Raw genomic sequence first — 57,250 nt, 5'->3', positions numbered from 1 at the left:
CGTTTCACGGTGGGCAGGGAGGGGGAAATCACACATGGGACATGTTCGCTATGCGTCGTTCCTGCCTCATCAGGCGCCGCAGCGGCATCAGCCGAGGCAGTCGGGACGCTCGCAAGGGGAGCCGCGACGAGGTCGCCGTGCCACCGCACCGTCAGCCGCACGGCCCGGTGGCACGGCCCACCGATTTCCTCAGCACGGCGCCCCGACGAGGGCACACGGGGGGCCGGAGCCGTCTCCCCGCGTGCCGTTCGGAGGTCGGCCATGAGGGTCCTGCCCTTCTTCTTTCCGCCTTGTCCGTTCCCACCGCGCCTGTCGGCCGCGCTCCTGCGAGCCACCGCCCTGGAGTTCGCCATCCTCGCCGGGCACCTGGTCCTCTACCCGTCCGGCATCGCCCAGGAGCGCCGGCACGACGTCGGCGCACTCCCCTCTCCGGCCCCCGTGGAGCCCGGGGCCACGCGTCTTCCCGCCACCGGCCCCGACCACCCTCCCGTGGTACTGCTCCACGGCTTCGCCGACAACCGCTCCGTCTTCGTCCTGCTGCGCCGGTCCCTGACCCGGCACGGCTGGCACCATCTGGAGCCCCTCAACTACTCGCTGCTGACCTGCGACATCCGCACCGCGGCCGAGTTGCTCGGCCGCCATGTCGAGGAGATCTGCGACCGTACGGGCCACCCCCGGGTCGACATCGTCGGTCACAGCCTCGGCGGCCTGATCGCCCGTTATTACGTACAGCGACTGGGCGGAGACGCGCGCGTGCGCACCCTCGTCACCCTCGGCACTCCGCACGCCGGCACCGGCGTCGCTCCGCCGATGAGCGCCCACCCCCTCGTGCGGCAGATGCGCCCCGGCTCCGACGTGATCGAGGAGCTGCGCGAGCCCGCGCCCGCCTGCCGGACACGGTTCGTGAGCTTCTGGAGCGATCTCGACCAGGTGATGGTCCCGGTCGATGCGGCGTGCGTCAGCCACCCGGACCTCATCGCCCGGAACGTACGGGTGACAGGAATCGGCCATCTCGCCCTGCCCGTCCATCCGGCGGTCGCCGCCGGGATCCGGCAGGCGCTCGAGGAGCAGGACACGGGCGCGGGCGCATCCGGCACGGCCTCCGTCGCCTGACCTCCGCCCCCCTGCTCGAACAGTCGTCGAACACAAGACCAAGGCTGTGCCCGCCGTCCGCCAAAAGACGGCCGAATGCCCGTTTCCGGAACGCGCGAAATCCGGCGAAGATTGTCGCCGTCGCATACCGCCGGGTACAGTCGCGCCACTGCTTTGCCTCTGGGGCCCCTCCCGGGCCCCAGCCCCCACAGGTCCCGCATTGCCGAGGCGAGAGAGAAGTTGGTGGACGACCAGCACGCCCAAGCCGGGTACGACGGCTACTCCACCGGCAGTTTCCGGACAGACCCGCTCTTCGGAGCCCTTCCCGCCGAGACCGCCCAGGAAAGCCCCTACGGAGCAGGTCACAGCGGCCAGTACGACACCACTGCGTGGGACACCACAGGTACCCACGAGAACGTGACTTACACGGCGTACGGCATGCAGCAGTACGACACCACCGGGACGTGGCCCACCGCCGGCCACCGGACGGCGGCCGACATCCCGGCCCAGTCCACCGGCCAGTGGGACACCAACGCCTGGGACCAGACGGGGCAGTTCGACACCGGCCACATCGACACCGGTCACATCGACACCAGCCACATCGGCAGCGACCCGTACGAGACCGGCACGTACCAGACCGGCACGTACGAAACGGCGCAGTTCCCCCAGGCCGCCGCCGACACCACCGGGCAGTGGAGCATGATGCCGGGTTACGACACCGGCGCGTACGACGCCACCGCCTGGAACAGCGGCCACCCGGGCGGCCATCCGGGTGACCACTCGGGCGACCACACCGGCGCGCACGCCACCGTCCGGCCCCAGCAGGTCTTCTACGAGACGGCCGAGTTCCCCGCAGTCGCCCTGCCCGACGCTCCCGCCGCGCACGAACCGCACGAGACGCCCGGCAGGCACGACACGCCCGACGCCGAGCACGCGTACGCACCGGAGCACGCGTACACGCCGGAAGACGAGCCGGAGCACGACCCGGAGCGCGAGCCCGAATCCGCGCCGGAGTCCGAGCGCACTCCCGCAGCTGCGACGGCCGCGGCCCCCGTCCCCGCCCCCCGCTCGGCCCGCCGCGGTGTCAACAACGCCGGCCGCGGCCGCCGCCGCACCCCCGCCAAGCGCTCGGCCCTCCTCACCGTCGCCGTCCCCTCCGCCTGCGTGATGGGCGTGGCCGGCATCGCCGCCGCCTCGGTCGGCAACGGCGGCGGCGCCCCCGCCGAGGAGAAGAAGGACACCACCACGACGGTCTCCGCCGCCGACCTCGGCTCGGTCGAGCCCGTCACGGTCAACAACAAGCTGGACACCCAGCTCGCCGCCCTCGACGCGGACGCCAACGACTTCGCCGACCGCGCCAGCCGCACGCAGGAGCGCATCGACCTCCAGGTCCGCCAGGAGGCGGAGAAGAAGCGCAAGGCCGAAGAGGCCGCCCGCAAGGAGGCCGCCCGCCCCAAGTTCGCCGTACCGGTCCAGCAGCACGGTCTCAGCGCGTACTACGGCCAGGCCGGTATCAACTGGATGTCCGTGCACTCCGGCATCGACTTCCCCGTCTCGTACGGCACTCCGGTGATGGCCGCCACCGACGGCACGGTCCGTACGCAGTACAACAGCGCCTACGGAAACATGGCGATAGTGACCGCCACCGACGGCACGGAGACCTGGTACTGCCACCTCAGCAGCACCAAGATCCGCTCCGGCCCGGTCCAGGCCGGCGACGTCATCGCGTACGCCGGGAACTCGGGCAACTCCACCGGCCCGCACCTCCACTTCGAGGTGCGCCCCGGCGGCGGGTCACCGATCGACCCCCTGCCGTGGTTCCGCAGCCACGGCCTCAGCCCGACGTAGGACGCAGGACGCAACCCCCGGAACCGGCGGCCCCGCAGGACGCGAGGCCGCGCGGTCCCTACAGCTTCTCGACCGGCGCGTACCGCAGCAGCAGCTTCTTCGGCCGCTCGTCGCCGAAGTCGATCGTCGCCTGCGCGTCCGCCCCCGTCCCCGTCACCGTCATCACGGTGCCGAGCCCGAACTGGTCGTGCGTGACCCGGTCACCGACCGACAGCGCGACCACCGGCTTGTCCGAGCCCCGCCGCGTGGCGAACCCCGAAGCGCCTCCGCCGCCGCCCCCGGACCGCGACCGCGACGAGGACAGCGAGGACGACAGCGACGAGGCGACGCCCGACACCGGCCCCGCCGGAATCTGCGCCCCCTTGCGCTTCCACGTCAGATACGTCTCCGGGATCTCCTCCAGGAACCGCGACGGCGGGTTGTACGACGGCTGTCCCCACGCGCTGCGCATCGACGCCCGCGTCAGGTAGAGCCGCTCGCGGGCGCGCGTGATGCCGACGTACGCGAGGCGCCGCTCCTCCTCCAGCTCCTTGGTCTGGCCGAGCGCGCGCATGTGCGGGAAGACGCCGTCCTCCATGCCCGTCAGGAACACCACCGGGAACTCCAGCCCCTTGGCGGTGTGCAGGGTCATCAGCGTGATGACGCCCGACCCGTCCTCGTCCTCGTCGGGGATCTGGTCGGAGTCGGCGACGAGCGCCACCTTCTCCAGGAACTCGGCCAGCGTTCCCGACTCGTCCCCCTCCCGCTCCTGCTCGAACTCCAGGGCCACCGCCGCGAGTTCCTGGAGGTTCTCGACGCGCGTCTCGTCCTGCGGATCGGTCGACGCCTGCAACTCCGCGAGGTAGCCGGTCCGTTCGAGGACGGCCTCCAGCACCGTGCCGGGCCCCGCTCCCGACTCGACGATCGTGCGGAGCTCCTCCATCAGCGTGTTGAAGCGCTTCACGGCGTTCGACGAGCGGGCCGCCATGCCGTACGCCTCGTCCACGCGCCGCAGCGCCTGCGGGAAGCTGATCCGCTCGCGCAGCGACAGCGCGTCGATCATCGCCTCGGCGCGGTCGCCGATGCCCCGCTTCGGTACGTTCAGGATGCGGCGCAGCGGAACGGTGTCCTCGGGGTTGGCCAGGACGCGCAGGTACGCGAGCACGTCCCGGACCTCCTTGCGCTCGTAGAAGCGCACGCCGCCGACGACCTTGTAGGGCAGTCCGACGCGGATGAAGATCTCCTCGAAGACGCGGGACTGGGCGTTCGTACGGTAGAAGACGGCGACGTCGCCGGCCTTCGCGTCGCCCGCGTCCGTCAGCCGGTCGATCTCCTCGGCGACGAACTGCGCCTCGTCGTGCTCGGTGTCCGCGACGTACCCGGTGATCAGCGAGCCCGCCCCGGCGTCCGTCCACAGGTTCTTCGGCCGCCGGTTCTCGTTGCGCTCGATGACGGCGTTGGCGGCGGTGAGGATGGTCTGCGTCGAGCGGTAGTTCTGCTCCAGCAGGATCGTGGTCGCGTCCGGGTAGTCCTCCTCGAACTGGAGGATGTTGCGGATCGTGGCGCCGCGGAAGGCGTAGATCGACTGGTCGGCGTCGCCCACGACGCACAGCTCGGCCGGGGCCTGCCCCTCGCCGGACGGGCCCACCAGTTCGCGCACGAGGGTGTACTGGGCGTGGTTGGTGTCCTGGTACTCGTCGACCATGACGTGGCGGAAGCGCAGCCGGTAGTGCTCGGCGACGTCCGGGAACGCCTGGAGCAGGTGCACCGTGGTCATGATGATGTCGTCGAAGTCCAGCGCGTTGGCCTCGCGCAGCCGCGCCTGGTACATCCCGTACGCCTGCGCCAGGGTCTTCTCGAAGCCGTCGGCGGCCTGCCCGGCGAAGGTCTCCTCGTCTATCAGCTCGTTCTTCAGGTTCGAGACCTTGGCGCTGAACGCCTTCGGCGGGAAGCGCTTCGGATCGAGGTCGAGGTCGCGGCAGACCAGCGCCATCAGGCGCTTGGAGTCGGCGGCGTCGTAGATGGAGAACGAGGACGTGAAACCGAGCTTCTTCGACTCGCGGCGCAGGATGCGCACGCACGCGCTGTGGAAGGTGGAGACCCACATGTGGCCCGCGCGCGGGCCGACGAGCTCCTCGACGCGCTCCTTCATCTCGCCCGCGGCCTTGTTGGTGAAGGTGATCGCGAGGATCTGGCCGGGGTGCACACCCCGGTTGGCCAGCAGGTACGCGATGCGGTGGGTGAGCACGCGGGTCTTTCCGGAGCCGGCGCCCGCCACGATGAGCAGCGGCGACCCGGCGTGCACGACGGCGGCGCGCTGCTCTTCGTTCAGCCCGTCGAGCAGCGCGGCGGCGTCCACGACGGGGCGCGGCGCGCCGTCCCGGTAGTACGAGTCCCTGGTCACCGGGGGTGCGTCGAAGGCGCCCGCGAAGAGGTCGTGCGGGACCTCCTCCGGGGCGGTGTCGGTGTCCTCGGGGGGCGGCGGGTCCGCGTCCTGCGCGTGCTGGAGGCCGGCCAGGAAGCTGTCGTCAAAGAGGCTGCTCATCGTTGTCCAAGCTTAGGCGGGTCCACCGACAGCCCGCCCCGGATTCGCCCCGCTCCACTCGGTCCGGGCCGGTGAGACCCGCGATCCGCCGCCCGTGACCTTCCTCACGCCGCCCGTGGGGGCCGTGTGCCCGGCCTTCCGGTGATCACCCACGGCGGCGGCACGGCGACCGGGCCGCCGTGGTCCGGAGCGGCCGGGCTCAGGTCCAGAGCACCGCGATGAAGATGTTGGCGACGGTCAGCCCGCCGACCGCCCCGAAGAGCGCCTTCTCCGCCTTCTCCTCGTCCCGCTTGACGTACACGAGGCCGAGGATCACCACGAGGACCGCCAGCTTGATGCCGATCTTGAGGTTGTTCACGCTCTGGCCGTCCGCCTGGTTGAGGCCCACCAGCGCCACGCCCGTGATCAGCATGGTCAGCGCGCCGTGCAGCATGGCGGGCGTGAAGCGGGCCGTGCCCGCACCCATCGCCTTCATCTGGGTCAGGAAACCGCCGAGCAGCGAGGCGATGCCGATGATGTGCAGGCCGACGAAGACATTGATGAGTACGTCCATGAGCCGGAGCCTAGCCCCGGCCTTAGCAGCCCCTGCCGCCAGGTGTGCCCACCATCGCCGTATCGGTCACGGAAGAGCGGAATGCGCTGTTCCGGTGCGGTCCTTCTTCTCATCCCCGTACACGGAAATGCCTGTTTCGACCACTGTCGGTCATGGTGGCTCTCCCCCGTGACCGCCCGGCCTAGCGTCCCTCCCCAGGTGGCCGATTCCCCACCGCCGCCCCCGCCCGGAGCGGCAGTCGGCCGCCCCCGCCGAAGGTCCGGCGGCGCGCCGCCGCCCCGTGCGGCCCGCCGCCGGATGCGAGCGGCCGACGTACAGCGCCGCACAGGACGGAAGGACGTGTACGCCCCCGTGGCCAGGCACCGAAAGCCCAAGCAACGCACGCTCACCGGCAGCACCGCCCGCACCGCCGCGACCCTCGCGCTCGCCTCGGCCGCGAGCGCCACCGCGTTCGACAGCACCGGGCACGCGGAACCCGCCCTCACCCCCGCTCAGGTGAAGGCGAAGGTCGACCGGCTCTACCACGACGCGGAGGTCGCCACCGAGAAGTACAACGGCGTGCGGGAGAAGGCGGACAGCAGCCGCAGGTCGCTGGACAGGCTGCGCGACGAGGCGGCCCGCAGGACCGAACGCCTCAACGCCTCGCGCGACGCACTGGGTTCGCTCGCCACCGCGCAGTACCGCGCGGGTGCGATCGACCCGTCCGTGCAGGTCGCGCTCACGTCCGACCCGGACCGGTACCTGGAGCGCGCCGCGATCGCCGAGCGCGCCGGCGACCGGCAGGCGGCGGCCGTCGCCGGGATGCGGCAACAGCTCGGCAGGATCGCGCAGTTGCGGGCGGAGGCGGACGAGCGCCTGGAGGAGCTCTCGTCGCAGCAGAAGGACCTGCGCACCCACAAGGCGGAGATCCAGAACAAGATCGGTGCGGCCGAGAAGCTGCTCTCCCGGCTCACGGCGGAGCAGCGGGCCCGGTACGCGCGGCAGGACGGCCATGGCGCCCCCGCCGCCGCCCCCGCCCGCGCCGACCGGAACGACCAGAACGACCAGACCGACCAGACCGGCCGGACGGGCCGGACCGGCCGGAACGCCCCGCGCGGCGGCCCGGTCCAGGCGCCCGGTTCCCGCGCCGGCCAGGCGGTCTCCTTCGCGTACGGGGCGCTCGGCAAGCCGTACGTCTGGGGCGCCACGGGGCCCTCCGCCTTCGACTGCTCGGGCCTGACCCAGGCGGCCTGGCGGTCGGCGGGCGTCTCGCTCCCCCGTACGACGTACACGCAGATCAACGCCGGACAGCGCGTCCCGCGCTCCCAGCTCGCGCCCGGGGACCTGGTCTTCTTCTACTCCGGCCTCAGCCACGTGGGCCTCTACATCGGCAACGGCCAGATGATCCACGCACCCCGCCCCGGCACCCCGGTCCGCGTGGCCCCGATCGACCAGATGCCGTTCGCGGGGGCGACACGGCCCGCGTAGGCCCGGCAGCACGGGGTAAGTGCCGTACGTAGGGCAAAACGCATGCCACTCCATATGCCACCACCGTGAACGGAGGGCCGACCATGCCGGGCATCATCAACCGGATCAAGCAGTACGCAAGCAGCCCGCAGGGGCGCCGGACGATCGCACAGGGACGCCGCGCGGCGTCCGACCCCAGGAAGCGCTCCCAGGCCAAGCAGCTGCTGGGACGGCTGCGGGGCGGTCGCAGGCAGTACTGAGGATGTGAAGCAGGGGCGCAGGCGCCGGGTCCGGCTACCCGGCGCCTGCGCCCCTGCCTGCGGCGGTCATTCAGATGCGCCAGGCGCGCAGGCGCTCGGCGACGGCGAAGACGTCGAGGTTCTCGGTACGGATCTCGCGGACCAGCTCGGTGAGCGCGCCGTACGGCGGGTCGATCCCCTCGCCGGCCGAGGCCAGGTAGTACGTCGCCACCGAGACGCCGTACAGCGAGTTGCGGAAGGGCAGCGGGCCCAGGCGCACGATGGTGTGCAGCAGGGCCGCGGCCCGCCACGCGGCGTCGGGACAGGTCTCCATCGTCGGGATGCGGGTCTTGTGCCGGGCCACGGCGGCCACCAGGACCGAGTAGTCGGCGACCGAGCAGTCCTCGGGAATCGCCCGCTCCTGGGCAGCCAGAAGCCACGGAATGTCGACGTAGAGGGTCATTCAGGCGGCCTCGTCGCCCTGCCCGCGGTCCCACGGCGGGACCTCGTCCGGGAACGCCGCGTCGAACTCCACCTTGTGCTCGTTGAAGAACTTCGCGACGCCCTCGACGAAGAACCGGCGCTTCTGCTCCAGCACCGACACGTCGTGCACGTACGCCTTCACGCTCTTGCCCTCGGCAGCGGCCGCCTCGCGGACCCCGGCGAGTTCCTCTTCGGTGAATTCGATGTTCACAGCGGGCATACCTGGATGCTAGTGGTCCCGGTACCTTTCCGGCGCCGGGAACCGTTGATCTCGCGCAGCTCCTCCACGCGCCGGTGGACCACCTCCGCCGGGAGCCCCCGGCAGCCCTGGCAGAGCCCGCCCGGCAGCGACACGGACCCGCCGGGCGACCCGCACTCCGTGCACGCCATCACCCGGCGCCGCGCCGCCCTCGTCCCGGGCTCGGGGGCGGGCTCGGGCGGCAGCTTCTCGCGCAGCCTGCTGCGGACGATGCCGCCCGGCGAGTGCACCGCCTCCGGGAGCCCCGCCGTGAGCGCGCGCACGAGGCGGTCCGCGCTCACCCCCCGCGCGAGCCACTGCGCCGCGTCGGCCTCCAGCGCCGCGCACTCGGCGGCGGAGAGCACCATGCGGGGGTCGGTCCGGCCGAGCGAGGCGAGGACGTCGTACGCCGCCGAGCGGCCGGAGGCCCGGTTCTCCCGCACCGGCTCCGGGCCCACGTCTGCGTCTGCGTCTGCGTCTGCGTCCGGCACGTCACCGGCCTCGAACCGCTCCCACCAGGCGTCGTCGCGGGCGGTGCGCGAGAAGTACGTGTGCCACACCCAGCGCGTGCAGCCCTCGCCCACGTTCTCCTTGAAGCGCCGCAGGTGGCCGACGCGGGACAGCTCGCGCAGCGCGGAGCGGACGGCCTGCTGGCCGTAGAGGGGCTGCTCCTTGGCGAGGGTCTTCACGTCGATCGCGGCGCCTTCCGGCAACCGGTCGATGTACGACGCGAGATACGCCTCCCGGGCCGGGAGGCCGGTGAAGTCGCCCTTGCGGCGCGGGGATTGGCCGGGCGCGCAACGTTTTCCGTACCCCGGGCCGGCCTGGGGGTGTGCGGACGGGCGCAGGGCAGGACTAAAGTCTTTGTCAGCCACGAGATCGCGCTTTCGATCTTGGAGGTCAGACCCCGGCTCGGTGCTGCTAACACCGGTCGGGGTCGTTTGTTGTTGCGAACGCTAGAGGGCGAACACGCCGTGTGGCAAGCCGATCACGGGAAGTCACCTCGCGGGTGCCGCGCGGGAGTTGGGAGGGTGGGTGGGCACAGCCCACCACCCATTCCTTGAAAAGGACGCTCGGGTCTCGCCGCTCGGATCTCGAAGCTCAGCCGCGCGTTGCGTACGCGACGAATCGAGCCCAGGAGGGGGCGGGGAGGGTGAGCCGGGGGCCGTCCTTGAGCTTCGAGTCACGGACGTGGACGGTGTCGGGGCAGGTGGCGACCTCTACGCAGTCGCCGCCCTCGGTACCGCTGTACGTCGACTTTCTCCAGGCGAGGGCGACTTCGACGCAGTTGCTGCCCTCGGTGTCGCTGTAACTCGACTTGAACCAGTTCAGCTCGTCGCTCATAGCTCGTCCGCCATCCGCTGGATGAATCGTGCCGACTCCTCGGTTCCGAGGGCCTCCATTCGGATCATGCCATGACGCTGCATCGCGGTACCCACCTCATTCAGGTCGGCCGTGAGGCGGCTGAGCGACTGCCCTTCGAGGAGCGCCAAGCGCGCATGCTCCTTCGTCTCCAGCAGCACGATCGGCCCATTGAGACCTGGGTTGGCCCCCGCACTGAACGGCAGCACCTGAACGGAAACGTGACGGAGCGATCCAACCTCCAGCAGGTGCAACAGTTGTTCCTTGTATGCGGCTGATCCGCCCAATGGACAACGCAAGACAGCTTCGTACAGAACAAAACTGCACTCGACCGGCGGTTTGCGGGTCAACAAGCCCTGTCGGCCCAGCCGGGCCTGGATTCGGGCCTCCATCGTTTCATCGTCCAGCGGCGGACGATGTGCCATGAGGAGCGCTCGCGCAGTGGCCTCGGTTTGCAGCAAGCCCGGGATGAGCAGCGGCTCGTACGACCACAAGCTGAGCGCCTCGTCCTCGTACTGGAAATACTCCTGCGACCGCGCGGGGAACTTCTCCGGCACCAGAAACTCCCGCGCCGCGATCAGCAGCCCACCCGCCCCGCACAGCCCGTCCGCCACCTGCAACAGATGCAGTGTCGGCTTGCGCCGCCCCGCCTCCATGGACTTCACGTACTCGTAGCTGCAACTGGCCTCCTCGGCCAGTGCCTCCCGCGTCACTCCCGCCCGCTCACGCCACCGCTTGATCTGGTTGCCGCAGTACCGCCACGCCATCGGCGGTTCGGGGTTCGACATGGGTACAACCACCCTCTGTACGCGAGCCGTTACTTCAGCAGGCTATTCCCACCTCTGCACCGTATGAGCCATGAACGACCACATCGAGTGGCATTTCCGCCGCCACCCCCGCAGCGTCCGCCGTGCCCGCGCCCTCCTCGTCGAGCAGGCGCGGGAGTGGAAGGTGCCCGATGCCGCCGCCGAAACCGCCGTGCTCCTCCTCAGCGAGCTCGTGACGAACTCCCTGCGCCACGCGGGCTGCGCGCCCGGCCGTGAGATCCGGGTGCGGTGCGCGGTACGGGGCGACGTCCTCCGTATCGAGGTGTCGGACGCCTGCGTCGTACTCCCGCATCCGCGCCACGCGGCGCCGGACGACGAGACGGGGCGCGGGCTCGCGCTGGTCGCGGCGCTCGCCGGGCGGTGGGGGGCCGCGCCCCGGAAGTGCGGGGTCGGCAAGACGGTGTGGTGCGAGGTCAATTGCCTTGAGGCGGGCGACACCGGTGTGTAACGGTGCGCCCATGCCGAACGATCCCCGCGCACCTCTTCTCCCCAAGTCCGTCGGGGAGGCCGTCGTCGCAGAACAGACCGCCGGTACCCGCCTGCGCCACCTCTGCTTCTGGGGCCATCGGCCCACTCCCGGTTCCGCCGCCGGGCCCGGCTGCCTCAGTCAGTGGTGGCCCGTCGAGTTCACCGAGGACGGCCACACCTACCGCTCCGCCGAGCACTACATGATGGCGCACAAGGCGTGGCTGTTCGGTGATTCCGGGACCGCCGCCGAGATCCTCGCCGCCGGGCATCCCGGCGAGGCCAAATCCCTGGGCCGTCGGATCGCCGGCTTCGACGAGGCGCTCTGGCGCGAGCACCGGTACGGAATCGTCGTACGCGGCAACATCGCCAAGTTCGGACAGCACGACGACCTGCGCGCGTACCTCCTGGGCACGCGCGACCGCGTCCTGGTCGAAGCCAGCCCGGTGGACCGGATCTGGGGCATCGGGCTGGCGGCCGACGACGCACGCACCGCGTCCCCCACCACCTGGCGCGGGCTGAACCTGCTCGGCTTCGCGCTGATGGACGCCCGTGACGCGCTGAGCGGCAGCTGAGACCGGCTCACGGCTTCAGCGGCTCGACGAAGCGGTAGCGTCCCCTGTCGTTGCTGCCCCGCTCCCCCGGCGGGCCCAGCCGCACCAGGGCCATCGGCCGGTCGGTCAGCTCGCCGGTGTCGGGGTTGAACGCGATCTCGCCGCTGGCGCCGCGCACCCGGAACGAGCCGTTGGTCTGGCCCAGCAGTTCGTGGACCGTCGCGGCGGTGACGTGTTCCGGGCCGTAGCTGTCGACGGCCCGGCGGGCGGCGATGCCCACCGTGTACACCGCGTCGTGCCCGACCATCGCCTGGCCGTTGGCCAGCGCGTCCACGCTGCCGCCGCGCACCTCCAGGTAGCGGCGCTCGAAGTCGGCGTACGGCCCGCGTTCCCGGCCGCCGTAGAGGTCCGCCGCCGCTTCGGGGTGGGTGTACGCCGTGTAGTAGACCTTCAGGCCGCCGGCCTTCCAGCGCCTGCCCAGCTCCGCCAGTTCCTCCTCGCGCTCCTGGGTGCTGGTGTCGAAGTACACGCCCACCGCGCTGGAGCCGGAGAGTACGGTCACGGGGCAGCTGCGCCGGTTCTCCCCGGCGGCCTCGATGAAGCTGCGCAGCTCCCGGCCCCGGCCGGCGAAGTACACCGCGTCCGGCGGCGGGCCCGTACCGCAGATCTTCTCCGCGACCACGCGCAGGGCGTTGCCCTCGCTCTGCGACGCCGGGCCGGAGCTGAACGGGACGACTTCCGGCTCCACCTCCAGGCCCTGGCGGTCGGCGGCCGCCTTGAAGCCGTGGTAGAGGGAGGCGTTGTAGATGTCGCCCTCCGTGGTGTTCCTGACCACCTGGACCCGGTAGCCGGAGTCCGGGTCCGAGCCGGCGTGTTTGTCCTGCTGCCGCTTGAAGTAGCGGACCGCCGCGGACGCCTGGTCCCTGGCGGGGAAGGACACCCGGAAGAACCCCGGCTTCTCGCGGGAGCTCAGCTCGTCGGCGGCGACCGTCGCGCCGACCGTCGGCACCCCCGCCTCCCGCAGCCTCCTCACCGCCTCGGCCGTGTGCGCGTTGCTCTGGCCGATGCCCGCGACCGCCACCAGCCGCTGCTCGTCCTTCAGTTCGAGGAGCCGGCCGACCACCTGGTCCGCGTGCGCGTCGTGGCGGCCGGTGTTGGCCAGCAGCAGGCGGATCCGGGGGAGGGTGCCGCGTTCGGCGTTGAGCCGCAGCTGGGCGATGTGCGCGCCCGTGACCGCCTGGCGCGTGCCCTCCGGGCCGCGGTCGTCGGCGCCGCCGGACATCGGCTCCAGGTAGGCGACCGCCACCGACTTCTCGCCGGTCTTCTCGACCCTGCGGTTCTCCGCGCGGATCTTCTCACTGATGTCCCGCAGGCCGGGGAAGGCGTACGGGTCGTCGGTCATGCCCGTCACGCCGACGCACTCGCCTCCGTCGACCTTGTCGACGTCGTCGGCGCACTGCCCGGCCTCCCGGACGAGCCGTACCCCGGCATAGGTCAGCGCCGCCACCACGACCAGTGCCACGACGGACCACAGCACCCGGTTGAGCGGGGGCCTGGGGGGTGTGACGGTCGGCCGCGTCGGGTTCATCGCCAGGGCTCCTTGTCGTACTGCCCCGCCTTGTCCAGCAGCACGGCCGTCCAGGCGACGTGTTCCGTGTGGGCGGTGGCCAGGGTGTGGAAGCGCGCGTTGATCTCCGCGTAGAGCGAGGCGTACGGGTCGCCGAGCGGTTCGCGGTACGGGTCGCCGACCCGGTCGGTGGCGGGGTCGGGCACCGGTTCCGGGCCGAGCCAGCTGGCGGCGAGCAGCCGGGTGACGGTGCGCAGGCGGGGGCCGACGGCGGCGTCGCCGAGGTGGTGCACGAGGGATTCGTACCTGCGCCACGGTGTGATGCCGGCGCCGCCGCCGACGTGGGCGGGCAGCGGGGCCCTGCGCAGCCGGCACAGTTCCCCGCACCACTCCTCGGGCCGCACCTGCTCGAAGATCCCGTCCAGGTACGCCGCAGCCGCGGGCAGGTCGCCGCAGGCCAGCGCGTGGTACGCCGCCCGGCGCGGCTCGCTCCGGCTCAGGGCCTCCGCCCGCAGCGCGGTGTGCACCGCGTCCGGGTCGTCGAGCGCGCCGAGCAGCAGGCGGCGCAGCAGCGGGTGCGGGGTCTCGGGGCGGCCGTCGGCGAGCTCGTCGCCGGTGCCGATGTGCATGGTGCGCAGCCCGTCCCGGCAGAAGGAGCGGAACTCGGTGCGCAGGTGGTCCGCGGCTTCGTCCCGTAACGCGCGGGTGGCGAGCGCCTGCGCGAGGTCGGGGGCCGCGGCCGCTCTGATCAGGGCCCGCCGCAGACCTTCCGGCGGGTCGATCGGCAGGAGTCTGTCCAGCAGCTCGCGCACGACGCCGCCCGACGGTTCGAGGGTCCGCCGCAGCCGCTCCTCCCACGCCACCGTGCGGTCGAAGTCGAGGAGCGCGGCGAGGACGCGGGCGGTGCCCTCGGGCTGGCCCCGGGTGAGTTCGTACACCGCCCAGCCGAGCCAGCGCAGTCCCGCGTCGCCGCGGGGCGCGGGCGCCGCCGCCGTCCGCAGTATCTCCTCGGCCTGGCGTTCCACCTCGTTCCTGGTCAGGTCGCGCAGCCGGCCCACCCGCAGCCCGTCGGTGACGCACCGCGGGTCGAAGGCCGTGCCGGCGGCCCACTCGCCGGGGCTGCCGCCGCCCGCGTGCTGCCAGCCGAACGCGACGTCCTGGAGCCGCTCGGGGTAGCTGCCGGCCATGGCGAGGACCACCAGCGGGTCGGGGGCGTCCGGCTGCCGCTCCTCCAGGAACAGCCGCAGCACCTCGCCGCCGAGCGGGTTGTCGACGTTGTCCAGCAGCAGCAGGCACCGTACGGCCCAGTGCTTCCTGGCGTAGGACTGCCGCAGATCGCGGAGGAAGACCTCGCAGACGACGCGTTCCGTGCGCCTGCGGTCCTCGCCGGCCCCGCCGTTGTAGGCGAGGTTCAGCTCGATCAGGAAGTCCAGGGCCGACGTGATGGCGGTGGCCCGCCGGATGCCCGAGAGCCGCCGGTGGAGGCGGCCGCGCATCCAGCCCCGCTCGCCCAGCGGCAGCAACTGGAGGGCGGCGGTCACCGCGGACGGCAGGCCCACCATCGAGGCGGCGATCTGCGCCACCTGGTTGACGTCCGCCAGCCACTGGGACGGGGGGCCCGCCAGTGCCTGGGCCATCCGGCGCCGGGCGCCGGCCCGGTTCTCGGGGGTCACCTCGACGGCGAGGGCGGCGCACACCGGCCGGAAGGCGCGGAAGGAGATGCGCGGCACGTGTTTCTTGCGGGGCTCCAGGCCGAACGCCACGGCGCCCAGCACGTCGACGGGCCGCTTCTCCTGCCGGGAGAGTTCGGCGAGGTCGAGCAGGACCACCGGTGTCGTCTCCGCCCACGCGGCGAGGGCCCGCAGCAGGGTGGTCTTGCCGCTGCCCCGGGGGCCCAGCGTCAGGGTGACGGGCTGGTTCCCGGCCGCCGTACGGCTCCGGCCGCCGTCCCCGGGGAGGATCAGCGACTCGACGTACGTCTGCACCGACCGGTCGCGCTCCGACTCCCCCGCCCAGTCCCGCGGCATCAGTCTGCTTCCTCCCGCGTCGGCGCCGCATCGGTGCGGCGTCATCAGAGGAGGATCAATATCCCTGTGGCGCAAGGGGATTGACAAGGGATGGACGAAGAACGCGTCTCACACCGGTGGCCGGTCACCGGTCACCGGTCTCACACCAGCCGGCGTGCCGTCGCCCAGCGCGTCAGCTCGTGCCGGTTGGAGAGCTGGAGCTTGCGCAGGACCGCGGACACGTGGCTCTCGACCGTCTTGACCGAGATGAAGAGCTGCTTCGCGATCTCCTTGTACGCGTAACCCCGCGCGATCAGCCGCAGCACCTCGCGTTCGCGCTGCGTGAGGCGGTCCAGGTCCTCGTCGACCGGCGGCGCGTCCGTCGACGCGAACGCGTCGAGCACGAAGCCCGCCAGCCGGGGCGAGAACACCGCGTCGCCGTCCTGCACGCGGAAGACCGAGTCGACGAGGTCGGTGCCGGTGATCGTCTTCGTCACGTACCCGCGCGCGCCGCCCCGGATCACGCCGATCACGTCCTCCGCCGCGTCCGACACCGACAGGGCCAGGAACCGCACCGGGTTCTCCGCGGCCTGCATCAGCGGCGCGCAGCGGCGCAGGACCTCGACGCCGCCGCCGCCCGGCAGGTGGACGTCGAGCAGGACCACCTCGGGGCGGGTCGCCGTGATGACCGTGACCGCCTGGTCGACGTCGGCGGCCTCGCCGACCACCTCGACGCCGGTCGCCTCGGTCTGCCCGATCTCCGCCTGCACTCCCGTACGGAACATCCGGTGGTCGTCCACCAGCACCACCCGTACGCGCCTGTCCTCCGTCATGCGTCCGCCGCCCTCTCCATCTCAAGCTCGACCTCCGTGCCCCCGTCGGGCGCGGAACGCAGCCTCGCCGTGCCGCCGTTGCGCTGCATCCGTCCGATGATCGATTCCCGGACGCCCATCCGGTCGTCCGGCACCGCGTCCAGGTCGAACCCGGGTCCCCGGTCCCGTACGGACACGAAGACCGTCCGGCCCTCGACCTCGGCGTAGACCTGCACCGCCCCGCCCTCGCCACCGTACTTGGCGGCGTTCACCATCGCCTCGCGCGCGGCCTGCATCTGCGCGGTCAGTCCGTCGTCGAGCGGGCAGTCGCCGACGACCACGACCTCCAGCGGCACGCCGTGCTTGTCCTCGACCTCGGCCGCCGTGCGCTCGACCGCCTCCGCGAGGGTGTCGGGCTCCTGCGACTCGTCCTTGCCGTTGCCCTCCGGCTTGTAGAGCCAGTTGCGCAGCTCCCGCTCCTGGGCGCGGGCGAGGCGGCGCACCTCCCCCGCGTCCTCCGCGTTGCGCTGGATCAGGGTCAGGGTGTGGAGGACCGAGTCGTGGACGTGGGCCGCGACTTCGGCGCGTTCCTGGGCGCGGATGCGCATCAGGCGCTCCTCGGACAGGTCCTGGGTCATCCGTACCAGCCAGGGGCCCACGAGGAGCGCGATGCCGGCGACGACCGCGAGCGCCGCCGTCAGTACGCTGCCGAGCTGCGCGGCGGAGCCCCGTACCACCAGGAACGCGGTCAGGCCCACGCCGACCAGCGCGACCCCCGCCATGCCGCGCGCCAGTTGCAGCATCCGGCGGCGGCGGCCGGTCCCCGTCCAGTGGGCGCGGCGCGCGTTGTCGGCCTGGCGCCACACGAGGACGACGCCCAGGCTGATCAGCAGCGCCGGCCAGACGTACCGCCCGGCCCGGCCGCCGACTTCGACGCTGCTGACGAAGGTGCCGGCGCTGACGAGCAGCGCGCAGAGCGCGAAGACCTGTCCCTTGTCGGGCTTGCGGAGCCTGCGGCGCCCGTCGGGCGCGGTCTCGAAGGCCGAGCGCGGCGCGGCCGTGCCGCCCACGCCGCCCACGCCGAGCGGCACCACGAACCAGAAGACGGCGTACAGCAGCGCGCCCATGCCGTCCGCCAGGAAGAGGACGAGGAAGACGATCCGTACCCATACGACCGGCACCCCGAGATGCCCGGCGAGCCCGCGCGCGACGCCTCCGAGCATCCGCCCCTCGGCGCTGCGGTAGAGCTTGCGCGGCTGCGGCTCCTCCGGTTCGGGGGCGTGGGAGCCCGCGGCTCGGCGGGGCGTGGCGACTGGCATGCCCCGATGGTCACACGTGCGGGCGGGGGCGGACATCAGGGTCGGTCCCCTACCTACCCCTGACCTCCGGGGCGTCAGGGGCGGAAATCAGGGATCGTCCAGGGTCGGCGCGGGTGCCGCGGCGCCGGAGCGCCCCGCACCATGGACGTATGACACAGCCGTACGACACCGCCGCTCCCCGGGGAGCCACCGAGGAGCCGTCGCCGCGGGCGCCGCAGCCCCCGCTGCGCCGCAGCAGGCGGCACAAGCTGGTGGGCGGCGTGTGCGGCGGGCTCGGCCGGCACTTCGACGTCGACCCGGTGATCTTCCGGATCGGCCTCGGCGTCCTGACCGTCACCGGCGGCATCGGCCTGATCTTCTACGGCTTCGCATGGCTCGTCGTCCCCCTCGACGGCGAGGACGAGAACGAGGCCCGCCGGCTGCTCACGGGCCGGGTCGACGGCGCCACCCTCATCGCCGTGCTCCTCGCCCTCGCCGGCTGCGGCCTCTTCCTCTCGATGCTGAACAACGGCTCCGTCCTCGGCTTCGCCGTCATGCTCTCGATCGCCCTCGCCGGCACCGGTTACTGGTCCCGGCGCCGCCGTCTCGCCGATCCCGCGACCGGCCCGCTCGACCCGGTGGCCGCGCAGGTGGCGGCGGTCGCGCCGCCCGAGACGCAGGCGCCGCCCGTGCCCGGCGCGCCCTCCTGGTGGCGGGACCCCATCGTCAAGGACGGCACCACGGGCCCGGTCGCCGCCGGCTACCTGTGGGGGCCCGAGGAAGCGGCCGAGGACGCGGCGCCGGACCGGGGCCGGGACCGGGACCGGGCCGACGCCCCCGGCGGCCCCCCGCGGCGGCGCGACCGGGCGACGGGCGGTCCGCGCGGCATCGGCGGCCGGGTGTTCCTGCTGGCCGTGGTGGCGGCCGGGCTCGGCACCGGCCTGACATGGGACACGCGGCCGCTCGGCACGAGCCTCCAGACCGGCCTGTCCTGTGCGATCGGTGTCTTCGGGCTCGGCATCGCGGTCAGCGCCTTCCGCGGGCGTACGAGCGTCGGCTCGGTCTTCCTCGCCGTGATCACGGCGCTGCTGCTGGCCGGGTCCGCCGCGCTGCCGAAGCAGATCTCCACGGACTGGATGCGTACGGGCTGGACCCCCGCGTCGGTCTCGGCCGTGCGGCCGGGGTACGAGCTCGGGTCGGGCGTGGGCACGCTGGACCTCAGCGGTGTGCGCGTCCCCGCGGGCTCGTCGGTGGCCACCCGGGTGGAGGTCGGCGCCGGGCTGCTCAAGGTCGTCGTGCCGAAGGACGCGACGGTGGAACTCCGCACGGAGCTGGGCGTCGGCGACCTCCGGCTGCCGGGGCAGACGCGGCAGGGGCCCCACGTCCGGACCGACCACGACCGGCAGCAGACGCTGGAGCCGCCGCAGGACAGCGAGCCCGCCGGGACGCTCGATCTGCGTCTGGAAGTCGGCGTCGGACAGGTGGAGGTGACCCGTGCGGCGAAGTGAGGCGCACCCGCAGACACACCCCGGGACGCGGACCGGGACCGGCCCCCGGCGTCGTCGCCCGTCCCGTTCCCGGCACGAGTTCGAGCCCGGCAAGCTGGTCACCGGTCTCGTCCTGCTGGGCACGGCCGTCGCGTACGCGGGTGACGCCGGCGGCCTCTGGCACGTCCCCTCCTACGTGGCGCTCCCCGCACTGTGCCTCGGACTGCTGGTCGCGGGCACGGCCGGCTGGGTGGCCTACGGCGTGCGCCGGCGCGCCGCCAGGGCCGCGTCGACGGAGAAGAACGCGGCGCCCCCGAGCACCAGCGGCAGCCAGGCCACGAGGTAGACCAGGTCGTTCCCGTAGTAGTACGGATCGGTCCGCCAGCTCACGGTCAGCCACAGGCTCAGCGAGATCAGCGCCCCGCCCAGCGCGGCCGGCCGTGCGAGCAGCCCGATCAAGGTGGCGACGCCGACGGCGAGTTCACCGGCGGCGATGGTGCAGCCGAAGCCCTCGGGGTTCTTGAGGGCGAGGTCGACGAGGGCGGGTACGGCCGAGCTGTCGCGTACGGCGCGCATCATGTCGCCGATCGAACCGGTGCCGGCCGCCGACATGAACCGGCTGTCCGTCAGCTTGTCGAGCCCGGCGTAGACGAAGGTGACGCCGAGGAAGATCCGCAGGGGCAGCAGCGCGTAGCGGCTCGCCGTCGCCCGCAGGCCGCCGCGCCCGCGCGGCCCGTCGCCCCGCCCCGTGCCGGTCGCGCCGCCGTCGGTCCGATACCCGTGGGTCATGGTCTGGTCCCGCCTCTCCGAAGCGCCCGTGCGGCGCGAGCACGATTCTTCCCGCGCTGCTCGAAGAGGGATACGTGTGCGGTGGTGACCGGGCTCAGACAACCGCCCGCGGGCGGCTCTCCCCCCCGTGCCCCGCCGGCCCCCGCTCAGTCCGTGACGTCGATCGTCACCGGCTCGGTCTGCGTGCCCGCCGCCGTCACGACCTGCACCTCGACCCGGCCCGGCTCGACCTCCACCGGCACGGGCACGGTCAGGACCGTGTCCGTCGGATTGGCGAAGCCGCCGGTCACCGGGATCAGCGGCACGTGGACGTGCACCGTGCCGATCCGTACGACCATCCGGGCCAGCCGGTCGGGGGTCCCCGCGCCCGGCGGCACGAAGCCCGCGCCGCGGATCTCGATGTCGTCGCCGGTACGGATGGGCGCGTCCAGATCGCCCGCCTCCCTGGCCCGTACGACCGACAGGACCACCGGGCGCCCGCCCTCCGCGTACTTGCCCGCGAAGTACGTCGCCGCCGAGACCGCCACCAGCAGGGCCAGGGCCCACGGCAGGTCGGGCAGCTGCTCGGGCCGCCGGGCGAGGCGTACCGCCGCGAAGACCAGCGCGACCGCGCTCACCAGCACGTACTGGATGTCGGAGAAGCTGCCGCGGCCCGAGTCGTCGGTGAGCAGGTCGGCGGCGCGGGGCCGGTCGGCCCGTACCTTCTGGAGGCGCCGGGTGAGCACGCGCACGGTCACCACATGGCGTACGAAGACGGCGATCGCGCAGGTCAGCGCGAGGACGGTCAGCATGCCGACGCCACGGGCGAGTTCGAGACCGGCGATGAGCGTGTCGCGGCCGGCGTGGTCGGAGGCGCCGGCCAGCTGGATCGCGATCACCAGCACCGAGAAGACGGTGAACAGCACCCAGCTCGCGGCGACGGCGCGCGAGGTCGACAGCCGGTTGTCCTCACCGATGAGGGGCGCGAGGAGCCCGCCGCGCGCCCGGTGCACGCGCGCCGCGCCGGTCAGCAGGGCGGCGGTGACGAGCGCGGCGAGGAGCCCCGCGGTGCGGGCCGTGGTCCATCCGGCACCGATGGCGGTGAGGGCCTGCGTGAGGACGAGTACGAGGACCCCGCCCCACACCGCGAACAGCGTGCCGAGCCACACCCGCCGCAGCCATGCCTCACCCGCCTCGCGGCTGCGCTCGGCGACCGCGCGGGCCGACTGGGTCAGCTCGTCCGACACCCACTGGCGCGAGGCGCCGGCGGAGTGCGCGACGGCGGCGGGCAGCCCCTGCCCGGCGGCCAGACCGTCCCGCTTGGCGAGGAATTCCGCCACCGCGCGCCGGTGGCCCTCCCGTACGCCCTGCGGGCAGTCGCCGCACGTACAACCGCCACCGCCACCGCCACTGTGCGTGTTCTGCGTCGCCTCTTGCACAGCCACGGAAGATGCCGCCCTTTCGAACCAACCCGCCGGAGGGAACTTCCTTCCGCGATAAGGGAATTGTGCCGTACGCGGGTCGGCTCGCGCGCCGCGGCCTGTGCCGGCCCGGACCGGTGGCGTGCGCTCAGTGCGCCCCGGGGCGGCGGTTGATCGCGGTGAGGTCGATCGCGATGACGAAGGGGTACTCCACTGACAGGTTCTCCCTCTGGAGACCGGTCGGCACGTAGGAGCGGGTCGCAGGATCCAGCTCGTATGTGTAGACGACGGGGAGGCCATCGCTCTCCTCGACCCGCCAGAAGTACTTCACGCCCGCCGCCGCGTACTTGCGGGGCTTGACCTCGCGGTCGCGGTCCTCGGAGTCCGGCGACACGACCTCGACAGCCAGGACGATGTCCTCGGGCCTGAACCACGTCTGCTTCGGCCCCGTGTTCGCCTTCGCCGAGAACACCAGCACGTCTGGCTCGGGGCGATTCCGATTGTCCAGCTTGATCGTCATTTCCCGGATGACGTCCAGGTGGTCCGGGGCCTGCTCCCAGAGGGCGTTCTCCAGCAGGCGCATCGTTCGCGCGTGAAACGCCGTCTGTGGACTCATGAACACGAGAGTCCCGTCGATCAGCTCGGTGTGCGGCGGGAGGCCCGGAATCCGGTCGAGATCGTCCGCCGTCCAGCCACCCTCGGGCGGGATCGGCCACAGGTACTTCTGCTCTTCGAGCTCGTACTCAGGTGCGGCGCTCATGGTTGCTCCCATGCGACGGAGTCTCGCGTGCTAAGTCAGCGTACCCACGGGATACGGCGACGCCGCCGCTCAGACGAATGAGCGACGGCGTCGGCGTCGACCTTGCTGAGCGGGGGAGGACTACTCCCACTCGATCGTGCCCGGCGGCTTGCTCGTCACGTCGAGCACCACGCGGTTCACGTCCGCCACCTCGTTGGTGATGCGGGTGGAGATCTTCGCCAGGACGTCGTACGGCATCCGCGTCCAGTCCGCCGTCATCGCGTCCTCGGACGAGACCGGGCGCAGCACGATCGGGTGGCCGTACGTCCGGCCGTCGCCCTGGACGCCCACGGAGCGTACGTCCGCGAGCAGCACCACCGGGCACTGCCAGATGTCGCGGTCCAGACCGGCCGCCGTCAGCTCCTCGCGGGCGATCGCGTCGGCCTCGCGCAGCAGGTCCAGGCGCTCCTTGGTGACCTCGCCGACGATGCGGATGCCGAGGCCGGGGCCGGGGAACGGCTGGCGCTGGACGATCTCCTCCGGGAGGCCGAGCTCCTGGCCGACCATCCGGACCTCGTCCTTGAACAGCTGGCGCAGCGGCTCGACGAGCTCGAACTCGATGTCGTCGGGGAGGCCGCCCACGTTGTGGTGGGACTTGATGTTCGCGGTGCCGGTGCCGCCGCCGGACTCGACGACGTCCGGGTAGAGCGTGCCCTGCACGAGGAACGCGACGTCCTCGCCCTCCGCGCCGGCCTCGGCGACGATCTCCGCCTGGGCCTGCTCGAAGACGCGGATGAACTCGCGGCCGATGATCTTCCGCTTCTCCTCGGGGTCGGAGACCCCGGCGAGGGCGTTCAGGAAGCGCTCCTGCGCGTCGACGACCTTCAGCTGCACGCCGGTGGCCGCGACGAAGTCCTTCTCGACCTGCTCGGTCTCACCCTTGCGCATCAGGCCGTGGTCGACGTACACGCAGGTCAGCTGGGAACCGATGGCCTTCTGCACGAGCGCCGCCGCGACCGCGGAGTCCACGCCGCCGGACAGGCCGCAGATGGCGCGCTTGGTGCCGACCTGCGCGCGGATCGCGGCGACCTGCTCCTCGACGACGTTGGTCGTGGTCCAGTCGGGGTCGATGCCCGCGCCCCGGTAGAGGAAGTGCTCCAGGACCTGCTGGCCGTGCGTGGAGTGCATCACCTCGGGGTGGTACTGCACGCCGTACAGCTTCTTCTCGTCGTTCTCGAAGGCGGCGACCGGCACGACGTCCGTGGACGCGGTGACGCTGAAGCCCTCGGGCGCGACCGAGCAGGCGTCGCCGTGCGACATCCACACCGACTGCTCGGCGGGGGTGCCCTCGAAGAGCGTGGAGCCGGCCTTGGTGACGGCCAGAGAGGTACGCCCGTACTCGCGCGCACCGTTGTCGTCGACGGTGCCGCCGAGCGTCGTGGCCATCAGCTGGAAGCCGTAGCACATGCCGAAGACGGGGACGCCCGCCTCGAAGATCTCGCGGTCTATGGCCGGGGCGCCCTCGGCGTACACGGAGGACGGGCCGCCGGAAAGGATGATCGCCTTGGGGTTCTTGGCCAGCATCTCCGCCACCGGCATGGTGCTGGGGACGATCTCGCTGTAGACCCGGGCCTCACGGACACGGCGGGCGATGAGCTGGGCGTACTGCGCGCCGAAGTCGACAACGAGGACGGCGTCGGGGGCGGCGGGGGGCACTGCTGGCACGGGGCGGCCTTCCGGCGGTGAAGGGTGTCGGGACTGTCAATTCTACCGGGGGCGAGACATTCCCCTTGTCTCACCATACGAACCCGGCCTCGGCCGCCCGCCGACGGCAGGCCATACTGGCCCCATGCACGAGCAGCTGAGCTTCCTCTTTACCTATGGCACCCGGTCCGACCGGTGCCATGGTCGAGCTGCTTGAGCTACTGACAAGCGACTTCACAGGCGCCCCGGGCCGACAAGGCCCGGGGCGCTCTGTCGTTTCCGGACCCGGTCGCCGCCCAGGACGCCGTACCCCTTCCAGGTTCAGGAGATACGGACATGAGCACCACCACCGCCGCCCCCACCGCCACCGGTGTCACCGCCGCGGAGAAGACCGGCGCCCGCACCGACGAGGCCGCGGACCTCATCGGCAAGGCCCGGGAGCGCATCGACGCGCTCGACGACAGGATCATCGGTCTGATCCAGGAACGGATGGCCGTGTCGGCCGTCGTCCAGGAGGCCCGCCTCACCTCCGGGGGGCGCCGTGTGAACCTCTCCCGCGAGATGGAGGTCCTCGCCCACTACAGGGACGCCCTCGGAAAGCCCGGCACCGCGCTCGCGATGACGATGCTGGAACTGTGCCGGGGCCGTATCTGAGTTCGGGCACGTCCTCACCCGTACGGCGCGTGACCGGGCGCCGCGGGGCTTCGTTGGTCCCGGTGTCCGCGCCAGCCAGGGGCGGGCACGCAGGAAAGAACCACGCGTGGCTCCGCCGGGGCGTGCGACGTACCGCGTGTACGCCGTGGGACCTCGTCCCGGCGCGCGTGACCGGTCGGCAGGGGACAGCAGCCCGGTCACCCGAGGCGGCCGGTTCCGGGGACGCCGGGACCCGCCCGGCCGCGTCCCGCGGTCCGGTCCCGGGATGTGGTCGAAACTGTTGCGCGCGCCACGACCGATCCCCCACGATGCAGGGGCGGCCCGCGCCTCGAACGGCGACTGCCACCGGTCCACACCATTCGCCCGCCCACTGCCCCGCACGAGCCGGCGGCGTACCCCCGGCGCCGCTCCTCAGCACCGACGCTGCCCTGACGTCGGTGCTGACGGCCGGGCCCTGCGGACTCCGGTCCGCAGGGCCCTTCGCCTTGCGTCGGCGGACTGCGATGTGGCGCACATCACACGGGAAACCCGTGAGATTCCGGGCAACCCTTTACGCCGCCCACAGGTCATCCATGCGAACCAACGGCCACCCGTGCACCCCCACACCCACGGCGGCCCTCACATCTCGTGCCGCCGTCGCGCGGTACGCCAGACTTCCTGAGGTCTACATGAAGCTTCGCCGCGCCATGGCCCTTGCGGCCGCGACGGCCGTCATAGCTCCTGCCGCTTTCCTGGCCGCGCCCGCCGCGCACGCCGAGGGTGACTCCGCCGCCACGACGCAGACCGAGACGGCCACGACGACCGATCCGGACGAGGCGGCCGACCCCGGCGAGGCGACCGACCCGGACGGGACGAACGGCTCCGGCACGGACGACACCGAGGCTCCGGAGCCCGGCCCGGCCGGCGAGCCCGCCCCGGACGACGCCGAGAACCCGGAGCCCGGCCCGGTCACGGACCCGGAGGGCGACACCGAGGACGAGACCGGGACCGGGACCGAGAAGGACCCGGCCGGTGACACCGACCCGGAGGGCGAGGAGGACCCGGCCGACGGGAGCGACCCGGACGCCGCCCCGGACACGGACGAGGACCCGGCCGACGGGACCGACCCGGCCGGTGACACCGACCCGGAGGGCGAGGAGGACCCGGCCGACGGGACCGACCCCGGGGACGAGCCGGGCACCAAGCCCGACGAGGACCCGACGACGGACCCCGAGGACGAGTTCGACGCCTGCGAGCCGGTCGTCGACGAGGACGGGGATCTGATCGACGCCGAGTCCGCCCTCCGGCTGGACATCAACGGCCTGCCCGGCAAGATCGTCGCGGGCAGCGGCTGGCACAACTTCCGGATGACCGCCTCCAACATCACGGACGAGGCGCTCGGCGAGGTCCGCTGGATCGCCTTCGTGGACAACTACTCGGAGAGCGACAACGAGAGCGACTGGCTGAGCAACCACCTGCAGCTCCAGTACCTCGACCAGGGCACCAAGACCTGGAAGCCGCTCCAGGACGAGGAGTTCATGGGCAAGACGGAGCTCGGCGCGAAGGACGTCGTCGACATCCAGCTGCGCGTGAACATCGACGCGAAGGCTCCGTCCGGTGACAGCTTCGCCCTCGGCCTCGGCGCGTACCTCGACTCCGAAGAGGAGTGCTACCGCCAGGCGCTCGGCTTCTGGGAGTTCAGCGTCCTCGCACCGGGCGCCGACAACGAGAACCCGGGCAGGCCCACGCCGGTCGAGCCGCCCGTCGAGAAGCCCGTGGTCAGCCCCAAGGAGCCGCAGGGCGGCGCCAAGGAGATCCCGGTGACCGGCAGCCTCGCCGAGACCGGTTCCTCGTCCGCGATGCCGATGTTCGCCCTCGCGGGTGGCGCGGCCGTCGCGCTCGGCGTCGGCGCGATGTTCGTCGTACGCCGCCGCAAGGCCGGTTCCGAGGCCTGAGACGGCCCGCACGGCCGGAGACGGCCTGCATGACCCGGTGACACACCGGTAGAGCCGGTAGGAGGGGCTGCACTCGGAGGGGGGTGCAGCCCCTTTTGCCTGCCCGTAGGCCCGTCCGCCCGCTTGCCTGCCTGCCTGCCCGGCCGACGCTCACTCAGCCCTTGGGCGGGACCACCGGCATGCCGAGGAACGGCAGCTTCAGCGCGCCGAAGGCGTCCTCCGGCACCGCCGGCGCCTTCGGCGCGACCGCGACGAGGCGCTCGTACGCCGCGCCCTGCGCCGGGCGCACGTCCGGCTCGCCCTTGTTGGGCCAGTACGACATGGCCCGTTCCGCCTGTGCGGTGATCGTCAGCGACGGGTTGACGCCCAGGTTGGCGGAGACCGCGGCGCCGTCCACGACCGAGATGCCCGGGTACCCGTACAGCCGGTGGTACGGGTCGATGACGCCCTGCTCGGGGGAGGCGCCGATCGGGCAGCCGCCGAGGAAGTGCGCGGTCAGCGGGGTGCCGATCAGCTCGCCGATGTTGCTGCCGGCGAAGCCGTTGATCTCCGCGGCGAGGACCGACGCGGCGCGCGCCGCCTCGGGTATCTGCCTCGGGTTGGGCGCGCCGTGCCCCTGACGGGCGGTGAGCAGGCCCTTTCCGATGCCGCGCGGTTTGCGGTACGTCGTCAGGGAGTTGTCCAGGGACTGCATGACGAGGCCGATGATGGTCTTCTCCGACCAGCGGTGGTTGGAGAGCGAACGGGCGGTCAGCAGCGGGTGCCTGGCGGCGTGACCGAGCCAGCCGAGCACGCGGGGGAACTTCTCGGCGTACGGCACCTGGATGATGGACATGGCGCCCATCGCGTTGGAGCCCCTGCCGTAGCGGACCGGCTCGATGTGGGTGCTGGCGTCGGGGTGGACCGAGGACGTGATGGCGACGCCCCGCGTGAAGTCGACCCTCTTCGCGCCGTTCTTCGCGCCGTGCTTCTCGCGGTAGCGGCGGTCGGTGGTCTGGGCCCCGACGAGTGCCTCGGAGTTGGTGCGGGTCAGTTCGCCGAGCTTCGGGGAGATGCGGGGGAGTTCGCCGCGGTCCTTCATGGCGTGCAGGAGGGTCTGCGTGCCGTACGTACCGGCGGCGACGACGACCTGGCGGGCACGCAGGGTGCGGGGCGCGGCCTTGCGGCGGGCGTCGGTGGGGACGGTGGCGACGCGGTAGCCGCCGTCCGGGTGCTCGGCGAGACCGATGACGGAGGTCATCGGGTGGACGACCGCGCCGCCCTTCTCGGCGAGGTGGAGGTAGTTCTCGTTGAGGGTGTTCTTCGCGCCGAGGCGGCAGCCGGTCATGCACCCGCCGCACTCGGTGCAGGCCGTGCGGGACGGGCCCGCGCCGCCGAAGTAGGGGTCGGGAACCTCCGTGCCGGGCGCGGCCGTCGCACCGCCGTCGGCGTCCTCGCCGTCGCCGAAGAAGACACCGACCGGTGCCAGGTGGAAGCTGCTCCCCACCCCCATGGTCTCGGCGGCGGCCTTCAGGTGTTCGTCGGACGGCGTCATGGTCGGGTTCAGGCGCACCCCGAGCATGCGCCTGGCCTGGTCGTAGTACGGCGCCAGTTCGTCCTGCCAGTCGGTGATGCCCGCCCACTGCCGGTCCTGGAAGAAGGGGGCGGGGGGCACGTACAGGGTGTTGGCGTAGTTGAGGGAGCCGCCCCCCACGCCCGCGCCGGCCAGGACCATGACGTTCCCGAGGAGGTGCACGCGCTGGATGCCGAAGAGGCCGAGCGCGGGTGCCCACAGGTAGTTCTTGATGTCCCAGGAGGTCTTGGGCAGGGTCTCGCGGGTGAAGCGGCGGCCCGCTTCCAGGACGCCGACCCGGTACCCCTTCTCCGTCAGGCGCAGCGCGGAGACGGACCCGCCGAAGCCGGATCCGACCACGATGACGTCGTAGTCGTACGCGGAGTCGTCCGCGCGGTCGTCCGCAGCCTCCCGGCTGTGGGCAGAGCTCTCCTGGGACATGGGCGCTCCTCGTTGGAAAAAGCCTGGGATCAGCGGAAACGCAGGGTCTTGAGCGCCTTCAGACTGGTGCTCATGAGCGCCGCGTACTTCTCGTCGTCCATGCCGAAGGACGGGGCCATCGGGATCAGCCGCTGGTGGGCGACGGTCTGGGCCTCGGTGTACTTGAGGATCCCCTCGGAGCCGTGGCGGCGGCCGAGGCCCGACTCCTTCATGCCGCCCATCGGCGCCTGGACGCTGCCGTACGCCGGGGCGTAGCCCTCGTTGATGTTGACCGTGCCGGTGCGCAGCCGGGCGGCGATCGCGTGGCCGCGCTTGCCGTCCTTGGTCCATACGCTCGAATTGAGGCCGTACGGCGTGGCGTTGGCCTGCTCGACGACCTCGTCCTCGTCGGTGAAGCGGTAGAGGGAGACGACCGGGCCGAAGGTCTCCTCGGTGCACACCGCCATCGGCGCCTCGACGCCGTCCAGGATGGTCGGCTCGTAGAAGAGCGGGCCGATGTCGGGGCGGGCGACGCCGCCCGCGACGAGCGTGGCGCCCTTGGCGACGGCCTCCTCGACATGGCGCTTGACGTTCTCCAGCTGGCGCTCGCCGACGAGCGAGCCCATGTCGGCGCCGTACGCGAGGGACGCGCCGAGGCGCATCGCCTTCGTGCGGGCGGCGAACCGGGCGACGAAGTCGTCGGCGACGGACTCGTGGACGTACAGCCGCTCGATGGAGATGCACAGCTGACCGGCGGAGGAGAAGCAGGCGCGGACGGCGCCCGCCGCGGCCTTCTCCACGTCGGCGTCGGCCAGGACCAGCATGGCGTTCTTGCCGCCGAGTTCGAGGGACACGCCGATGAGGCGGGCGGCCGCGCCCTGGGCGATCTCGCGGCCGGTGCGGGTGGAGCCGGTGAAGGAGACGTAGTCGGCGTGCTTGACGATCTCGGGGCCGACGACCGGGCCCTCGCCGAGGACCACCTGGAAGACCTCGGCGGGCAGACCGGCCTCGACGAGGAGGTCGCGGGCCCACAGGGCGGTCAGCGCGGTCTCGGTGTCGGGCTTCATCACGACGGCGTTGCCGGAGACGAAGGCGGGCAGGGCGTCGCCGACCGACAGCTCCAGCGGGTAGTTCCAGGGGGCGATCTGGCCGATCACTCCGCGCGGCTGGCGCAGCTCGGTGACCTTGGTCAGGCCCGGGACGGCTCCGGTGCGCCGCCTGGGCTTAAGGTAGGAAGCGGCCTTGCGACCGTAGTGGCGGGCGGCTGTCGCGACGGCCTGGACCTCCTCGTGCGCGTGCAGACGGGCCTTGCCGGTCTCCAGCTGGACGAGGTCGAGGACCTCGGCCTGGCGCTCCAGGACGAGGTCGTGGAAGCGGAGCAGAACCGCGGCGCGCCGCCGGACGGGTACGGCGGCCCAGACGGACTGGGCGGCGCGCGCCCGCGCGAAGGCGGTGGCGACGTCCTCGGGGGTGGACCCGGGCAGGTCGGCCAGCTTCTCCCCGGTGAAGGGGGTGTGGTTGGCGGTGCGGCCGGAGCCGACCACGTCACGCGTGAGCTGTGCGACCACCTCGGGAGTGACCACATCGGCCGCGGTGCGCGCATGGGCGGGGGCGGCGGCGCGGGGGTTCGTACCGAGGGCGGCCGCGGGGGCCTGCGTGTCCGTCATGAGGGCGAGGGTAAGCCCCCTGGGAGCCTTTTGGTACCCACCGGTAACGCCTTTTCGCCGGCCCCCGATCACCGTGCCAGCATTCACTGGCACATAACCCCTGATCAGGGCTTGTGTTGCCGGCCCGGGTTTCCGGCCCGCGTGCCCGGCTCGTGTTCCGACCCGCCTCCCGGCTCGCGTCCCGGCCCGTGGTCTAGCCGCGGGTGAAGGAGTCGAGGGCGGTGTCGAAGTGCCGCTTCGCCTCGTCCTGCCGGCCGACCGGCGCGGAGACCCGCACGTCGTACATCAGACTGCCCTCCTCCCAGGCGATCTCGTACGTGTGACGGTCCTCGTCGCCCGTCTCGAACCCGTCCGCCCTGAACTCCCAGAGCGCTGCGGGCCATCCGTTGTGGGTCGTCCGGGTGACCTTGCCCTCGCGGTAACCGGGGTGGGCTTGCGGGCCGTTCGCGTGCGCCAGCCGCATCGCGCCGAGCGGCCCGCCCGCCACCGGGATCTGCTGGCGCACTCCGATCCTGACGCTCCTGTCCGGCGACATGTAGGAGACCCGGTCGTTGTCGGCCGAGCGGTGGTAGCCCTCGGGGACGGCGAGCGTGAAACCCGCGGGGTCGGTCACCTTGCGGTAGCCGGCCGGGGGCGTGCGGGCGGTGGCGCCCGTACCGGAGGAAGCCGGCGGTCCCTCGCCCTCGCCGTTGCCGTTGCCGGACACGGTCGAGGTGACCGTACGGGTGGACGCGGTGTCCGTACGCCCGTTGCCGCCGCGGCCGCCACCGCCGTCGTCGCCGTCGAGGAAGAGCGCCGCGGTCCCCGCGCCCGCCCCCGCCGTCACGACGACGAGGGCGCCCGCGACGAGCGCGCCCCGGACGCCGCCGGCCCGGGGCCGCGCCGCCGGCCCGGGGGTGAGCGGAAGGTTCGGCTGCGTGGCCGAATAAGGCGCTTCGGGAGCCACTCCGGTGGCGAGGACGGCGAGCAGCAGCCGCTCCGTCTCGGCCGCGCCGAGCCTGCGCTCCGGATCGCGCTCCAACAGGCGCTGTACGACGGGGAGCAGCGGGCCCGCGGCCACGGGTGCCTGGATCGGGTCGTGCATGACCGCGCAGAGCACCCCGCCCAGCGAGTCGCGGTGGAACGGCGACTCGCCGCTCACCGCCGTGCACAGCAGCACCCCGAGCGACCACATGTCGGACGCCGGTCCCGCGCCGACGCCCTCCATGCGCTCGGGCGCGGTGTACTCGGGCGAGCCGACGAAGGACCCGGCGTTGGTGATCGTCGTACCGCCGGACAGCCGCGCGACCCCGAAGTCGGTGAGGACGACGCGGCCGCTGCCCGCCTCCAGCAGGACGTTGGCGGGCTTGAGGTCACGGTGCAGTACGCCGCGCTCATGGGCCATGCGCAACGCTCTGACCAGCGCGAGACCGATCCTCGCCGCCTCGCGGGGAGCGACGGGCCCTTCGGCCGCGATGCGGTCCGCGAGCGAATCGCCGTCGATCAGCTCCATGATGATGTACGACAGCCCGGTGCCGGGGTCCTCGACGATGTCGTGCACGACGATCACATGCGGGTGGACCAGCTGGGCCACGGTCCTGGCCTCCCGCAGTGCCCGCTCGCGCCGCATCTGCGCGTCGGCGGCGGTCGAGCCGGGTTCGTCGCCGCCGAAGTGGAGTTCCTTGACGGCGACCTGCCGGTCGAGCAGTTCGTCGGTCGCCTGCCAGACGGTGCCCATGCCGCCGCTGCCCAGCCGGTCACCGATGCGGTAGCGCCCGGCGATCAGCCGGCTGCCGCCCACGGCCTCGCCGGTCATGCGGTGTGAGTGGTCCACGTTCCCTGCCCCGCGTCTACGGCTGCCAGATTACGGAGCGGAAGACGGCCATGGAACCTCGTCACTCTCACGTGTCCCAATGTGATCGGTCTCCGGGCGCGTGGCGCGGCCTCCGGGCGGGCCGGTCAACCCGTCACCCGGTAGGTCTCCGTGGCCTGCTCGTAGATCTCGGTGATCTCGTCGCGCTGCGCCTCGGGGCCGATCACCTGGACCACGTGGTACCGGTCGCCGACGATCATCGCGAGGTTGCGGACGTACACATCGCGCCCGCTGCTGTCCTGCCAGGTGAACTGGCCCTCCGCCATGGCCCGCCCGCCCACGTCGATGCGGCGCAGCCCGTTCTGCGTGGACCAGGAGGAGTCCCTGACGGGCTGGAGCTCCCGTTCCTTCCTCAGCTGGTAGTCCATCGGGTCGCCGCCCTGCTCCGTGACGGAGTCCCGGCCGGGAACGATCACCAGCTCGAACTCGCCGCCGCGGTAACGGACCTGTCCGGCGTCGTTGATCGGCCGCCGCTCCCAGTCCTTGCCGACGGCTGTCTGGAAACCCTCGGGATCCTTGCGGATCCCGTACCCCTCGGCGACATCGGCGGCCGGGGCGGAGGTCTGCGGCTGCTGGGCGCCGGACGACTCCGGGGTTTTCCGGGGGGTCTCCCCCGGTGCCTTCTCCGGAGCCTTCTCCGCAGGCGGCGCGGGCGCGCCGGTGCTCCTGCTGTCGCCCGCGTTCTCGGGGGTGCCCTGGCTCCGGCCCTGCTCACCGGCGCTCGGCATGAAGACCATGGCGTAGACGAGCGCGGCGGCCAGGCCGAGGAGGATCAGGAGCAGGAGCGTACGCCCGAGCGACCGGGGGCCGCCGCGCTGCTTCTTCTGGATCCGCGGCTCCTTGATGCGCGGCTCCCGCTCCCACTCCCGCTCCCGGGGAGGCCGCGGCGCTCTCGGCTCCCCCTTGCCCCCGGCCCTGGTCTTCTTGTGCCGGTGGCGCCCGGGCGCGTCGGCCGCCCCGGCACGGCGCCTGCGTACGAGCTCACCGCGGCGGCGCACGATCGGGAGCCGTGTGGCGTCGGCGGACGGCAGCGGCACGACGTCCGCACCGGCATCCGGCTCGGGGGCGGACCGGACGAGCGAGCGGAGCCAGCCGCGCACCTCCTCGAAGTCGGGCCGCTCGGTGGGGTCCTGGCGCAGCAGCGATTCGACGACGGGCCGCAAAGGGCCGCACTCCTCGGCGAAGGCGGGCGGCTCGGCGCAGACGAGCTGCACCAGCTCGATGGCGCTCTCCTCCGGGTACGGGGCGTGGCCCTGCACGGTACGGAAGAGCAGCGCGCCCAGGGCCCAGAGGTCGGTGGAGGGGCCGATGGGCGGGGCGAGCTGCCAGTTCTCGTGGACGGACCCGGCCTGTTCGGGGGCCCAGCGCTCGGTGACGGCGCCGACGACGGCGATCCGTGCCTGCCGGGCACGCTCGGCGGCGAGCGGAGTGGCGGGCCCGCGGTGCGCGGGGGTCCGCCCGCCCGCCACGAACTCGTCCCAGCCGCGGGCCTCTTCCTGGACCCGGCTCTGCTCCTGGCGCTGCCCCAGGCCCTGGCCCTGTCCCTGTCCCTGCGCCGGGCTGTGGCGCAGGCCGTCGGCGCGCATGGCGTCGCCTGCTCCGGGACGGGAGGCCGCACCGTGCCGGGCGCCGGCCGGCTCCGGGCGCTCGGTGGGCGCGGGTCCGGATGCGGGGTCGGAGTGCGTGGGATGGGGATACGTCGTCGGATCGGGGCCGGGGCCGGGGCCGGGGTCGACGTACGGGCTGATCGCGCGCGGTCCCCCGGCCGGGCGCGGCATCGCGCGCTGCGCCGGGAGCGGGCCCGCGCCGCCGCCCGGGCGCTGCTCCTCGCCGGCCCGGGCCGCCGCACGGGCTCCCGCGCGGTACGCCGCTATCGCCCCGGCGCGAGCGGCACGGACCTCGGCGGCGGCGTTCCCTCCTCCGGCCGGCAACGCGGCGCGCGCGCCGGGGCCGTGCCCGGAGCCAGGAGCTGCGCCGGGGTCGTGCGGCGTGGACTCCGCCCCACGGCTGCCTCCGGCCGTCCCGTGCCCCGGCGGTCCGGCGTCGCCCCAGCCACCGTCGCTCTCCTCCGCCTCCACCACCGGCTCCGGCACGGGGGCGTACCCGCAGAGCGCCTCCTCCGCCGCGCCGGCCGCGAGCCCGGTCAGGACGATGCGGCCGTCGTCGCAGACGAGCACCGTGCGGACGGTGATGTTCCGGTGGGTCCAGCCGTGCGCGTGCAGCACCCGCAGCGCGGTGAGCACGTCGGAGGCGATCTCCGCCGCCCGGTAGGGGTTCAGGGGTTTCTCGGCGAGCAGTGCCGCCAGCGGCCGCGCCGCCACCAGTTCGCTCACGATCCAGAGCGAGCCGCCCTCGGCGAAGACGTCGAAGACCTGGTCGAGTCTGGGGTGGTCGGGAATCTGCGCGGCGGCCTGCGCCGCCTCGACGGCCCGCCGCACGGCGGGGTCGGCGGGCCGCCGCGTCGTGCGCCCGGCGGCATGCCGCCGGGCCGCCGCGTCGCCACTGCCCTCGCCGTCCAGGAACTCCGCGTCCACGACCTCGGGCAACGGCACCTGGCGGACCAGGACTTCCTGGCCGCTGTAGGTGTCGAAGGCCCTGGTCTCGACCAGTTCGTAGGCCTCGGAAGGCGGCAGCGGAAGGCGGTAGCGGTCGGCAAGTACCCGTCCCGCGTAGTCGTCCACGCCGCCTCCCCAGAGCGCGCTGTTCCCCCGGCCCAGTCTGACCGCGTCAAGTCGTCCGTTCCGGTCGCGTACGGTCAGCCCACGAGCTCTCACGATACGTGGCTGGGACCGACCGCGCCGCCGGGTCCGGGCAACCCGGCGGTTCTGTCCGTCAGCCCTTCGGCGCGAAGGTGTCGAACGCGGTCTCGCGCAGCGTCCGGCACTCGTCGCCGTTCCACTCGCTCGCCTTGCAGCTGATCATGATCGAGTAGCCGCGCTTCGCGTCCACCTTGAAGCCCCGGTTCAGGACGTGCACCCGCATGCCCCGCACGTCGCGCTCGAACTCCCAGTCCGCGGTGGTGGGATATCCGTTGTAGTCGACGGGCCGTATTCCGAGGTGCTTGTAGTTGTTGCTGGTCGCGGCGACCCCGGCCCGGGCCGCGGTCCAGGCCGCGCGCGCGTCGCCCCCGGGGCTGCCGGTGAAGTCGACCTGGACGCGCGGGTACCCGCCGTCCTTGTTGTATATGCCGCCGGAGTTCGTGCCCGCTATGCCGTTGCGCTGGAACCCCTTGGGCATCGCCATGGTGAAGTGGAACCGGTCGTCGCCGACCTTCACGTACCCGTCGGGCAGCCCGCCGCCCTTCGACGGACCGTCCGTTTCGGACTCGCCCGGATCCTGGCTGCCGTCGCCCTTGCCCCCGTCCTTGCCGGGGTCCTCGGACCGGCTCTGGCCGGCACCCGGGGACTGGCCCTGCTCCTCGCCCTTCCCGCCGTCCGTTTCCGTGCCCGTGCCCGTGCTTTCGTCGCCCTTGCCATCGCCGCCGGCCGTGGCGCCGCTCGAAGCGGACGTCCCGTCCTTGGACTTGCCCTGCGTGGTGTCGTCGGGGCCATTGCTCAGCGCGACGACGAGCACGGTACCGATCACGGCGAGCGCCGCGACCACCGCCACGAGCACCAGGGTGCGTCGCGGTACGACGTCGGTCAGCGAGGCCCGCTCCGGCGGCCTCGGGCCCGGCGCGGACTGCGACTGCTGCGCCTCCCGGGTGCGGTTCTGCCCGGTCTGCTTCTGCTTGGCGGACTGGGCCGCCGCCGCGTTGCGTACGGACTTCAGCGCGCCCCGGACCCGCTCGCCGGCGTCCGTCGCCGCGTCGTTCCCGGGCGGCCGTACCGCGTTGAGCACGTCCTCGGGCACGGGCGGCAGTGCCACCACCCGCGTCGCCTCGGGCGACGGCTCGGGCGCGGCCGGTTTGCCGGGCAGGCTGACCACGTCGTTGAGGAGCGCCCGCGCGCCCGCCTCGTCGAGCCGCTGCCCGGGGTCCTTGGCCAGCAGGCCGTAGATCACCTCTTCCAGCGGTCCCGCGTTCTTGGGCGGGTCGAGCGGTTCGGTCATCACGGCCGTGAGGGTCGCGATCGCGGACCCCTTGTCGTACGGCGGGGTGCCCTCCACCGACGCGTACAGCAGGCCGCCCAGCGACCACAGGTCGGCGGCCGGGCCCGGCTTGTGGCCACGGGCCCGCTCCGGCGAGATGTACGAGGGGGCGCCCACCAGCATGCCGGTCGAGGTGATCGACGGGTCGCCCTCGACCTGCGCGATGCCGAAGTCGGTCAGCACGACCCGGCCGTCCTCGGCGATCAGCACGTTGGACGGCTTCACGTCGCGGTGCAGGATGCCCTCGCGGTGCGCGGCGCGCAGGACGTCGAGGACGGCGAGACCCACCTCGGCGGCGCGACGCGGCGTCAGCACCCCGTCCTCGCGCACGGCTTCGGCGAGCGACTTGCCCTCGATCAGCTCCATGACGATCCACGGCCGGTCGTCCTCGTCGACCACGTCGTAGACGGTCACGGCGCCGCTGTTGCGGATCCGGGCGATCGCCTTCGCCTCACGCAGCGTGCGCGTGATGAGCCGGCGCTTCTCCTCGTCGTCGATGCTCGTGGGGAAGCGCAGTTCCTTCACGGCGACGGTGCGGCCCAGCGTCTCGTCGACGGCGCGCCAGACCGTGCCCATGCCGCCCCGGCCGAGCACCTTTCCCAGCCGGTACCGCCCGGCGAGAAGACGCCCCTTGGTGTCCTTGGACTGCTCCGCCTCCGACATGCGTCCCCTCTGCGATCCCTGATCTTCGCCCGCGATGGCTGCGTTCCAGGGTGATGCAGTAACCCGCCCTGGCAGAGCAATCATTGTCCCTCACCGCGCGACCGATCGTGGTCCCGGGTCGCCGGCTCCTTTCCACGGCACCGACAAAAGGGACCCCTTCCAGTTCACAGCAGTGCCAGGGCGGCTCCACAGAATCTCCTGGCACCAGAACCCGGTTCCCCGCCCGTGGCCGGATCACTGCAACGGCACGATGTCCGGCGCTCCCAGCCGCGCCGCGTCCGCCGTCAGGTCGTCCGGCTGGCGCTGCGACTCCCGCTCCGCCTCGACCCGCTTCTGGTAGTGCGCGACCTCCTTCTCGATCTGTCCCTCGTCCCACCCGAGCACCGGCGCCATCAGCTCCGCGCACTCGCGCGCGCTGCGCGTTCCCCGGTCGAAGGTCTCGATGGAGATGCGCGTGCGCCGGGTCAGTACGTCGTCGAGGTGGCGCGCGCCCTCGTGCGAGGCGGCGTAGACCACCTCCGCCCGCAGGTAGTCGTCCGCCGCGCTCAGCGGTTCGGCCAGCGACGGATCGCGGGCGATCAGGTCCAGCAGTTCCTCGGTGAGCGAGCCGTACCGGTTCAACAGGTGCTCCACGCGCACCACATGGAGCCCCGCGCGCGCCGCGATCCGCGCCCGCGCGTTCCACAGCGCCCGGTACCCCTCGGCCCCGACGAGCGGCACGTCCTCCGTCACGCACGCGGCGACCCGCTGGTCGAGGGCGTGCACCGCCTCGTCCACGGCGTCCTTCGCCATCACCCGGTACGTCGTGTACTTGCCGCCCGCGACCACGACGAGCCCCGGCACCGGATGCGCCACCGTGTGCTCGCGCGAGAGCTTGCTGGTGGCGTCCGACTCCCCGGCCAGCAGTGGCCGCAGGCCGGCGTACACGCCCTGGACGTCGTCACGGGTCAGCGGCACCGCCAGCACCGTGTTCACGTGCTCCAGCAGGTAGTCGATGTCCGCGCTGGACGCCGCCGGATGCGCCTTGTCCAGGCTCCAGTCCGTGTCGGTCGTCCCCACGATCCAGTGGCGTCCCCACGGAATGACGAACAGCACCGACTTCTCGGTCCGCAGGATCAGTCCGGTCGACGAGTGGATCCGGTCCTTCGGGACCACCAGGTGGATGCCCTTGGACGCCCGGACGTGGAACTGCCCGCGCTCGCCGATCAGCGCCTGGGTGTCGTCCGTCCACACACCGGTCGCGTTGACGACCTGCCTGGCCCGGACCTCGTACTCCCCGCCGCCCTCGACATCCTGCACCCGCGCCCCGACGACCCGCTCGCCCTCGCGCAGGAAGCCGGTCACCCGGGCCCGGTTGGCGACCTGTGCGCCGTACTGCGACGCCGTGCGCACCAGCGTCGCCACATACCGCGCGTCGTCCATCTGGGCGTCGTAGTACTGCAACGCGCCGACCAGCGCCTCCTTCTTCAGCGCGGGAGCGACCCGCAGCGCGCGCTTACGGGTCAGGTGACGGTGCATCGGCAGTCCGCGCCCGTGCCCGGACGACACCGACATCGCGTCGTACAGCGCCACACCCGATCCGGCGTACCACCGCTCCCACCCCTTGTGCTGGAGCGGGTAGAGGAACGGCACCGGCTTCACCAGATGCGGTGCCAGCCGTCCGAGGAGCAGTCCGCGCTCCTTCAGCGCCTCCCGTACGAGGGCGAAGTCGAGCATCTCGAGATAGCGCAGCCCGCCGTGGATCAGCTTGCTCGACCGGCTCGACGTGCCCGAGGCCCAGTCCCGCGCCTCGACCAGGCCGGTCGCCAGCCCGCGCGTGACGGCGTCGAGGGCCGTCCCCGCACCGACCACTCCGGCGCCCACGACCAGCACGTCCAGTTCACGCTCGGCCATCGCCGCGAGCGCCTCGGCGCGCTCGGCGGGCCCCAGTGTCGCTGTCCTCACTGCTGCCTCCCGCAGTCGTCGGGTGGTCGGGAACACATCCCCGCCCTTTCGATTCTGTCCGCAGGGCCCGCATTCAGCCACCGCCTGTGGACAACACTCCCGCGCCCCGGCCGCACACAATGCCGCATAACGGTCATATTTACGCTTAGTCTGACATTGCGCTCGCCCGAACTGTCCACAGGGTTTGCGCGTTGCCTCCCCTCCGGCTATTGGGAAGGACGGCCCACCGCCATGCCCGCAGATCTCGCCGTCATCGGACTCGGCCACCTCGGCCTGCCCCTGGCCCAGGCCGCGGTCGCCTCCGGCATCGACACCCTCGGCTACGACACCGACCCGCACCTCCTCGCGGACCTCGCCGCGGGACGCACCCCGGGCGACGGCTCCCTCACCGCCGCCGACCTGCGCCGCATGCTGGCCGGGGGCTTCCGTACCGTCAGGGCGCCGGCCGAGCTCGGCCGGGTCCGTACCGCGGTCATCTGCGCCCCCACCCCGCTCGGCGCCGACCGTACGCTCGACCTCAGCGCCGTCGGCGAAGCCGCCAGGGTCCTGGCGGCACAGCTGCGCCCGCACACCACCGTGCTGCTCGAATCCGCCGCCTACCCCGGTACCACGGAAGAATTCCTCCGTCCCATCCTGGAAGAGGGCTCCGGGCTGCGGGCGGGCCGCGACTTCCACCTCGCGTACTCCCCCAGTCGGGTGGATCCCGGCAACCGGCTCCACACCTACGCCGGCACCCCGCAGGTCATCGGCGGCCTCACCCCCGCCTGCACCGAATCGGCCGCCGCCTTCTACGGGCGCCTGACCGACAAGGTGGTCCGGGCACGGGGCCCGCGCGAGGCCGAGACCGTCGGCGTACTCGAAACCAACTACCGGCACGTGAACATCGCGCTGGTCAACGAGATGGCCGTGCTCTGCCACGACCTCGGCGTCGACCTCTGGGACGTCATCCGCTGCGCCGAGACCAAGCCCTTCGGCTTCCAGTCGTTCCGCCCGGGCCCCGGCGTCGGCGGCCACGGCGTCCCCGTCGACCCGAACTACATCCCGCACAGCAGCACCACCCCCGGCCACCCGCTGCGCATGGTCGGCCTCGCGCAGGAGATCAACGGCCGGATGCCGCAGTACGTCATCCAGCGCTGCGCCACGCTCCTCAACGAGCACGGCAAGTCCGCCCGCGGCGCCCGCGTCCTGCTCCTCGGCGTCACCTACAAGCCGGACCTGGCCGACCAGCAGGGCGCCCCGGCCCAGGAGATCGCCACCCGCCTGATGGACCTGGGCGCCCAGGTCGGCTACCACGACCCGCACGTCCCCCACTGGCGCGTCCGCGACGTCCCGGTCCCCCGCGCCGACTCCCTCTACGAGGCCGCCGCCAACGCCGACCTGACCGTGCTCCTGCAGAACCACCGCACGTACGACCTCCAGGCCCTCGCGGTGAAGGCCCAGCTCCTGCTCGACACCCGGGGCGCGACCCCGACGGGCGCGAGCCACCGCCTCTGACGCCGGGAAGACGGCGGTCCTGGAAAGCCGCGGAGGACCGGTCGGCCGCAGGACGTATCGCATTGCGGGCCGGTGGCCGGCCCGCACCCGACGGAGACGCCGCCGGCCTTCTTCAGACCGGCGACGGTGGCGGATTCCGCGCTGGTCGCGAGGTCGGGGTGGCCGTCCCCGTTGAAGTCCGCGGTCGTACGGTCCACCGGTACCGGTACCGGTGGACCGTACGACCGCGGCCGGATCGGTGCCGACGCGGCCCAGGCCGGTCTTCGAACGGCCCGATCGGCCGCGCGAAGACCAGAACACACGCTCTGCGGGAAGGATCGGGGGGCCGCCCAGCACTTCGCCCCGCCCGGAAGCCCGGCGGGGCGAGGTGTCGGATCCGTACGCGAAGGGGTCAGCGCTTGTGCTCGGCCGGGGAGACCGTCACCTCGACGCGCTGGAACTCCTTGAGCTCGCTGTAGCCCGTCGTCGCCATCGAGCGGCGCAGCGCGCCGAAGAGGTTCATCGAGCCGTCCGGGGTGTGCGACGGGCCGAGGAGGATCTCCTCGGTCGTGCCGACCGCGCCCAGGTCCATGCGCTTTCCGCGCGGCACGTCCTCGTGGACGGCCTCCATGCCCCAGTGGTGGCCGCGCCCCGGCGCGTCCGTCGCGCGGGCCAGCGGCGAGCCCATCATCACGGCGTCCGCGCCGCAGGCGATGGCCTTCGGGAGGTCGCCGGACCAGCCCACGCCGCCGTCGGCGATGACGTGCACGTACCGGCCGCCGGACTCGTCCATGTAGTCGCGGCGGGCCGCGGCCACGTCGGCGACGGCGGTGGCCATCGGGACCTGGATGCCCAGCACGTTGCGCGTGGTGTGCGCGGCGCCGCCGCCGAAGCCGACGAGGACACCGGCCGCGCCCGTACGCATCAGGTGCAGCGCGGCGGTGTACGTCGCGCAGCCGCCCACGATGACCGGGACGTCGAGCTCGTAGATGAACTGCTTGAGGTTCAGCGGCTCGGCGGCGCCCGACACGTGCTCGGCGGAGACCGTGGTCCCGCGGATCACGAAGATGTCGACACCGGCGTCCACGACGGCCTTGGAGAACTCGGCCGTACGCTGCGGAGACAGCGCGGCGGCGGTGACCACACCCGAGTCGCGCACCTCCTTGATGCGCTGCCCGATCAGGTCCGCCTGGATGGGAGCGGCGTAGATCTCCTGGAGGCGACGGGTCGCGGTCTCGCCGTCGAGCTCCGCGATCTCCTGGAGGAGCGGCTCCGGATCCTCGTACCGCGTCCACAGACCTTCGAGGTTCAGTACGCCCAGACCGCCCAGCTCACCGATGCGGATGGCGGTCTTGGGCGAGACGACCGAGTCCATCGGAGCGGCCAGGAAGGGCAGCTCGAAGCGGTAGGCGTCGATCTGCCAGGCGATCGAGACCTCCTTCGGGTCCCGGGTGCGCCGGCTCGGCACGATGGCGATGTCGTCGAACGCGTACGCCCTGCGGCCGCGCTTGCCGCGCCCGATCTCGATCTCAGTCACGTGTGTGGCCTTTCCCTCTCGGTATGCCGTTCCAGTATCCCCGACACACACGCGAGGGGCGGCCCCGGGAATCTCCGGGGCCGCCCCTCGCGTGTGGGTGCGAGCTTACTTCCTGCTGTAGTTCGGCGCCTCGACCGTCATCTGGATGTCGTGCGGGTGGCTCTCCTTGAGGCCCGCCGAGGTGATCCGGACGAACCGGCCGTTCTGCTGGAGCTCCGGGATCGTGCGGCCGCCGACGTAGAACATCGACTGGCGCAGACCGCCCGCGAGCTGGTGCACGACGGCGGACAGCGGGCCCCGGTAGGGCACCTGGCCCTCGATGCCCTCGGGCACGAGCTTGTCGTCGGCGCCGACGCCCTCCTGGAAGTACCGGTCCTTGGAGTACGACTTGGCCTGGCCGCGGGACTGCATCGCACCCAGCGAGCCCATGCCGCGGTACGACTTGAACTGCTTGCCGTTGATGAACATCAGCTCGCCCGGCGACTCCTCGCAGCCCGCGAGCAGCGAGCCGAGCATCACCGTGTCGGCGCCCGCGACGATCGCCTTGGCGATGTCGCCGGAGTACTGGAGGCCGCCGTCGCCGATCACCGGCACACCGGCCGCCTTCGCGGCGAGCGAGGCCTCGTAGATCGCGGTGACCTGCGGCACGCCGATGCCGGCGACCACGCGGGTCGTGCAGATGGAGCCGGGGCCGACGCCGACCTTGATGCCGTCGCAGCCGGCGTCGATGAGCGCCTGGGCGCCGTCGCGGGTGGCGACGTTGCCGCCGATGACGTCGACCGCGGCGTTCGACTTGATCTTGGCGACCATGTCGCCGACCAGGCGGGAGTGGCCGTGCGCGGTGTCGACGACGATGAAGTCGACGCCCGCCTCGATCAGTGCCTGGGCGCGCTCGTACGCGTCACCGGCGACACCCACGGCCGCGCCGACGAGCAGCCGGCCCTCGGCGTCCTTGGCGGCGTTCGGGTACTTCTCGGCCTTGACGAAGTCCTTGACCGTGATGAGGCCCTTGAGGATGCCCGCGTCGTCGACCAGCGGAAGCTTCTCGATCTTGTGGCGGCGCAGCAGCTGGACCGCGTCGAGGCGGGAGATGCCGACCTTGCCCGTGACGAGCGGCATCGGCGTCATGATCTCGCGGACCTGGCGCGCGCGGTCGGTCTCGAAGGCCATGTCGCGGTTGGTGACGATGCCGAGCAGCTTGCCCGCCTGGTCGGTCACCGGCACGCCGCTGATGCGGAACTTGGCGCACAGCTCGTCGGCCTCGCCGAGCGTGGTGTCCGGGCGCACGGTGATCGGATCGGTCACCATGCCGGACTCGGAGCGCTTGACGAGGTCGACCTGGTTGGCCTGGTCGGCGATCGAGAGGTTGCGGTGCAGGACACCGACGCCGCCCTGACGGGCCATGGCGATGGCCATGCGCGACTCGGTGACCTTGTCCATGGCGGCGGACAGCAGCGGGACGTTCACCCGCACGTTCTTCGAGATGTACGAGGAGGTGTCGATCTGGTCGGGGGCCATGTCCGACGCGCCGGGCAGCAGCAGCACGTCGTCGTAGGTCAGCCCGAGCATCGCGAACTTCTCGGGCACTCCATCGACGTTGGCAGTCATGCCTGACACCTTCCCAAATGGTCTTGCTCGGCGCGGATGTCCATGCTAACGGGATCGTGGGGTGTCTCATTCCACGAGCAAGATCACCCACGGAATTCGTACATTCACACGGCAGGCGGGCGCGAAGAGCCGTCCGGACTACTGCCCGGCGAGGGCCCGCAGCCGGCTGAGCGCCCGGTGCTGCGCGACCCGGACGGCGCCGGGCGACATCCCCAGCATCTGCCCGGTCTCCTCGGCGGTCAGACCCACCGCGACCCGCAGGACCAGCAGTTCGCGCTGCGCCTGCGGAAGGTTCGCCAGGAGTTTCTTGGCCCACTCGGCGTCGCTGCTGAGCAGCGCGCGCTCCTCGGGGCCGAGGGAGTCGTCGGGCCGTTCCGGCATCTCGTCGGAGGGCACGGCGGTCGACCCGGGGTGGCGCATGGCGGCCCGCTGGAGGTCGGCGACCTTGTGGGCGGCGATGGCGAAGACGAACGCCTCGAAGGGCCTGCCGGTGTCCTTGTAGCGCGGCAGCGCCATCAGGACGGCGACGCACACCTCCTGCGCCAGGTCCTCCACGAAGTGACGGGCGTCACCGGGCAGCCGGCTCAGCCGGGTGCGGCAGTACCGCAGGGCCAGCGGGTGGACCCGGGCCAGAAGGTCGTGCGTGGCCTGCTCGTCGCCCTCGACCGCACGCCGGACGAGGGCACCGATCACCGTCGTCTCGTCGTCGCGCATCGGTCCATGGTGCCTTGGCGCCGGGTCGTTCGCGGCACCACGTCCGTAGTTGTGCACTGAAGCGTTATGAGCGGGTACGCCGGAACTCATGTCCTGCCCCTCCCCTCCCGCTCGACCGAATCGTCCCTGAGGAACTCTTCCACTCCCCAAGGATGCGGCATCGGCGGCGGAAAGGGGCACGGGCGTCCGTCTCCCCGTCCGCCGGGGGGCGGACGGGGAACGCGGCAGCCGCGCGGGAGCGCACCGGCCGGGTCCTATCGGACCAGGCCCCAGCGGAATCCGAGCGCGACCGCGTGCGCCCGGTCCGAGGCGCCGAGTTTCTTGAAGAGCCGCCGGGCGTGCGTCTTGACCGTGTCCTCCGAGAGGAAGAGTTCACGGCCGATCTCGGCGTTGGAGCGTCCGTGGCTCATGCCTTCGAGCACCTGGATCTCACGTGCCGTGAGCGTCGGGGCCGCGCCCATCTCGGCCGACCTGAGCCGGCGCGGGGCGAGCCGCCAGGTCGGGTCGGCGAGGGCCTGGGTCACGGTCGCCCGCAGTTCGGCGCGCGAGGCGTCCTTGTGCAGGTAGCCGCGGGCGCCGGCGGCGACCGCGAGCGCGACCCCGTCGAGGTCCTCGGCGACCGTGAGCATGATGATCCGGGCGCCCGGGTCCGCGGAGAGCAGCCGGCGCACGGTCTCGACGCCGCCCAGACCGGGCATGCGCACGTCCATCAGAATCAGGTCCGAGCGGTCGGCGCCCCAGCGGCGGAGGACTTCCTCGCCGTTGGCCGCTGTCGTCACGCGCTCGACGCCGGGCACGGTCGCGACCGCGCGGCGGAGCGCCTCTCGGGCAAGCGGGGAGTCGTCGCAGACGAGGACGGATGTCATGACTGTCCTCCGCGGCTCTCACAGCTGCTGCGCGTCACCTTGAGCCTCCAGGCTGGTACATATTTCGTCACCTGTGCGATTGACGCTCCCGGACAGTTGCCCGATCGCTTGTTCCTTCAACCGCTTCACACTCACAACGACGGTCACTCGAAAGAGTTACGGGTTGGGCGGGTGCCATCGGCACTCTACGTAAGTGTGCGGTTGCGCAGGGGCGCGACAGGGGTTGCCATGACTTCTAGGTAAAGCTATGCCCCATTTAGCGGCTTTTCTTCCGTTTTGCTGGTGTCTGTGGCTAGATTCGCAATGAGTCATATTTACATCTGCTTACACCAGTGGATGCCGCCTCAAGCCCAGAGCACTCTCGATGCATCGATGCAAGGGGACAAGCAATGGCAGATTTCTCCCGCCTTCCCGGACCCAACGCCGATCTGTGGGACTGGCAGCTGCTCGCAGCGTGCCGTGGGGTGGACAGCTCGCTCTTCTTCCACCCGGAGGGGGAGCGGGGAGCCGCACGGAGTGCGCGTGAGAACTCGGCCAAGGAGGTCTGCATGAGGTGCCCGGTGCGCGCGGAGTGCGCGGCGCACGCCCTTGCGGTGCGCGAACCCTACGGCGTGTGGGGCGGGCTCACCGAGGACGAGCGCGAAGAGCTGATGGGCCGCGCGCGCAACCGTCTCATCTCGGCTTCGGCGGGGCCCACGGCCACGCCGACCCCGTGAGGAAACGTTTCTGCTCGGCCCTCTCCCCCTGCTCTCATCCCTCCCCGCTCTCGCCCCCACACGCCCCCACGCCGCTCCTGCGCCGCTCTCGCTCCCGTCCCGCGCCGTCCCCGCTCAGCGGGCCGCAGCCAGTGCCAGCTGGTCGAGCGTGGCCGCCACCGCCGGCACCTGGGCCAGGTCCGGGAGCGTGAGTGCCACGATCTCGCGCCGCACCGGGGGCTCCACCGCCACGGTGCGCGCGCCCTTCGGACGTACCGACTCCATCGCCAGCTCGGGCAGGACGGCGACCCCCAGGCCGGCCCCCACGAGGCCGATCACGGCCGGGTAGTCGTCGGTCGCGAAATCGATCCGGGGGGCGAAGCCCGCGCTCTCGCACACTTCGACCAGCTGCCTGCGGCAGCGCGGACAGCCCGCGATCCAGGGTTCGTCGGCCAGCTCGCCGATGCCGACCCGGCCGGCCTCCGCGAGCCGGTGCCCCTCGGGGACCAGACCGACGAGCCGGTCGGTGAGCAGCGGGCGTACCACCAGGTCGTTCCAGTCCTCGGTGGCGCCGCCGGGCCCGTAACGGAACGCCAGCGCCACGTCGCAGTCGCCCTCCCGCAGCATCTCGACCGAGCGCGGGGGCTCCGCGTCGACCAGGGAGACGCGGGTGCCGGGGTGGGCGGCGCGCAGGGCGGCCAGCGCGGTGGGCACCAGGGTGGAGCTGCCGCTGGGGAACGACACCAGGCGTACGCGTCCGGCGCGCAGGCCCGCGATGGCGGCGACCTCCTCCTCGGCGGCGGTCAGTCCGGCGAGGATGCCGGCGGCGTGCCGGACCAGGGCTTCACCCGCCTGGGTGAGTCGCATCTCGCGGCCGGTACGGATGAGGAGCGGGGTGCCCGCGGACTGTTCGAGGGCCTTCATCTGCTGGCTCACGGCAGGCTGTGTGCAGCCGAGTTCGCGCGCGGCGGCGGAGAACGAGCCGGTGGCGGCGACGGCACGCAGGACACGGAGATGACGGGCTTCGATCACCCTTGAAGCATAAGCGCCTCTTGGAGTGGTCACGGAATAACGACAGGTGACTTTGGGGCCGGTCGGGTTTCCGCGGTGGGAAGCCTGCCGGGCGGGCGGTACACGCGGGGCACTAACGTGCCGCGTATGACGACTGCACTGATTACAGGGGCCACAGCAGGCATCGGCGCCGCCTTCGCACGGCGCCTCGCCACGGACGGGCACAACCTGGTGCTGGTGGCCCGCGACACCGAGCGGCTCCAGGAGCAGGCGACAGAGCTGCACGACCTGCACGGCATCGAGGCGGAGGTGCTGACCGCCGACCTGTCGACGGAGGCCGGGATCGCGTCGGTCGAGGCGCGGCTGGCGGACCGCAGACAGGTGGTCGACCTGCTGGTCAACAACGCCGGGTTCGGCAACAAGGGGCGCTTCCTCGAGGTGTCCATGGCCGATGAGCTGACCATGCTGAAGGTGCACTGCGAGGCGGTTCTGCGGCTGACGGCGGCGGCCACGGCGGGGATGAGGGAGCGGGGGCGCGGCGGTGTCGTCAACGTCGCGTCGGTCGCGGCCTTCGTGCCGCGCGGGACGTACGGCGCCTCCAAGGCGTGGGTCGTGCAGTTCACGCAGGGCGTGGCGCGGGACCTGGCGGGCAGCGGGGTGCGGCTGATGGCGCTGTGCCCGGGGTTCGTGCGTACGGAGTTCCACGAGCGGGCCGGGATGGGGACGGACAACATCCCGGGCTGGATGTGGCTCGACGCGGACAAGCTGGTGGCGGCGGCGATGGGGGACCTGGCGCGCGGGAAGACGGTGTCGGTGCCGGATCCCCGGTACAAGGCGCTGATGGGCGCGGTGAAGCTGGCGCCGCGCGGGCTGCTCGGAGGGGTCTCCTCCAAGACGGGCCGGAAGTACGGGCCTCGGTAGTACGGGCCTCGGCCGGTACGGGCACCGGCTTCACGGGCCTCAGTTTTACGGGCCCCGGTGTTGCGGGTCCCGGTATTACGGGTCGCAGTAGCGCGGGGAGGGCCGGAGAGGTGATCCGTCCTCCCGGGTCACCCGGATGGCGCGGCCGGTGACCCGGACGTCGGCGAGGGCGACGACGGGCGCCGGGTCCGGTTCGGCGGCGCGGTCGTGGACCGGGCGGAGCCGGGCGCACACGCGGGCGTCCCGGTGGCGGGCCCGACGACGGCCTGGCGCGCGGCGGCCGGCAGCGGCCGGGGCCCGGGGATTCGGCGGTCAACTTCCCATCGCGAGAGGGTGTCCGGCGCCCGCGGTGAGACCTTCGGTGCAGCGGGCGGGGTGTCCGTCCGGGTCGCGGCCGCCCGCGATCCGGAAGGCGGCGGGCAGGAACGTACGGCCGGCAGGAGCCGGACCGCCGTCGCTTCCCGGTCGGCACGGCTCCGGTGGGCGGACGAGCGGCCGGGTGGGCGGGTGGGCTGCGGCGTGGCCGGAATCCCGAACCCTGAGTGATCGAACGTCAATGGATTGCGGTGGAATGATCGAAACTCTTATCGTTCGATCATTCTGGTCTGTGCCACAACTGCGAGGGGGCTGCCGCCGTGCGCGAGAGTGCTGCTGAACGTCACGACCGACTGCTGGGCCTGGTGCGGGAACGGGGCTCGGCCCGCGTGTCGGATCTCGCGGACCGGCTGGGGGTCTCCCCCGTCACCGTGCGCCGGGACGTGGAGGAGCTGGCCGGGCGCGGCCTGCTCGACCGGGTGCACGGGTCGGTGTCGTGGCCGCAGGAGCGGGGCGGCGGCGGGACCGGCGGCAGCGGACTGGTGCTCGGCATGCTGGCCCCCTCGGCGACGTACTACTTCGCCGAGGTCATCCGGGGCGCGCACGAGGCCGCGGCTCGGGCCGGTGCCCGGCTGATCCTGCGGATCTCCGACTACCGCCCGGAGGAGGACCGCGCGCGCACCGACGGCCTGCTGGCGGCGGGCGCCGAGGGCCTGCTGGTCGCGCCGGGGTGGCGGCGGCCGGGCGACCCGGCGGCGTACGGCGACTGGATCGCCTCGCTGCCCGTGCCCGCCGTGCTGCTGGAGCGGCAGCCGGCGGCGGGGTCGCCGCTGGACGGGACCGACCGGGTCTGCTCGGACCACCGGCACGGGGTGCTGCTGGCGCTGCGCCACCTGCGGGAGCTGGGGCACAGGGCGCCGCTGCTGATGGCCCGCGACGACTCGCCGACGGCTCTCGCGGTGCGTGCGGGGTATGCCGAGGCGCTGGGGGTGCTGGGGCTGCGCCCGCCGCGGGACGTGATCGATTCCGTACCGGCGGAGGTGCATCCGGACCGGTTCGAGGCGGCGGTACGGGCCCTGCGGGAGGCGGTGGCCTCGGGGGCGGCGACGGCCGCGCTGATCCACAACGACGTGGACGCGATCCAGGTGGTGCAGCGGCTGGCCGAGCTGAGCGTGCGGGTGCCGCAGGACCTGGCGCTGATCGCGTACGACGACGAGGTGGCGGCGCTGGCGGACACCCCGCTGACGGCGGTGGCGCCGCCCAAGCGCGAGGTGGGGCGGCAGGCGGCCGGGCTGCTGGTGGAGCGGCTGGGACAGGGGCGGCCGGGGCGGGGGCGGGGCGCGGACGGGGAGGAGCCGCGGCGGCATCTGGCGCTGCTTCCGCAGCTGCGCGTACGGGCGTCCTGCGGAGCCTCATCGATCTGATCTTTTTTCGATCAATCAATCTTTCGCTCTTGACTTCGGTCAGCGCTGGTCCAAGGATCACGGCCAACGCCCATCCCGCCGCCTGTTCAGGAGCCCTGCCGTGAGCCGCAGTTGGAACAGAACGTCCCGCGTCATAGCCGGCGCCGCCACCGTCCTCGCCGTTCTCACGGCCTGCGGCGGCAGCGGCGAGGACGAGAAGGCCGCCGCTCCCGGCCGTGACGGCAAGCCCGTCTCGATCACCTTCTGGGGCTGGGCGAAGGGCTCGAAGGAGGTGGTCGACGCCTTCAACGCCTCGCACGAGAACATCCGGGTGAAGTACGAGGAGATCCCCTCCGGCAACGCCGGCGGCTACGCCAAGATCTCCAACGCCGTGAAGGCGGGCAACGCCCCCGACCTGGTCTCCGTCGAGTACCCGATGCTCCCGGAGTTCGTCAGCCAGGGTTCGGTCCAGGACATCAGCGGCCACCTCTCCGACGATGTGAAGAGGAAGTTCCTGCCGCAGGCGGTCGAGCTGACCACCCTCGGCGGCAAGAACTGGGCCGTTCCCTTCGACGCCTCGCCGCAGGCCTTCTACTACCGCAAGGACCTGTTCCAGAAGTACGGCGTCGAAGTCCCGAAGACCTGGGGCGAGTTCCGCGAGGCCGCCGAGAAGGTCAAGAAGGCCGACCGGAAGGCGCGCATCGGCACCTTCTTCCCCGACGACCCGACCACCTTCCAGGCGATGGCCTGGCAGGCCGGCGCCCAGTGGTTCAAGGCCGAGGGCGACACCTGGAAGGTCGACACGACCGACGCCGCGACCAAGAGGCTCTCGGCGTACTGGCAGGGACTGCTCGACGACGACCTGGTCCGCAACAACGCCTCCTTCAGCCCGGAGTGGACCAACTCCCTCAAGAGCGGCTCCACCATCGGCTACCTCGGCGCCTCCTGGGGAGCGGGCGTCCTGGCGGGCACCCTGCCCGAGCAGAGCGGCAAGTGGGCCGTCGCCCCGATGCCGTCCTGGGACGGCAGGCCGGCCAGCGGCATGCTGGGCGGCTCCACCTTCGCGGTGACCAAGGACAGCGAGAAGACGGAGGCCGCCGTCGAGTTCGCGCGGTGGATGACGACCACCGAGGAGGGCATCGAGGCCCGGATCGCCTCCGGTACGTCGAGCGCCTTCCCCGCCGCCGTCGGGCTGCGCCCGGCCGCCAAGGCCGCCTTCGACGCGAAGTTCTACGGCGGCCAGGACATCTACCAGGTCTTCGAGGACGCCGGTGACTCCATCACCCCCGACTGGGCGTGGGGTCCCAGCGCCGGCACCACCAACACCGTCATCAAGGACGGGTTCGGCAAGGTCGCCGGCGGCGGCGCGACGATCGCCGACGCGGTCGAGGCCGGCCACGACGCGACCGTCTCCGAGCTGAAGAAGCGCGGCCTGAAGGTGGAGGGCTGAGACGACCGTGAAGGCCCGCACCCGGACCAACGCCGCCGCCGGCGTACTGCTGACCCCCTTCTTCGTCCTCTTCACCCTGGTGACGGTGGTACCGATCGGGTACGCGGTCTGGCTGAGCCTGTTCACCGAGAAGCAGTCCGGACTGGGCTTCGGCGGCACCGAGACCGTCTTCAGCGGCCTCGGCAACTACACCGCGGCGCTGGGTGATCCGGCCTTCCGCGAGGGCTTCGCCGTGCTCCTCGGGTACTGCGTCCTCTACATCCCGCTGATGATCGGCGGGGCCCTCGCACTCGCCCTGCTCCTCGACTCGACGCTCGCCCGCGCCCGCCGCTTCTTCCAGCTCGCGCTCTTCCTGCCGCACGCCGTCCCCGGCATCATCGCCGCGCTGATCTGGGTCTACCTCTACACGCCCCAGCTCAGCCCGGTCGTCGACGCGATGGAGGCCGGCGGCGTCGGCTTCGACTTCTTCGCACCCGAAGGCGCCCTCCCCTCCGTCATCAACATCGCGCTGTGGGAATGGCTCGGCTACAACATGGTGATCTTCTACGCCGCCCTCCAGGCCGTCGACCGCTCCGTACTGGAAGCGGCCACGGTGGACGGGGCCGGCTCCTGGCGCGTCGCGTTCAGCATCAAGGTCCCGCTGATCCGCGCCTCGGTCGTCATGGTCGCGCTGTTCACGGTCATCGGCTCGCTCCAGCTGTTCACCGAGCCGCTGATCGTCAGCAAGGGCACCGGATCATCCGTCACCTCCACCTGGACGCCGAACATGTACGCGTACACCGCGGCCTTCGACCGGGGTGACTACGGACTCGCGGCCGCCGCCTCCGTACTCCTCGCGCTCACCGCCGCGCTGCTCTCCTTCGCCGTCACCCGCTTCACCGGCCGGAAGGGGAAGAAGGCATGAACCCCCCGCACAGCGCCGCGAACACCACCACCAGCCGCTGGCTGTCGAAGTCCGCCGTCAACGGCGCGCTCGTCCTCGCCACGGTCTACATGCTTCTCCCCCTCGCCTGGCTGGTCACCGCCGCCACCAAGGACACCGGCGGCCTGCTCGCCGGAGACGCCTTCTCCTTCGAGGACTTCGGCCTCGGCGCGAACCTCTCCGCCCTGGCCGCGTACGGCGACGGCGTCTACTTCCGCTGGTACCTCAACAGCCTGTTGTACGCGGGCGGCGGCGCCGTGGTCAGCTCGCTGATCAGCGTCGCCGCGGGCTACGCCTTCGACAAGTACCGGTTCGGGGGCAAGGAGAAGCTGTTCGGCGTCGTCCTGCTGGGCGTACTGGTCCCGACCACCGCGCTCGCCCTGCCCATGTACCTGCTCGCCAGCGAGGTGGGCATCGTCAACACCTACTGGGCCGTGCTCGTCCCCGTACTGGTCCACCCCTTCGGCGTCTACCTCGCCCGGGTCTTCAGCGCCGGCTACATCCCCGACGAGGCCCTCGAAGCCGCCCGTATCGACGGAGCGGGTGAGCTGCGCGCCTTCTGGTCCATCGGTCTGCGCATGATCATGCCGGGCTTCGTGACCGTCTTCCTCTTCCAGTTCACCGCCATCTGGAACAATTTCTTCCTCCCCCTGGTGATGCTCTCGGACCAGAAACTCTTTCCGCTGAGCCTCGGCCTGTACGCGTGGAACAGCAACGCCCACGGCGAGCCGGAGTTCTACCCCCTCGTCGTCACCGGCTCCCTCCTCGCCGTCGTCCCCCTGGTCGTCGCCTTCGTCTCCCTTCAGCGGCACTGGAAGGCCGGGCTCACCGCCGGAAGCGTCAAGTGACTCAAGAGGAGACCGAGTTCCACCATGCACCACGCCACTGACAATCAGCCGTCCCTGCTTCTCGCCATGGGCCCCGGCATCGCGGAACGCCTGTTCACCGACCGCCACCGCATCCGTCTGGCCGGTCTGGCGCGCACCGACCCGCACCTGGTCGCGCACGACCTCGCCGCCCCCGCGCCGCACGTCGCGGCGGCCCTCGCCGAGGCCGAGGTCCTGTTCACCTGCTGGGGCGCCACGCCGCTCACCGCCGAAGTCCTCGACGCCGCCCCGAACCTGCGCGCCGTCATCCACGCGGCGGGCTCCGTCAAGCACCACATCACCCAGGCCTGCTGGGACCGCTCCGTCGCCGTCACCTCCGCGGCGGCGGCCAACGCCCTGCCCGTGGCCGAGTACACGCTCGCCGCGATCCTCTTCGCCGGAAAACGCGTCCTGCGCTCCGCCGCCCGCTACCGCGCCCTGCGCGCCGACCACGACTGGGGCGCGGAGCTCCACGGCGCCGGGAACCACCGCCGCACCGTGGGCGTCATCGGTGCCTCGCGCATCGGCCGCCGCGTCATCGAACTGCTGCGCCCCTTCGACCTGGACGTCCTGCTGTACGACCCGTACGTCACCCCGCGGGAAGCCGCCGCGCTCGGTGTCGAGCCGGTCTCCCTGGACGGCCTGTGCGCACGGAGTTCCGTCATCTCCGTGCACGCCCCGCAGCTTCCGGCGACCCACCACATGATCGGCACCCGCCAGCTGGCCGCGATGCCCGTCGGCGCGACCCTGATCAACACCGCCCGGGGCTCCCTCATCGACGAGAGCGCGCTGCTCCCGGAGCTCGTCTCCGGCCGTCTGAACGCCGTACTCGACGTGACGGACCCGGAACCGCCACCGCCGGACTCACCGTTGTACGACCTCCCGAACGTCCTGCTGACCCCCCATGTCGCTGGCTCGCTGGGCGGCGAACTCCACCGCATGGCCGACCAGTCCCTCGACGAGCTGGAGCGTTACGCGCGGGGCCTGCCCTTCGCCGACCCGGTTCGCCCGGAGGCCCTGCACCACTCGGCCTGAAAGCGGAAAGCGGGTAAATCGCGCATCTCACTAGAATGGGCGTATACCGTCCCAGCCCGGGAGGTGCCATGAAATTCGTACAGATAATCGATTACAAGACCGAGCGGTCCGACGACATGAACCGGCTCATGGACAGGTGGGCCGAGCAGACCAAGGGCAAGCGGACCGCCACGCACAACATCATCGGCAAGGACCGTTCGCAGGCGGACCACTACGTCGAGATCGTCGAATTCCCGTCGCACGAAGAGGCGATGAAGAACTCCCACCTGCCGGAGACCGACCGGATCTTCCAGGAGATGGTGGCGCTCTGCGACGGGATGCCCTCGTTCACGGACCTCGACGTCGTCCGTGACGAGCAGCTGAACGCGGCGACCGCCGGCCGTTTCTTCCACGAGGTCGCCGCCGGGGGCAACTTGGACATCGTCGACGAACTGTTCGCGGCCGACTACCGGGACCACGACGTCCTCAAGGAGGAGGACACGGCGGTCGGGACCGATGTCATCCGCAGTGACGTGACCGGCTGGCGCGACGCCTTCGACTTCCGCTTCGACCTCGACAAGCAGGTGTCGGAGGGCGACGACGTGGTCACGCTGTGGACGTGGACCGGCATGCACAAGGGCGACTTCATGGGCATCGCGCCCACCGGCAAGCGGTGCACCATGACCGGCACCACGGTCTTCCGCTTCCAGGACGGGATGATCCAGGAAGGGTGGTGGCACATGGACGCGCTGGGCCTGATGCGGCAGCTCGGCGCACTCGGCTGAACCGGGACGGCCGCACCGGACGGACCCACCGGACGGACGAGGCCCCCGTTCCCACCGGCCGAGCGGTGGGAACGGGGGCCTTCACACGTCGTACGACGTCAGTGGCTGTGGCCGTGGCCGCCGTGGCCGGCGTCCGCCTCTTCCTCGGCCGGCTTCTCGACGACCAGGGTCTCGGTCGTGAGCAGCAGCGACGCGATGGACGCGGCGTTCTCCAGCGCGGAGCGGGTGACCTTGACCGGGTCGATGACGCCGGCCTTGACCAGGTCGCCGTACTCGCCGGTCGCGGCGTTGAAGCCGTGGCCCTTGTCGAGCTCGCTCACCTTGGCGGTGATGACGTAGCCCTCGAGGCCGGCGTTCTCGGCGATCCAGCGCAGCGGCTCGACGACGGCGCGGCGGACGACCGCGACACCGGTGGCCTCGTCGCCGGTCTTGCCCAGGCCGCCCTCGAGCACCTTGGCGGCGTGGACCAGAGCGGAGCCACCACCGGAGACGATGCCCTCCTCGACCGCGGCGCGGGTCGCGGAGATGGCGTCCTCCAGACGGTGCTTCTTCTCCTTCAGCTCCACCTCGGTGGCGGCGCCGACCTTGATCACGCACACGCCGCCGGCCAGCTTCGCGAGGCGCTCCTGGAGCTTCTCGCGGTCCCAGTCGGAGTCCGTGGACTCGATCTCGGCCTTGATCTGGTTGACGCGGCCGGTCACCTCGTCGGCGTTGCCGCCGCCGTCGACGATCGTCGTGTCGTCCTTGGTGACGGTCACGCGGCGGGCGGAGCCCAGCACGTCGAGACCGGCCTGGTCGAGCTTGAGGCCGACCTCTTCGGCGATGACGGTCGCACCGGTGAGGGTGGCGATGTCGCCGAGCATGGCCTTGCGGCGGTCACCGAAGCCGGGGGCCTTCACCGCGACGGCGTTGAAAGTGCCACGGATCTTGTTGACCACCAGGGTCGACAGGGCCTCGCCCTCGACGTCCTCGGCGATGATCAGCAGCGGCTTGGAGGCGCCGGCCTGGATGACCTTCTCCAGCAGCGGCAGCAGGTCCTGGATCGAGCCGATCTTGCCCTGGTGGATCAGGATGTACGGGTCGTCGAGGACGGCCTCCATACGCTCCTGGTCGGTCACCATGTACGGCGAGAGGTAGCCCTTGTCGAAGGCCATGCCCTCGGTGAAGTCGAGCTCCAGGCCGAAGGTGTTGGACTCCTCGACGGTGATGACACCGTCCTTGCCGACCTTGTCCATCGCCTCGGCGATGAGCTCGCCGACCTGCGAGTCCTGGGCGGAGAGCCCGGCCACGGCGGCGATGTCGGACTTGTCGTCGATCGGACGGGCGTTCGCGAGGAGGTCCTCGGAGATCGCCTTGACCGCGGCGTCGATGCCCTTCTTCAGGGCGGCCGGGGAAGCACCGGCGGCGACGTTGCGCAGGCCCTCGCGGACCAGCGCCTGGGCCAGCACGGTGGCGGTGGTGGTGCCGTCACCCGCGATGTCGTTGGTCTTGGTCGCCACCTCCTTCACGAGCTGGGCGCCCAGGTTCTCGTACGGGTCGTCGAGCTCGACCTCGCGCGCGATCGTGACACCGTCGTTGGTGATGGTGGGGGCGCCGAACTTCTTGTCGATGACGACGTTGCGGCCCTTGGGGCCGATCGTCACCTTGACCGTGTCGGCAAGCTTGTTGACGCCGCGCTCGAGGGCGCGACGGGCGTCCTCGTCGAACTTCAGAATCTTCGCCATGGAGCTTCTCTGTCCTCTCAAACGAAATGCGCCCCGGGCCGCCCGGCAATCGCAGGGGGCCAGGGGCGCAGATCAAAAGCAATCTTGGGGCGAGTTACTTCTCGATGATCGCGAGCACGTCGCGAGCCGAGAGGACGAGGTACTCCTCGCCGCTGTACTTCACCTCGGTGCCGCCGTACTTGCTGTACAGCACGACATCGCCGACGGATACGTCGAGCGGCAGGCGCTCGCCGTTCTCGAAGCGGCCCGGGCCCACGGCCAGGACGACGCCCTCCTGGGGCTTCTCCTTGGCGGTGTCCGGAATGACCAGGCCAGAGGCGGTGGTCTGCTCGGCGTCGAGCGGCTGGACCACAATGCGGTCCTCGAGCGGCTTGATGGCAACCTTGGAGCTGGTGGTCGTCACGGTCCGGTCTCCCCCTTCGGAGATCTCACGGGGTTAACTGATGTGGGGTGGCGACCAGGTGGATCCGTCGTCGCGGGTGCCGGACCTGCCCGTCGCTACTATTGGCACTCGCCGGTGGAGAGTGCCAACGCCGAGACTATGACGCGGTTAGCACTCGGTCAAGCGGAGTGCCAATTCAGCGCCGCCGCGCGCGTCCCGGAGGCGATGTCCGGCCCCGGCCTCCGGCCGCGTCGGAGGCGGTTCTCAGAGGTACTCCTCCAGACGCGCCACCGCGAACCCCTGCTCCTGGACGCGGCGCAGCACCCGCACCGTCGCCTCCGCCAGCTCCCCGGGCCTGCGGGAGTGCGCGAACACGATGTCGCCCGGCCGCAGCCGGTCGCCCCGCGCGTACCGCAGGGCGCCGCCTTGCGCCGAAGCCCACCACAGCACCACCGCGTCGGCCCCGCAGTCGCCCGCCGCCCGCAGCGTCTGGTTGTCGTACGCCCCGTACGGCGGCCTGAAGAGCCGCGGCCTGGTGCCGAAGCGGGCCTCCAGGCGGTCCCGCTGACCGCAGATCTGGGCGCGCTGTCCGGCGTACGGCAGACCGGGCAGGTAGACGTGACCGACCCCGTGGTTCTGCACCGTGGTGGAGCCGCCGCCCGCCCGTCCCGGCCGGACGAAGCGGCGGTGCCCGGGCGCGGCCGTGCCGTCCGTCAGGAACACGCTGACCGGCAGGTCCAGTTCGTCGACCAGCCGCACGAACGCGGAGTCCTGTGCGGCGCCGTCGCCGAAGGTGAGGAAGACGACCTTGTCGCGGGTCGGTACGCGGTCCACGACGAAGGGCCGGTCCGGTTTGCGGACCGGGGGCGCCGGCGCCGGACGGAGCGGCTCCCGCAGCCCCCACCGCGCGTACGGCGCCCCGGACCGCGGCGCCGGACCGCCGTGCTCCGGGCCGCCGTGCGGCTGCCCGCCGTGCGCCCGGAGCGCCTCGGACCCCGCGGCCCCCGCCTCCCGGCCCTCCGGCGCGGCGCCGCGCACCGCCTTCCCGCCGAGCCGCTCGGCCGGTTCCACGGACTGCGCGCATCCGGTGAGCGCGAGCGCACCGGCCGCCAGCAGGCCGGTCAGCGGCCGGTGCGCACGCCTCACAGGTAGTCCTCCAGCCTGGCCACGGCGTACCCCTTGGCGGTGACCGTCTTCATGACCCGCCGGATCATGTCCGGCATGGTTCCCTTCCACTGCTCCCTGCCGCGGAAGTGCGTGAGGATGATGTCGCCGGGATGCAGGTCCCGGTCCCACTCCCGCCACTCCATCCGGTCGGGGAACGCCTCGGCGGCCCACAGCGGCACGGCCTTCACG

Annotated in this window: 49 protein-coding genes and 1 pseudogene (1 of these 50 running past the window's edge); 18 read left to right on the top strand and 32 right to left on the bottom strand. The window is 72.0% G+C overall.

Features of this window, described 5'->3' with window-relative positions; translation table 11 throughout:
* Nucleotides 1-261 precede the first annotated feature (261 nt).
* Together ABD374_RS13725 and ABD374_RS13720 are read left to right on the top strand one after the other, a co-directional pair.
* Nucleotides 262-1,113: an esterase/lipase family protein gene (locus ABD374_RS13725; RefSeq protein ID WP_344494891.1), complete on the top strand. Its 852-nt coding sequence runs from the start codon at nucleotides 262-264 to the stop codon at nucleotides 1,111-1,113.
* 222 nt (nucleotides 1,114-1,335) lie between these two features.
* Nucleotides 1,336-2,940: a peptidoglycan DD-metalloendopeptidase family protein gene (locus ABD374_RS13720; RefSeq protein ID WP_344494889.1), complete on the top strand. Its 1,605-nt coding sequence runs from the start codon at nucleotides 1,336-1,338 to the stop codon at nucleotides 2,938-2,940.
* Nucleotides 2,941-2,998: 58 nt separating this feature from the next.
* On the opposite strand, the gene pcrA is transcribed toward ABD374_RS13720, so the two are convergent.
* Together pcrA and ABD374_RS13710 are read right to left on the bottom strand one after the other, a co-directional pair.
* On the bottom strand, nucleotides 2,999-5,464 hold the full coding sequence (gene pcrA / locus ABD374_RS13715) for a DNA helicase PcrA (protein WP_344494887.1): 2,466 nt from the start codon (nucleotides 5,462-5,464) through the stop codon (nucleotides 2,999-3,001).
* 199 nt (nucleotides 5,465-5,663) lie between these two features.
* A complete protein-coding gene (locus ABD374_RS13710; protein ID WP_344494885.1) occupies nucleotides 5,664-6,017 on the bottom strand; it encodes a hypothetical protein in 354 nt (117 codons plus the stop codon).
* A gap of 351 nt (nucleotides 6,018-6,368) precedes the next feature.
* Between ABD374_RS13710 and ABD374_RS13705 the strand changes: the two genes are divergently transcribed.
* On the top strand, nucleotides 6,369-7,484 hold the full coding sequence (locus ABD374_RS13705) for a C40 family peptidase (protein ID WP_344494883.1): 1,116 nt from the start codon (nucleotides 6,369-6,371) through the stop codon (nucleotides 7,482-7,484).
* Between the two features lie 65 nt (nucleotides 7,485-7,549).
* Nucleotides 7,550-7,723: a hypothetical protein gene (locus ABD374_RS13700; protein WP_344494920.1), complete on the top strand. Its 174-nt coding sequence runs from the start codon at nucleotides 7,550-7,552 to the stop codon at nucleotides 7,721-7,723.
* Nucleotides 7,724-7,793: 70 nt separating this feature from the next.
* Here the strand turns inward: ABD374_RS13700 and ABD374_RS13695 are convergent, their stop codons facing one another.
* The 5 genes from ABD374_RS13695 to ABD374_RS13675 all read right to left on the bottom strand — a co-directional run bounded on the left by ABD374_RS13695 (nucleotide 7,794) and on the right by ABD374_RS13675 (nucleotide 10,573).
* The gene (locus tag ABD374_RS13695; protein WP_344494881.1) at nucleotides 7,794-8,165 is read right to left on the bottom strand and encodes a toxin Doc; all 372 of its coding nucleotides are present in this window, start codon (nucleotides 8,163-8,165) and stop codon (nucleotides 7,794-7,796) included.
* Nucleotides 8,166-8,405 carry a hypothetical protein gene (locus tag ABD374_RS13690; RefSeq protein WP_344494879.1) on the bottom strand — a complete coding sequence of 80 codons (240 nt, stop codon included), beginning with the start codon at nucleotides 8,403-8,405 and terminating at the stop codon, nucleotides 8,166-8,168.
* Entirely contained in the window at nucleotides 8,393-9,298 is a 906-nt protein-coding gene (locus ABD374_RS13685) for a hypothetical protein (protein WP_344494877.1), read from the bottom strand. The genes ABD374_RS13690 and ABD374_RS13685 overlap by 13 nt, the downstream gene beginning before the upstream one ends.
* A 226-nt stretch (nucleotides 9,299-9,524) precedes the next feature.
* A complete protein-coding gene (locus ABD374_RS13680) occupies nucleotides 9,525-9,767 on the bottom strand; it encodes a DUF397 domain-containing protein (RefSeq protein WP_344494875.1) in 243 nt (80 codons plus the stop codon).
* On the bottom strand, nucleotides 9,764-10,573 hold the full coding sequence (locus ABD374_RS13675; RefSeq protein WP_344494873.1) for a helix-turn-helix domain-containing protein: 810 nt from the start codon (nucleotides 10,571-10,573) through the stop codon (nucleotides 9,764-9,766). Before ABD374_RS13675 ends, ABD374_RS13680 begins: the two co-directional genes overlap by 4 nt.
* Before the next feature lie 70 nt (nucleotides 10,574-10,643).
* On the opposite strand from ABD374_RS13675, the gene ABD374_RS13670 reads away from it, so the two are divergent.
* Together ABD374_RS13670 and ybiA are read left to right on the top strand one after the other, a co-directional pair.
* Nucleotides 10,644-11,060, top strand: coding sequence for an ATP-binding protein (locus tag ABD374_RS13670; RefSeq protein ID WP_344494871.1), 417 nt, complete (start codon nucleotides 10,644-10,646; stop codon nucleotides 11,058-11,060).
* A gap of 10 nt (nucleotides 11,061-11,070) precedes the next feature.
* Entirely contained in the window at nucleotides 11,071-11,652 is a 582-nt protein-coding gene (ybiA, locus tag ABD374_RS13665; protein WP_344494869.1) for a riboflavin biosynthesis intermediates N-glycosidase, read from the top strand.
* A 7-nt stretch (nucleotides 11,653-11,659) separates the two neighbouring features.
* Here ybiA and ABD374_RS13660 read toward each other — a convergent pair whose 3' ends face one another.
* From ABD374_RS13660 to ABD374_RS13645, 4 genes are all read right to left on the bottom strand, one after another.
* Nucleotides 11,660-13,219 (bottom strand): ABC transporter substrate-binding protein, encoded by a 1,560-nt coding sequence (locus tag ABD374_RS13660; protein WP_344494867.1) that lies wholly within the window; start codon nucleotides 13,217-13,219, stop codon nucleotides 11,660-11,662.
* Nucleotides 13,216-15,270 carry an ATP-binding protein gene (locus ABD374_RS13655; protein WP_344494865.1) on the bottom strand — a complete coding sequence of 685 codons (2,055 nt, stop codon included), beginning with the start codon at nucleotides 15,268-15,270 and terminating at the stop codon, nucleotides 13,216-13,218. Before ABD374_RS13655 ends, ABD374_RS13660 begins: the two co-directional genes overlap by 4 nt.
* A 95-nt stretch (nucleotides 15,271-15,365) precedes the next feature.
* A complete protein-coding gene (locus tag ABD374_RS13650) occupies nucleotides 15,366-16,037 on the bottom strand; it encodes a LuxR C-terminal-related transcriptional regulator (RefSeq protein ID WP_344494863.1) in 672 nt (223 codons plus the stop codon).
* Nucleotides 16,034-17,335 (bottom strand): PspC domain-containing protein, encoded by a 1,302-nt coding sequence (locus ABD374_RS13645; protein ID WP_344494861.1) that lies wholly within the window; start codon nucleotides 17,333-17,335, stop codon nucleotides 16,034-16,036. Before ABD374_RS13645 ends, ABD374_RS13650 begins: the two co-directional genes overlap by 4 nt.
* Before the next feature lie 149 nt (nucleotides 17,336-17,484).
* Between ABD374_RS13645 and ABD374_RS13640 the strand changes: the two genes are divergently transcribed.
* The gene (locus tag ABD374_RS13640; protein WP_344494859.1) at nucleotides 17,485-18,822 is read left to right on the top strand and encodes a PspC domain-containing protein; all 1,338 of its coding nucleotides are present in this window, start codon (nucleotides 17,485-17,487) and stop codon (nucleotides 18,820-18,822) included.
* Nucleotides 18,823-19,056: 234 nt separating this feature from the next.
* On the opposite strand, the gene ABD374_RS13635 is transcribed toward ABD374_RS13640, so the two are convergent.
* The 4 genes from ABD374_RS13635 to guaA form a co-directional block, all read right to left on the bottom strand.
* Complete coding sequence (locus ABD374_RS13635) at nucleotides 19,057-19,590, bottom strand: DoxX family protein (protein ID WP_344494857.1); 534 nt, start codon at nucleotides 19,588-19,590, stop codon at nucleotides 19,057-19,059.
* Nucleotides 19,591-19,736: 146 nt separating this feature from the next.
* Nucleotides 19,737-21,014 carry a hypothetical protein gene (locus tag ABD374_RS13630; RefSeq protein ID WP_344494855.1) on the bottom strand — a complete coding sequence of 426 codons (1,278 nt, stop codon included), beginning with the start codon at nucleotides 21,012-21,014 and terminating at the stop codon, nucleotides 19,737-19,739.
* 124 nt (nucleotides 21,015-21,138) lie between these two features.
* Nucleotides 21,139-21,750: a Uma2 family endonuclease gene (locus ABD374_RS13625; protein ID WP_344494853.1), complete on the bottom strand. Its 612-nt coding sequence runs from the start codon at nucleotides 21,748-21,750 to the stop codon at nucleotides 21,139-21,141.
* Nucleotides 21,751-21,870: 120 nt separating this feature from the next.
* Nucleotides 21,871-23,454 carry a glutamine-hydrolyzing GMP synthase gene (guaA, locus tag ABD374_RS13620; protein ID WP_344494851.1) on the bottom strand — a complete coding sequence of 528 codons (1,584 nt, stop codon included), beginning with the start codon at nucleotides 23,452-23,454 and terminating at the stop codon, nucleotides 21,871-21,873.
* Between the two features lie 315 nt (nucleotides 23,455-23,769).
* Between guaA and ABD374_RS13615 the strand changes: the two genes are divergently transcribed.
* Nucleotides 23,770-24,087, top strand: coding sequence for a chorismate mutase (locus tag ABD374_RS13615; RefSeq protein WP_344494849.1), 318 nt, complete (start codon nucleotides 23,770-23,772; stop codon nucleotides 24,085-24,087).
* Nucleotides 24,088-24,755: 668 nt separating this feature from the next.
* Entirely contained in the window at nucleotides 24,756-26,021 is a 1,266-nt protein-coding gene (locus tag ABD374_RS13610; protein WP_344494847.1) for an LAETG motif-containing sortase-dependent surface protein, read from the top strand.
* Nucleotides 26,022-26,175: 154 nt separating this feature from the next.
* Here the strand turns inward: ABD374_RS13610 and ABD374_RS13605 are convergent, their stop codons facing one another.
* The 6 genes from ABD374_RS13605 to ABD374_RS13580 all read right to left on the bottom strand — a co-directional run bounded on the left by ABD374_RS13605 (nucleotide 26,176) and on the right by ABD374_RS13580 (nucleotide 38,208).
* Complete coding sequence (locus tag ABD374_RS13605) at nucleotides 26,176-28,014, bottom strand: GMC oxidoreductase (RefSeq protein WP_344494845.1); 1,839 nt, start codon at nucleotides 28,012-28,014, stop codon at nucleotides 26,176-26,178.
* Nucleotides 28,015-28,043: 29 nt separating this feature from the next.
* Nucleotides 28,044-29,660, bottom strand: coding sequence for a succinic semialdehyde dehydrogenase (locus tag ABD374_RS13600; protein WP_344494843.1), 1,617 nt, complete (start codon nucleotides 29,658-29,660; stop codon nucleotides 28,044-28,046).
* Between the two features lie 193 nt (nucleotides 29,661-29,853).
* Entirely contained in the window at nucleotides 29,854-31,455 is a 1,602-nt protein-coding gene (locus ABD374_RS13595; RefSeq protein WP_344494841.1) for a serine/threonine-protein kinase, read from the bottom strand.
* 143 nt (nucleotides 31,456-31,598) lie between these two features.
* Nucleotides 31,599-34,193: a protein kinase gene (locus tag ABD374_RS13590; protein ID WP_344494839.1), complete on the bottom strand. Its 2,595-nt coding sequence runs from the start codon at nucleotides 34,191-34,193 to the stop codon at nucleotides 31,599-31,601.
* 151 nt (nucleotides 34,194-34,344) lie between these two features.
* Nucleotides 34,345-36,264: a serine/threonine-protein kinase gene (locus ABD374_RS13585; protein WP_344494837.1), complete on the bottom strand. Its 1,920-nt coding sequence runs from the start codon at nucleotides 36,262-36,264 to the stop codon at nucleotides 34,345-34,347.
* Nucleotides 36,265-36,498: 234 nt separating this feature from the next.
* A complete protein-coding gene (locus tag ABD374_RS13580) occupies nucleotides 36,499-38,208 on the bottom strand; it encodes a glycerol-3-phosphate dehydrogenase/oxidase (RefSeq protein ID WP_344494835.1) in 1,710 nt (569 codons plus the stop codon).
* A gap of 231 nt (nucleotides 38,209-38,439) precedes the next feature.
* Here ABD374_RS13580 and ABD374_RS13575 point away from each other — a divergent pair, with 231 nt between their 5' ends.
* Entirely contained in the window at nucleotides 38,440-39,702 is a 1,263-nt protein-coding gene (locus ABD374_RS13575) for a nucleotide sugar dehydrogenase (protein WP_344494833.1), read from the top strand.
* Between the two features lie 101 nt (nucleotides 39,703-39,803).
* Here ABD374_RS13575 and ABD374_RS13570 read toward each other — a convergent pair.
* The 5 genes and pseudogenes from ABD374_RS13570 to ABD374_RS13550 form a co-directional block, all read right to left on the bottom strand.
* A pseudogene (locus ABD374_RS13570) lies at nucleotides 39,804-39,899 on the bottom strand (FG-GAP repeat protein); the annotation flags it as partial.
* Nucleotides 39,900-40,093: 194 nt separating this feature from the next.
* The gene (locus ABD374_RS13565) at nucleotides 40,094-41,218 is read right to left on the bottom strand and encodes a GuaB3 family IMP dehydrogenase-related protein (RefSeq protein WP_344494831.1); all 1,125 of its coding nucleotides are present in this window, start codon (nucleotides 41,216-41,218) and stop codon (nucleotides 40,094-40,096) included.
* Nucleotides 41,219-41,323: 105 nt separating this feature from the next.
* Nucleotides 41,324-42,826, bottom strand: a complete 1,503-nt coding sequence (gene guaB / locus ABD374_RS13560) for an IMP dehydrogenase (protein ID WP_344494829.1) — start codon at nucleotides 42,824-42,826, stop codon at nucleotides 41,324-41,326.
* Nucleotides 42,827-42,964: 138 nt separating this feature from the next.
* A complete protein-coding gene (locus ABD374_RS13555) occupies nucleotides 42,965-43,540 on the bottom strand; it encodes a sigma-70 family RNA polymerase sigma factor (protein ID WP_028812321.1) in 576 nt (191 codons plus the stop codon).
* Between the two features lie 254 nt (nucleotides 43,541-43,794).
* Nucleotides 43,795-44,406: a response regulator transcription factor gene (locus tag ABD374_RS13550; protein WP_003948568.1), complete on the bottom strand. Its 612-nt coding sequence runs from the start codon at nucleotides 44,404-44,406 to the stop codon at nucleotides 43,795-43,797.
* Between the two features lie 389 nt (nucleotides 44,407-44,795).
* Between ABD374_RS13550 and ABD374_RS13545 the strand changes: the two genes are divergently transcribed.
* Nucleotides 44,796-45,122 (top strand): WhiB family transcriptional regulator, encoded by a 327-nt coding sequence (locus tag ABD374_RS13545; RefSeq protein ID WP_344494827.1) that lies wholly within the window; start codon nucleotides 44,796-44,798, stop codon nucleotides 45,120-45,122.
* A gap of 114 nt (nucleotides 45,123-45,236) precedes the next feature.
* On the opposite strand, the gene ABD374_RS13540 is transcribed toward ABD374_RS13545, so the two are convergent.
* The gene (locus tag ABD374_RS13540; RefSeq protein ID WP_344494825.1) at nucleotides 45,237-46,133 is read right to left on the bottom strand and encodes a LysR family transcriptional regulator; all 897 of its coding nucleotides are present in this window, start codon (nucleotides 46,131-46,133) and stop codon (nucleotides 45,237-45,239) included.
* A 126-nt stretch (nucleotides 46,134-46,259) separates the two neighbouring features.
* Between ABD374_RS13540 and ABD374_RS13535 the strand changes: the two genes are divergently transcribed.
* Nucleotides 46,260-47,033, top strand: a complete 774-nt coding sequence (locus ABD374_RS13535) for an SDR family NAD(P)-dependent oxidoreductase (RefSeq protein ID WP_344494823.1) — start codon at nucleotides 46,260-46,262, stop codon at nucleotides 47,031-47,033.
* A gap of 75 nt (nucleotides 47,034-47,108) precedes the next feature.
* Here the strand turns inward: ABD374_RS13535 and ABD374_RS13530 are convergent, their stop codons facing one another.
* The gene (locus ABD374_RS13530) at nucleotides 47,109-47,267 is read right to left on the bottom strand and encodes a hypothetical protein (RefSeq protein ID WP_344494821.1); all 159 of its coding nucleotides are present in this window, start codon (nucleotides 47,265-47,267) and stop codon (nucleotides 47,109-47,111) included.
* A gap of 401 nt (nucleotides 47,268-47,668) precedes the next feature.
* Here ABD374_RS13530 and ABD374_RS13525 point away from each other — a divergent pair, with 401 nt between their 5' ends.
* From ABD374_RS13525 to ABD374_RS13500, 6 genes are all read left to right on the top strand, one after another.
* Entirely contained in the window at nucleotides 47,669-48,772 is a 1,104-nt protein-coding gene (locus ABD374_RS13525; protein ID WP_344494819.1) for a substrate-binding domain-containing protein, read from the top strand.
* A gap of 100 nt (nucleotides 48,773-48,872) precedes the next feature.
* A complete protein-coding gene (locus ABD374_RS13520; protein ID WP_344494817.1) occupies nucleotides 48,873-50,201 on the top strand; it encodes an ABC transporter substrate-binding protein in 1,329 nt (442 codons plus the stop codon).
* Nucleotides 50,202-50,208: 7 nt separating this feature from the next.
* Complete coding sequence (locus ABD374_RS13515) at nucleotides 50,209-51,105, top strand: carbohydrate ABC transporter permease (protein ID WP_344494815.1); 897 nt, start codon at nucleotides 50,209-50,211, stop codon at nucleotides 51,103-51,105.
* Entirely contained in the window at nucleotides 51,102-51,971 is an 870-nt protein-coding gene (locus ABD374_RS13510; RefSeq protein WP_344494813.1) for a carbohydrate ABC transporter permease, read from the top strand. Before ABD374_RS13515 ends, ABD374_RS13510 begins: the two co-directional genes overlap by 4 nt.
* Before the next feature lie 24 nt (nucleotides 51,972-51,995).
* On the top strand, nucleotides 51,996-53,024 hold the full coding sequence (locus ABD374_RS13505) for a hydroxyacid dehydrogenase (protein ID WP_344494811.1): 1,029 nt from the start codon (nucleotides 51,996-51,998) through the stop codon (nucleotides 53,022-53,024).
* Nucleotides 53,025-53,092: 68 nt separating this feature from the next.
* Entirely contained in the window at nucleotides 53,093-53,788 is a 696-nt protein-coding gene (locus ABD374_RS13500; protein WP_344494809.1) for an ester cyclase, read from the top strand.
* 98 nt (nucleotides 53,789-53,886) lie between these two features.
* On the opposite strand, the gene groL is transcribed toward ABD374_RS13500, so the two are convergent.
* The 4 genes from groL to ABD374_RS13480 form a co-directional block, all read right to left on the bottom strand.
* Nucleotides 53,887-55,512: a chaperonin GroEL gene (gene groL / locus ABD374_RS13495; RefSeq protein ID WP_344494807.1), complete on the bottom strand. Its 1,626-nt coding sequence runs from the start codon at nucleotides 55,510-55,512 to the stop codon at nucleotides 53,887-53,889.
* 94 nt (nucleotides 55,513-55,606) lie between these two features.
* Nucleotides 55,607-55,915 (bottom strand): co-chaperone GroES, encoded by a 309-nt coding sequence (groES, locus tag ABD374_RS13490; protein ID WP_028812332.1) that lies wholly within the window; start codon nucleotides 55,913-55,915, stop codon nucleotides 55,607-55,609.
* Between the two features lie 243 nt (nucleotides 55,916-56,158).
* A complete protein-coding gene (locus tag ABD374_RS13485; RefSeq protein WP_344494805.1) occupies nucleotides 56,159-57,040 on the bottom strand; it encodes a polysaccharide deacetylase family protein in 882 nt (293 codons plus the stop codon).
* Nucleotides 57,037-57,250 carry the final stretch of a polysaccharide deacetylase family protein gene (locus tag ABD374_RS13480; RefSeq protein ID WP_344494803.1) on the bottom strand. The gene runs 710 nt beyond the window's last position, so the window shows 214 of its 924 coding nt (coding positions 711-924); its start codon lies off the right edge, out of view — the gene reads right to left on this strand; the stop codon is at nucleotides 57,037-57,039. Before ABD374_RS13480 ends, ABD374_RS13485 begins: the two co-directional genes overlap by 4 nt.

The sequence above is a fragment of the Streptomyces enissocaesilis genome (genome assembly GCF_039533765.1).
In the GTDB taxonomy this organism is placed as follows: Bacteria; Actinomycetota; Actinomycetes; order Streptomycetales; family Streptomycetaceae; genus Streptomyces; species Streptomyces enissocaesilis.
The sequence above is the reverse complement of the archived record's forward strand: the minus strand, read 5'-3'. Positions and strand labels throughout refer to the sequence as shown.

Coding starts and splice junctions, on each gene's coding strand:
- ABD374_RS13535 (WP_344494823.1), top strand. CDS start 46,260: ATGACGACTGCACTGATTACAGGGGCCACAGCAGGCATCGGCGCCGCC.
- ABD374_RS13680 (WP_344494875.1), bottom strand. CDS start 9,767: ATGAGCGACGAGCTGAACTGGTTCAAGTCGAGTTACAGCGACACCGAG.
- ABD374_RS13500 (WP_344494809.1), top strand. CDS start 53,093: ATGAAATTCGTACAGATAATCGATTACAAGACCGAGCGGTCCGACGAC.
- ABD374_RS13635 (WP_344494857.1), bottom strand. CDS start 19,590: ATGACCCACGGGTATCGGACCGACGGCGGCGCGACCGGCACGGGGCGG.
- ABD374_RS13675 (WP_344494873.1), bottom strand. CDS start 10,573: ATGTCGAACCCCGAACCGCCGATGGCGTGGCGGTACTGCGGCAACCAG.
- ABD374_RS13710 (WP_344494885.1), bottom strand. CDS start 6,017: ATGGACGTACTCATCAATGTCTTCGTCGGCCTGCACATCATCGGCATC.
- ABD374_RS13650 (WP_344494863.1), bottom strand. CDS start 16,037: ATGACGGAGGACAGGCGCGTACGGGTGGTGCTGGTGGACGACCACCGG.
- ABD374_RS13610 (WP_344494847.1), top strand. CDS start 24,756: ATGAAGCTTCGCCGCGCCATGGCCCTTGCGGCCGCGACGGCCGTCATA.
- ABD374_RS13505 (WP_344494811.1), top strand. CDS start 51,996: ATGCACCACGCCACTGACAATCAGCCGTCCCTGCTTCTCGCCATGGGC.
- ybiA (WP_344494869.1), top strand. CDS start 11,071: ATGCCGAACGATCCCCGCGCACCTCTTCTCCCCAAGTCCGTCGGGGAG.
- ABD374_RS13510 (WP_344494813.1), top strand. CDS start 51,102: ATGAACCCCCCGCACAGCGCCGCGAACACCACCACCAGCCGCTGGCTG.
- ABD374_RS13660 (WP_344494867.1), bottom strand. CDS start 13,219: ATGAACCCGACGCGGCCGACCGTCACACCCCCCAGGCCCCCGCTCAAC.
- ABD374_RS13655 (WP_344494865.1), bottom strand. CDS start 15,270: ATGACGCCGCACCGATGCGGCGCCGACGCGGGAGGAAGCAGACTGATG.
- ABD374_RS13615 (WP_344494849.1), top strand. CDS start 23,770: ATGAGCACCACCACCGCCGCCCCCACCGCCACCGGTGTCACCGCCGCG.
- ABD374_RS13690 (WP_344494879.1), bottom strand. CDS start 8,405: ATGCCCGCTGTGAACATCGAATTCACCGAAGAGGAACTCGCCGGGGTC.
- pcrA (WP_344494887.1), bottom strand. CDS start 5,464: ATGAGCAGCCTCTTTGACGACAGCTTCCTGGCCGGCCTCCAGCACGCG.
- ABD374_RS13555 (WP_028812321.1), bottom strand. CDS start 43,540: ATGCGCGACGACGAGACGACGGTGATCGGTGCCCTCGTCCGGCGTGCG.
- groL (WP_344494807.1), bottom strand. CDS start 55,512: ATGGCGAAGATTCTGAAGTTCGACGAGGACGCCCGTCGCGCCCTCGAG.
- ABD374_RS13550 (WP_003948568.1), bottom strand. CDS start 44,406: ATGACATCCGTCCTCGTCTGCGACGACTCCCCGCTTGCCCGAGAGGCG.
- ABD374_RS13725 (WP_344494891.1), top strand. CDS start 262: ATGAGGGTCCTGCCCTTCTTCTTTCCGCCTTGTCCGTTCCCACCGCGC.
- ABD374_RS13670 (WP_344494871.1), top strand. CDS start 10,644: ATGAACGACCACATCGAGTGGCATTTCCGCCGCCACCCCCGCAGCGTC.
- ABD374_RS13545 (WP_344494827.1), top strand. CDS start 44,796: ATGGCAGATTTCTCCCGCCTTCCCGGACCCAACGCCGATCTGTGGGAC.
- guaB (WP_344494829.1), bottom strand. CDS start 42,826: ATGACTGCCAACGTCGATGGAGTGCCCGAGAAGTTCGCGATGCTCGGG.
- ABD374_RS13625 (WP_344494853.1), bottom strand. CDS start 21,750: ATGAGCGCCGCACCTGAGTACGAGCTCGAAGAGCAGAAGTACCTGTGG.
- ABD374_RS13595 (WP_344494841.1), bottom strand. CDS start 31,455: ATGACCGGCGAGGCCGTGGGCGGCAGCCGGCTGATCGCCGGGCGCTAC.
- ABD374_RS13695 (WP_344494881.1), bottom strand. CDS start 8,165: ATGACCCTCTACGTCGACATTCCGTGGCTTCTGGCTGCCCAGGAGCGG.
- ABD374_RS13600 (WP_344494843.1), bottom strand. CDS start 29,660: ATGACGGACACGCAGGCCCCCGCGGCCGCCCTCGGTACGAACCCCCGC.
- ABD374_RS13605 (WP_344494845.1), bottom strand. CDS start 28,014: ATGTCCCAGGAGAGCTCTGCCCACAGCCGGGAGGCTGCGGACGACCGC.
- ABD374_RS13585 (WP_344494837.1), bottom strand. CDS start 36,264: ATGTCGGAGGCGGAGCAGTCCAAGGACACCAAGGGGCGTCTTCTCGCC.
- ABD374_RS13575 (WP_344494833.1), top strand. CDS start 38,440: ATGCCCGCAGATCTCGCCGTCATCGGACTCGGCCACCTCGGCCTGCCC.
- ABD374_RS13640 (WP_344494859.1), top strand. CDS start 17,485: ATGACACAGCCGTACGACACCGCCGCTCCCCGGGGAGCCACCGAGGAG.
- ABD374_RS13645 (WP_344494861.1), bottom strand. CDS start 17,335: ATGCCAGTCGCCACGCCCCGCCGAGCCGCGGGCTCCCACGCCCCCGAA.